At 71.2% G+C, this 54,695-nt stretch carries 59 protein-coding genes and 1 riboswitch (1 of these 60 running past the window's edge); of the genes, 25 read left to right on the forward strand and 34 right to left on the reverse strand.

The annotated features are described in order from the left end of the window. Positions 1-422: 422 nt before the first annotated feature. A complete protein-coding gene (locus ACZ32T_RS00005; RefSeq protein WP_467364591.1) occupies positions 423-1,034 on the reverse strand; it encodes a DNA-3-methyladenine glycosylase in 612 nt (203 codons plus the stop codon). Between the two features lie 202 nt (positions 1,035-1,236). Between ACZ32T_RS00005 and ACZ32T_RS00010 the strand changes: the two genes are divergently transcribed. The 3 genes from ACZ32T_RS00010 (at position 1,237) to ACZ32T_RS00020 (ending at position 3,256) form a co-directional block, all read left to right on the forward strand. After that, positions 1,237-2,019: a sporulation protein gene (locus ACZ32T_RS00010; RefSeq protein WP_356711821.1), complete on the forward strand. Its 783-nt coding sequence runs from the start codon at positions 1,237-1,239 to the stop codon at positions 2,017-2,019. Between the two features lie 55 nt (positions 2,020-2,074). Next, a complete protein-coding gene (locus ACZ32T_RS00015; RefSeq protein ID WP_467274120.1) occupies positions 2,075-2,608 on the forward strand; it encodes a YbhB/YbcL family Raf kinase inhibitor-like protein in 534 nt (177 codons plus the stop codon). A 141-nt stretch (positions 2,609-2,749) separates the two neighbouring features. Beyond that, entirely contained in the window at positions 2,750-3,256 is a 507-nt protein-coding gene (locus ACZ32T_RS00020; RefSeq protein WP_104790099.1) for an HNH endonuclease, read from the forward strand. A gap of 71 nt (positions 3,257-3,327) precedes the next feature. Here the strand turns inward: ACZ32T_RS00020 and ACZ32T_RS00025 are convergent, their stop codons facing one another. From ACZ32T_RS00025 to ACZ32T_RS00040, 4 genes are all read right to left on the reverse strand, one after another. Next, positions 3,328-4,095 carry a sulfite exporter TauE/SafE family protein gene (locus ACZ32T_RS00025; RefSeq protein ID WP_467274122.1) on the reverse strand — a complete coding sequence of 256 codons (768 nt, stop codon included), beginning with the start codon at positions 4,093-4,095 and terminating at the stop codon, positions 3,328-3,330. Between the two features lie 84 nt (positions 4,096-4,179). Further along, entirely contained in the window at positions 4,180-5,109 is a 930-nt protein-coding gene (locus tag ACZ32T_RS00030; RefSeq protein WP_467274123.1) for an SPFH domain-containing protein, read from the reverse strand. Positions 5,110-5,237: 128 nt separating this feature from the next. Then, on the reverse strand, positions 5,238-5,666 hold the full coding sequence (locus tag ACZ32T_RS00035; RefSeq protein ID WP_467274125.1) for an NfeD family protein: 429 nt from the start codon (positions 5,664-5,666) through the stop codon (positions 5,238-5,240). Positions 5,667-5,731: 65 nt separating this feature from the next. Continuing rightward, positions 5,732-6,532: an ABC transporter ATP-binding protein gene (locus ACZ32T_RS00040; protein WP_467274127.1), complete on the reverse strand. Its 801-nt coding sequence runs from the start codon at positions 6,530-6,532 to the stop codon at positions 5,732-5,734. A gap of 120 nt (positions 6,533-6,652) precedes the next feature. Between ACZ32T_RS00040 and ACZ32T_RS00045 the strand changes: the two genes are divergently transcribed. Then, positions 6,653-7,432: a hypothetical protein gene (locus tag ACZ32T_RS00045; RefSeq protein WP_467364593.1), complete on the forward strand. Its 780-nt coding sequence runs from the start codon at positions 6,653-6,655 to the stop codon at positions 7,430-7,432. A 221-nt stretch (positions 7,433-7,653) separates the two neighbouring features. Here ACZ32T_RS00045 and ACZ32T_RS00050 read toward each other — a convergent pair whose 3' ends face one another. Together ACZ32T_RS00050 and ACZ32T_RS00055 are read right to left on the reverse strand one after the other, a co-directional pair. Next, positions 7,654-8,298, reverse strand: coding sequence for a response regulator (locus ACZ32T_RS00050; protein ID WP_099175983.1), 645 nt, complete (start codon positions 8,296-8,298; stop codon positions 7,654-7,656). Then, positions 8,291-9,436: a GAF domain-containing sensor histidine kinase gene (locus ACZ32T_RS00055; RefSeq protein WP_467274132.1), complete on the reverse strand. Its 1,146-nt coding sequence runs from the start codon at positions 9,434-9,436 to the stop codon at positions 8,291-8,293. The genes ACZ32T_RS00050 and ACZ32T_RS00055 overlap by 8 nt, the downstream gene beginning before the upstream one ends. A gap of 182 nt (positions 9,437-9,618) precedes the next feature. Between ACZ32T_RS00055 and ACZ32T_RS00060 the strand changes: the two genes are divergently transcribed. The 3 genes from ACZ32T_RS00060 to ACZ32T_RS00070 all read left to right on the forward strand — a co-directional run bounded on the left by ACZ32T_RS00060 (position 9,619) and on the right by ACZ32T_RS00070 (position 12,435). Continuing rightward, positions 9,619-10,332, forward strand: a complete 714-nt coding sequence (locus ACZ32T_RS00060; RefSeq protein ID WP_467274155.1) for an SDR family NAD(P)-dependent oxidoreductase — start codon at positions 9,619-9,621, stop codon at positions 10,330-10,332. Beyond that, positions 10,329-11,420: an S-adenosylmethionine:tRNA ribosyltransferase-isomerase gene (locus ACZ32T_RS00065; RefSeq protein WP_467364595.1), complete on the forward strand. Its 1,092-nt coding sequence runs from the start codon at positions 10,329-10,331 to the stop codon at positions 11,418-11,420. Before ACZ32T_RS00060 ends, ACZ32T_RS00065 begins: the two co-directional genes overlap by 4 nt. Positions 11,421-11,688: 268 nt before the next feature. Next, on the forward strand, positions 11,689-12,435 hold the full coding sequence (locus ACZ32T_RS00070) for a transglycosylase SLT domain-containing protein (RefSeq protein ID WP_467274135.1): 747 nt from the start codon (positions 11,689-11,691) through the stop codon (positions 12,433-12,435). A gap of 154 nt (positions 12,436-12,589) precedes the next feature. On the opposite strand, the gene ACZ32T_RS00075 is transcribed toward ACZ32T_RS00070, so the two are convergent. Then, positions 12,590-15,199, reverse strand: a complete 2,610-nt coding sequence (locus ACZ32T_RS00075; RefSeq protein WP_467364597.1) for an ABC transporter ATP-binding protein/permease — start codon at positions 15,197-15,199, stop codon at positions 12,590-12,592. A gap of 279 nt (positions 15,200-15,478) precedes the next feature. On the opposite strand from ACZ32T_RS00075, the gene serB reads away from it, so the two are divergent. Then, positions 15,479-16,735 carry a phosphoserine phosphatase SerB gene (serB, locus tag ACZ32T_RS00080; RefSeq protein WP_467274138.1) on the forward strand — a complete coding sequence of 419 codons (1,257 nt, stop codon included), beginning with the start codon at positions 15,479-15,481 and terminating at the stop codon, positions 16,733-16,735. A 61-nt stretch (positions 16,736-16,796) separates the two neighbouring features. Here serB and ACZ32T_RS00085 read toward each other — a convergent pair whose 3' ends face one another. The 4 genes from ACZ32T_RS00085 to ACZ32T_RS00100 all read right to left on the reverse strand — a co-directional run bounded on the left by ACZ32T_RS00085 (position 16,797) and on the right by ACZ32T_RS00100 (position 19,158). Next, positions 16,797-17,315 (reverse strand): SixA phosphatase family protein, encoded by a 519-nt coding sequence (locus tag ACZ32T_RS00085; RefSeq protein ID WP_467274140.1) that lies wholly within the window; start codon positions 17,313-17,315, stop codon positions 16,797-16,799. Positions 17,316-17,414: 99 nt separating this feature from the next. Then, positions 17,415-17,624 carry a hypothetical protein gene (locus ACZ32T_RS00090; protein WP_467274141.1) on the reverse strand — a complete coding sequence of 70 codons (210 nt, stop codon included), beginning with the start codon at positions 17,622-17,624 and terminating at the stop codon, positions 17,415-17,417. 137 nt (positions 17,625-17,761) lie between these two features. After that, on the reverse strand, positions 17,762-17,878 hold the full coding sequence (locus ACZ32T_RS00095) for an SGM_5486 family transporter-associated protein (RefSeq protein WP_086010434.1): 117 nt from the start codon (positions 17,876-17,878) through the stop codon (positions 17,762-17,764). Positions 17,879-17,895: 17 nt separating this feature from the next. Then, the gene (locus tag ACZ32T_RS00100) at positions 17,896-19,158 is read right to left on the reverse strand and encodes a CynX/NimT family MFS transporter (protein ID WP_467364600.1); all 1,263 of its coding nucleotides are present in this window, start codon (positions 19,156-19,158) and stop codon (positions 17,896-17,898) included. A 185-nt stretch (positions 19,159-19,343) separates the two neighbouring features. Here ACZ32T_RS00100 and ACZ32T_RS00105 point away from each other — a divergent pair, with 185 nt between their 5' ends. Continuing rightward, on the forward strand, positions 19,344-20,018 hold the full coding sequence (locus tag ACZ32T_RS00105; protein WP_467274145.1) for a FadR/GntR family transcriptional regulator: 675 nt from the start codon (positions 19,344-19,346) through the stop codon (positions 20,016-20,018). Between the two features lie 16 nt (positions 20,019-20,034). Here ACZ32T_RS00105 and ACZ32T_RS00110 read toward each other — a convergent pair whose 3' ends face one another. The 3 genes from ACZ32T_RS00110 to fabG form a co-directional block, all read right to left on the reverse strand. After that, positions 20,035-20,403, reverse strand: a complete 369-nt coding sequence (locus tag ACZ32T_RS00110) for a hypothetical protein (RefSeq protein ID WP_467274147.1) — start codon at positions 20,401-20,403, stop codon at positions 20,035-20,037. Positions 20,404-20,563: 160 nt separating this feature from the next. Further along, positions 20,564-21,331 (reverse strand): enoyl-ACP reductase FabI, encoded by a 768-nt coding sequence (gene fabI / locus ACZ32T_RS00115; RefSeq protein ID WP_356711857.1) that lies wholly within the window; start codon positions 21,329-21,331, stop codon positions 20,564-20,566. 5 nt (positions 21,332-21,336) lie between these two features. Next, positions 21,337-22,056 carry a 3-oxoacyl-[acyl-carrier-protein] reductase gene (fabG, locus tag ACZ32T_RS00120; protein ID WP_099175996.1) on the reverse strand — a complete coding sequence of 240 codons (720 nt, stop codon included), beginning with the start codon at positions 22,054-22,056 and terminating at the stop codon, positions 21,337-21,339. A gap of 221 nt (positions 22,057-22,277) precedes the next feature. Here fabG and ACZ32T_RS00125 point away from each other — a divergent pair, with 221 nt between their 5' ends. Genes ACZ32T_RS00125 through tyrS form a run of 3 tightly spaced genes read left to right on the forward strand, consistent with a single transcriptional unit; the run spans position 22,278 to position 26,513 of the window. Next, a complete protein-coding gene (locus ACZ32T_RS00125) occupies positions 22,278-23,801 on the forward strand; it encodes a TldD/PmbA family protein (RefSeq protein WP_467364602.1) in 1,524 nt (507 codons plus the stop codon). After that, positions 23,798-25,192, forward strand: coding sequence for a metallopeptidase TldD-related protein (locus ACZ32T_RS00130; RefSeq protein WP_467364604.1), 1,395 nt, complete (start codon positions 23,798-23,800; stop codon positions 25,190-25,192). The genes ACZ32T_RS00125 and ACZ32T_RS00130 overlap by 4 nt, the downstream gene beginning before the upstream one ends. Positions 25,193-25,244: 52 nt before the next feature. After that, a complete protein-coding gene (gene tyrS, locus ACZ32T_RS00135; RefSeq protein ID WP_467364606.1) occupies positions 25,245-26,513 on the forward strand; it encodes a tyrosine--tRNA ligase in 1,269 nt (422 codons plus the stop codon). Positions 26,514-26,585: 72 nt separating this feature from the next. Here tyrS and ACZ32T_RS00140 read toward each other — a convergent pair whose 3' ends face one another. Then, positions 26,586-26,870: a GlsB/YeaQ/YmgE family stress response membrane protein gene (locus tag ACZ32T_RS00140; protein WP_467267592.1), complete on the reverse strand. Its 285-nt coding sequence runs from the start codon at positions 26,868-26,870 to the stop codon at positions 26,586-26,588. Positions 26,871-27,082: 212 nt separating this feature from the next. Here ACZ32T_RS00140 and ACZ32T_RS00145 point away from each other — a divergent pair, with 212 nt between their 5' ends. Together ACZ32T_RS00145 and ACZ32T_RS00150 are read left to right on the forward strand one after the other, a co-directional pair. Beyond that, complete coding sequence (locus ACZ32T_RS00145; RefSeq protein WP_467267591.1) at positions 27,083-27,469, forward strand: DUF3099 domain-containing protein; 387 nt, start codon at positions 27,083-27,085, stop codon at positions 27,467-27,469. 218 nt (positions 27,470-27,687) lie between these two features. Then, the gene (locus tag ACZ32T_RS00150) at positions 27,688-27,933 is read left to right on the forward strand and encodes a hypothetical protein (RefSeq protein ID WP_467267589.1); all 246 of its coding nucleotides are present in this window, start codon (positions 27,688-27,690) and stop codon (positions 27,931-27,933) included. A gap of 48 nt (positions 27,934-27,981) precedes the next feature. On the opposite strand, the gene moaA is transcribed toward ACZ32T_RS00150, so the two are convergent. The 3 genes from moaA to ACZ32T_RS00165 form a co-directional block, all read right to left on the reverse strand. Next, positions 27,982-28,971, reverse strand: a complete 990-nt coding sequence (moaA, locus tag ACZ32T_RS00155) for a GTP 3',8-cyclase MoaA (protein WP_467267587.1) — start codon at positions 28,969-28,971, stop codon at positions 27,982-27,984. A gap of 194 nt (positions 28,972-29,165) precedes the next feature. After that, a complete protein-coding gene (locus ACZ32T_RS00160) occupies positions 29,166-30,809 on the reverse strand; it encodes a solute symporter family protein (protein WP_467267585.1) in 1,644 nt (547 codons plus the stop codon). After that, complete coding sequence (locus tag ACZ32T_RS00165; RefSeq protein ID WP_467267583.1) at positions 30,806-31,168, reverse strand: DUF485 domain-containing protein; 363 nt, start codon at positions 31,166-31,168, stop codon at positions 30,806-30,808. The genes ACZ32T_RS00160 and ACZ32T_RS00165 overlap by 4 nt, the downstream gene beginning before the upstream one ends. 310 nt (positions 31,169-31,478) lie before the next feature. Between ACZ32T_RS00165 and ACZ32T_RS00170 the strand changes: the two genes are divergently transcribed. Next, on the forward strand, positions 31,479-33,011 hold the full coding sequence (locus tag ACZ32T_RS00170) for a S8 family peptidase (protein ID WP_467267582.1): 1,533 nt from the start codon (positions 31,479-31,481) through the stop codon (positions 33,009-33,011). Between the two features lie 59 nt (positions 33,012-33,070). On the opposite strand, the gene ACZ32T_RS00175 is transcribed toward ACZ32T_RS00170, so the two are convergent. The 4 genes from ACZ32T_RS00175 to ACZ32T_RS00190 all read right to left on the reverse strand — a co-directional run bounded on the left by ACZ32T_RS00175 (position 33,071) and on the right by ACZ32T_RS00190 (position 36,615). Next, positions 33,071-34,114: a zinc-dependent alcohol dehydrogenase family protein gene (locus ACZ32T_RS00175; RefSeq protein WP_467364608.1), complete on the reverse strand. Its 1,044-nt coding sequence runs from the start codon at positions 34,112-34,114 to the stop codon at positions 33,071-33,073. A gap of 21 nt (positions 34,115-34,135) precedes the next feature. Continuing rightward, positions 34,136-34,816 carry a lysoplasmalogenase gene (locus tag ACZ32T_RS00180; RefSeq protein ID WP_467364610.1) on the reverse strand — a complete coding sequence of 227 codons (681 nt, stop codon included), beginning with the start codon at positions 34,814-34,816 and terminating at the stop codon, positions 34,136-34,138. Continuing rightward, positions 34,813-35,703: a sterol desaturase family protein gene (locus ACZ32T_RS00185; RefSeq protein WP_467267576.1), complete on the reverse strand. Its 891-nt coding sequence runs from the start codon at positions 35,701-35,703 to the stop codon at positions 34,813-34,815. The genes ACZ32T_RS00180 and ACZ32T_RS00185 overlap by 4 nt, the downstream gene beginning before the upstream one ends. Before the next feature lie 192 nt (positions 35,704-35,895). Continuing rightward, the gene (locus ACZ32T_RS00190) at positions 35,896-36,615 is read right to left on the reverse strand and encodes a VIT1/CCC1 transporter family protein (RefSeq protein WP_467267574.1); all 720 of its coding nucleotides are present in this window, start codon (positions 36,613-36,615) and stop codon (positions 35,896-35,898) included. A 142-nt stretch (positions 36,616-36,757) separates the two neighbouring features. Here ACZ32T_RS00190 and ACZ32T_RS00195 point away from each other — a divergent pair, with 142 nt between their 5' ends. The 5 genes from ACZ32T_RS00195 (at position 36,758) to ACZ32T_RS00215 (ending at position 41,576) form a co-directional block, all read left to right on the forward strand. Then, positions 36,758-37,765, forward strand: coding sequence for a DEDDh family exonuclease (locus ACZ32T_RS00195; RefSeq protein ID WP_356711886.1), 1,008 nt, complete (start codon positions 36,758-36,760; stop codon positions 37,763-37,765). A 63-nt stretch (positions 37,766-37,828) separates the two neighbouring features. Beyond that, entirely contained in the window at positions 37,829-38,062 is a 234-nt protein-coding gene (locus tag ACZ32T_RS00200; RefSeq protein ID WP_078850781.1) for a hypothetical protein, read from the forward strand. Between the two features lie 68 nt (positions 38,063-38,130). Further along, positions 38,131-38,931, forward strand: a complete 801-nt coding sequence (locus tag ACZ32T_RS00205; protein WP_467267572.1) for an SURF1 family cytochrome oxidase biogenesis protein — start codon at positions 38,131-38,133, stop codon at positions 38,929-38,931. Between the two features lie 73 nt (positions 38,932-39,004). Further along, positions 39,005-40,816, forward strand: coding sequence for a glycoside hydrolase family 15 protein (locus ACZ32T_RS00210; protein ID WP_467364612.1), 1,812 nt, complete (start codon positions 39,005-39,007; stop codon positions 40,814-40,816). 4 nt (positions 40,817-40,820) lie between these two features. Then, a complete protein-coding gene (locus ACZ32T_RS00215; protein WP_467267568.1) occupies positions 40,821-41,576 on the forward strand; it encodes an SDR family oxidoreductase in 756 nt (251 codons plus the stop codon). Between the two features lie 36 nt (positions 41,577-41,612). Here ACZ32T_RS00215 and amaP read toward each other — a convergent pair whose 3' ends face one another. From amaP to ACZ32T_RS00240, 5 genes are read right to left on the reverse strand one after another with little or no spacing between them, the layout of a single operon-like run. After that, entirely contained in the window at positions 41,613-42,191 is a 579-nt protein-coding gene (gene amaP, locus ACZ32T_RS00220; RefSeq protein WP_467267566.1) for an alkaline shock response membrane anchor protein AmaP, read from the reverse strand. Between the two features lie 4 nt (positions 42,192-42,195). After that, on the reverse strand, positions 42,196-42,882 hold the full coding sequence (locus tag ACZ32T_RS00225) for a DUF6286 domain-containing protein (RefSeq protein WP_467267564.1): 687 nt from the start codon (positions 42,880-42,882) through the stop codon (positions 42,196-42,198). Next, positions 42,879-43,232 (reverse strand): Asp23/Gls24 family envelope stress response protein, encoded by a 354-nt coding sequence (locus ACZ32T_RS00230; RefSeq protein ID WP_467267562.1) that lies wholly within the window; start codon positions 43,230-43,232, stop codon positions 42,879-42,881. The genes ACZ32T_RS00225 and ACZ32T_RS00230 overlap by 4 nt, the downstream gene beginning before the upstream one ends. Continuing rightward, on the reverse strand, positions 43,229-43,420 hold the full coding sequence (locus ACZ32T_RS00235) for a hypothetical protein (protein WP_030920082.1): 192 nt from the start codon (positions 43,418-43,420) through the stop codon (positions 43,229-43,231). The genes ACZ32T_RS00230 and ACZ32T_RS00235 overlap by 4 nt, the downstream gene beginning before the upstream one ends. A gap of 32 nt (positions 43,421-43,452) precedes the next feature. Then, positions 43,453-43,947 (reverse strand): Asp23/Gls24 family envelope stress response protein, encoded by a 495-nt coding sequence (locus ACZ32T_RS00240; protein ID WP_467267560.1) that lies wholly within the window; start codon positions 43,945-43,947, stop codon positions 43,453-43,455. A gap of 93 nt (positions 43,948-44,040) precedes the next feature. Here ACZ32T_RS00240 and ACZ32T_RS00245 point away from each other — a divergent pair, with 93 nt between their 5' ends. Further along, on the forward strand, positions 44,041-44,736 hold the full coding sequence (locus ACZ32T_RS00245) for a hypothetical protein (protein ID WP_467267558.1): 696 nt from the start codon (positions 44,041-44,043) through the stop codon (positions 44,734-44,736). A gap of 89 nt (positions 44,737-44,825) precedes the next feature. On the opposite strand, the gene ACZ32T_RS00250 is transcribed toward ACZ32T_RS00245, so the two are convergent. From ACZ32T_RS00250 to ACZ32T_RS00260, 3 genes are all read right to left on the reverse strand, one after another. Beyond that, positions 44,826-45,617 carry an enoyl-CoA hydratase/isomerase family protein gene (locus ACZ32T_RS00250; RefSeq protein WP_467267556.1) on the reverse strand — a complete coding sequence of 264 codons (792 nt, stop codon included), beginning with the start codon at positions 45,615-45,617 and terminating at the stop codon, positions 44,826-44,828. A 156-nt stretch (positions 45,618-45,773) separates the two neighbouring features. Continuing rightward, positions 45,774-45,995, reverse strand: coding sequence for a helix-turn-helix domain-containing protein (locus ACZ32T_RS00255; RefSeq protein ID WP_018518904.1), 222 nt, complete (start codon positions 45,993-45,995; stop codon positions 45,774-45,776). A gap of 358 nt (positions 45,996-46,353) precedes the next feature. Then, on the reverse strand, positions 46,354-47,952 hold the full coding sequence (locus ACZ32T_RS00260; protein ID WP_356711907.1) for an ABC-F family ATP-binding cassette domain-containing protein: 1,599 nt from the start codon (positions 47,950-47,952) through the stop codon (positions 46,354-46,356). 244 nt (positions 47,953-48,196) lie between these two features. On the opposite strand from ACZ32T_RS00260, the gene ACZ32T_RS00265 reads away from it, so the two are divergent. Beyond that, on the forward strand, positions 48,197-48,607 hold the full coding sequence (locus ACZ32T_RS00265; RefSeq protein ID WP_467267554.1) for a VOC family protein: 411 nt from the start codon (positions 48,197-48,199) through the stop codon (positions 48,605-48,607). 20 nt (positions 48,608-48,627) lie between these two features. Here the strand turns inward: ACZ32T_RS00265 and ACZ32T_RS00270 are convergent, their stop codons facing one another. The 3 genes from ACZ32T_RS00270 to ACZ32T_RS00280 all read right to left on the reverse strand — a co-directional run bounded on the left by ACZ32T_RS00270 (position 48,628) and on the right by ACZ32T_RS00280 (position 51,976). Beyond that, positions 48,628-49,926 carry a hypothetical protein gene (locus ACZ32T_RS00270; RefSeq protein ID WP_467267608.1) on the reverse strand — a complete coding sequence of 433 codons (1,299 nt, stop codon included), beginning with the start codon at positions 49,924-49,926 and terminating at the stop codon, positions 48,628-48,630. Positions 49,927-50,110: 184 nt separating this feature from the next. After that, a complete protein-coding gene (locus ACZ32T_RS00275; protein WP_467267552.1) occupies positions 50,111-51,250 on the reverse strand; it encodes an alpha/beta hydrolase family protein in 1,140 nt (379 codons plus the stop codon). A gap of 66 nt (positions 51,251-51,316) precedes the next feature. After that, positions 51,317-51,976, reverse strand: a complete 660-nt coding sequence (locus ACZ32T_RS00280; protein ID WP_467364615.1) for a class II aldolase/adducin family protein — start codon at positions 51,974-51,976, stop codon at positions 51,317-51,319. 246 nt (positions 51,977-52,222) lie between these two features. On the opposite strand from ACZ32T_RS00280, the gene ACZ32T_RS00285 reads away from it, so the two are divergent. From ACZ32T_RS00285 to ACZ32T_RS00295, 3 genes are all read left to right on the forward strand, one after another. Continuing rightward, positions 52,223-53,473, forward strand: a complete 1,251-nt coding sequence (locus ACZ32T_RS00285; protein WP_467267549.1) for an inorganic phosphate transporter — start codon at positions 52,223-52,225, stop codon at positions 53,471-53,473. 12 nt (positions 53,474-53,485) lie between these two features. Continuing rightward, on the forward strand, positions 53,486-53,710 hold the full coding sequence (locus ACZ32T_RS00290; protein ID WP_467267547.1) for a hypothetical protein: 225 nt from the start codon (positions 53,486-53,488) through the stop codon (positions 53,708-53,710). 181 nt (positions 53,711-53,891) lie between these two features. Further along, positions 53,892-54,020: riboswitch (cobalamin riboswitch) on the forward strand. A 128-nt stretch (positions 54,021-54,148) separates the two neighbouring features. Beyond that, on the forward strand, positions 54,149-54,695 hold the 5' portion of the coding sequence (locus tag ACZ32T_RS00295) for a cobalamin biosynthesis protein (RefSeq protein WP_467364617.1). The gene runs 398 nt beyond the window's last position; only the first 547 of its 945 coding nucleotides appear in the window; its start codon is at positions 54,149-54,151; its stop codon lies off the right edge, out of view.

A 54,695-nucleotide genomic window follows, 5' to 3' on the forward strand; every position in this document is an offset into this window, starting at 1 on the left:
CTCAAGGAACGGACGCTTCCTTCGGTCCCGTTTCACCGGGGCCCTCCGGGCGCTTCCCTTCTGTTCTTGCGTTTCCGACTCTATCAGACTCTTTCGTGTCCGATTCCCGGCCGAAGCGGGTTCCTGCTCAATCGCTTTCCAGTTCTTCGCTTTCGCGTTTCCCTTTCGGCGTGGTCACTACATTAGCCGATTTCCTCGGCGACTCATAATCGAGTCGATGGGCGAATTCCGGCAAGCCGAAATTGCACCCGTCAGGGGTGAATCGTAGGTAGTGGTTGGCCCTGTCACGATGCTTCGACCCGGTCCGATGGACCGCGCCAAGAACGACTGCATCCGTTCAAGCGGCTCGGACTACATTAGGGAAACAGCAGGGACGAGTCAAGTTGCCCCGCGGCACGGCACATGAGGGCGCTACGGCCGGCTCAGACTCCGGCGGCCGGCTTGGCTCTCGGGCTCAGGCGGTAGGCCGAGACCGTCGGGTCACCTGCGAGGTAGAAGCGGTGCTGCCAGTCGTGGGCTTTGCTGACGCCTACCCGGGGGCCGACCCGGATGAGCGTGTCGGATACCGGCTCGCCGTCGGACAGCGTGACCGCCGTGCCTGCCAGCAGACCGGTTCCGTCGTGCTCCGCCGTGATGCCGAGCGCCTGGCAGAAGTTCCCCGGACCCCGCGCGAGGCGTGCACTCTCGACCTTCGCCCCTCGCCGCTCACGTGCGAGGTCTTCCCCCTCGATGACCTTGCCCGCCCGGATGAGGACGGCCGACGCGGTGCCGTCCGTTCCGGTGACGATGTTGGCGCACCAGTGCAGGCCGTGGGACCGGTAGACGTACAGATGTCCTGCGGGCCCGAACATGACCGCGTTGCGGCGTGTCCTGCCCCGGTAGGCGTGGGAAGCGGGGTCGGCCGCACCGGAGTACGCCTCGGTCTCCGTGATGGTGATGCTGACCGTTCCCTCGGGAGCCTCGTGGGTGAGGACGGCGCCCAGGAGCTTCGGGGCGACTTCCTCAGCGGGGTGAGCGAGATCCACGACGTTCACGCCGACCGCCTCGCCGTGCCGAGGTCCCGGTCCTGGAGGTCGGGTGCCGCCTCCGGGGCGGCGGTCCTGTCGGAGGAGTCCCGCGTCAGCGGCGTACGGTCCGTGCCTTCGTTCATGTCGTCCGAGGGTACTGGGAGCCGTGCGACGGGAACCGGCTACGGTCATGGCGCGTATGTAGGGGACAGGACCTAGGAGGAAAAACATGGGCTTCAAGCGGCTGCTCGCAAGCATGGGTGCCGGCGGTGCCTCGGTCGAGACCGAACTCACCGAACTCAACGTCGTCCCTGGAGGGGTGGTCCAGGGCGAGGTTCGGATCCAGGGCGGGTCCGTGGACCAGCAGATCGAGGGACTCTCGGTCGGTCTGCAGGCGCGGGTCGAGGTCGAGGGCGGGGACCAGGAGACCAAGCAGGACATCGAGTTCGCCAAGCTGCGCCTCGGTGGCGCCTTCGCGGTGCAGGCGGGCGCGGTGCACGTCGTGCCGTTCGGGCTGGAGATCCCCTGGGAGACGCCCATCACCATGTTCGCCGGGCAGCAGCTGCGCGGCATGAACATCGGGGTGACCACGGAACTGGAGATCGCCCGCGCCCTGGACTCCGGCGACCTGGACCCGGTCAACGTGCACCCGCTGCCCGCGCAGCAGGCGATCCTGGACGCCTTCGGCCAGCTTGGCTTCGGCTTCCGCAGCGCCGACATGGAGCGCGGCCACATCCGCGGTACGCGCCAGCGCCTTCCGTTCTACCAGGAGATCGAGTTCGTTCCCCCGCAGCAGTACCGGGGGCTGAACCAGGTGGAGCTGACGTTCGTCGCGGACGACCGCGAGATGGACGTCATCCTGGAGATGGACAAGAAGCCGGGGCTCTTCAGCGAGGGCAGCGACTCCTACCGTGCCTTCAAGGTCGGTCTCAACGACTTCCAGGGCACGGACTGGGCGGCGTACCTCAACCAGTGGCTCGCGCAGGTAGGCGGCCAGCGCAACTGGCTCTGAGACACCCTCTAGGGTCGGTGGGAAGAACGCACAGCCGATCAGGAGAGGTGCTGACGTGACCGAGCCGAAGAGGGCGCCGCTGCCGCACGACTTCCATCCCGAGGTGCCCTCGTTCACCGTGGTGAGCGAGGATCTCGCGCCGGGAGCCGTACTCGCGGACGCCCAGGTGTTCGCGGCGGGGAACACCTCGCCGCAGCTGCGGTGGGAGGGCTTCCCCGCGGAGACCAAGAGCTTCGCCGTGACGTGCTTCGACCCGGACGCCCCGACGGGCAGCGGGTTCTGGCACTGGGTGGTGTTCGACATCCCCGCGTCGGTGACCGAGCTTCCCGCCGGTGCGGGGAGCGGGGCGTTCGAGGGTCTGCCCGAAGGCGCCGTCCAGGCCCGCAACGACTACGGGGCGAAGGAGTTCGGCGGTGCCGCGCCGCCTGCCGGTGAGAACCACCGCTACGTCTTCACCGTGTACGCGGTGGACACCGAGAAGCTCGGGCCCGACCGCGACGCCTCACCCGCCGTCGTCGGATTCAACCTGCGGTTCCACACACTGGGCCGTGCCCAGCTGATCGGGGAGTACGCCGCCCCCGAAAGCTGAAGGTTCGCCTGCTGTTTGCCCTGCCCTGGTCTTGGAGAGACCAGGGCAGGGCACTTTTTATTGCGTTGTCCATCACGGCTCGCCCGGACAGAGTTGATCCGGGCCCGCCGACAGACGGGCGGCACACGGGAGGTGGGCAGGATGCGGGACACACTTGTACTCAACGCGAGCTTCGAGCCACTGTCGACGGTGACGCTCAACCGTGCGGTGGTTCTGATCCTGCAGGACAAGGCTGTCGTCGAGCAGTCGCATCCCGGGCTCCGTATGCGTGGCGCCGCCGTGGACATTCCGGTACCCCGGGTGATCAGACTCTGCCGGTACGTACGGGTGCCGTTCCGAAGACACGCGCCGTGGTCCAGGAGGGGTGTGCTCATACGGGACCAGCACCGGTGTGCGTACTGCGGGCGGCGGGCCAGCACCGTGGACCACGTGGTCCCGCGGGCCCAGGGGGGTCAGGACACCTGGCTGAACACCGTGGCCTCGTGCGCGGAGGACAACCACCGCAAGGCGGCGCGGACCCCGGAGCAGGCGGGCATGCCGCTGCTGCGGGAGCCGTTCGTGCCCTCGCCGGCGGACGCGATGCTGCTCGCGCTGGGAGCCGGGGGCCGGTCGGCGCTGCCGGAGTGGCTGGCCCACTCCGCGGCGTAGACGCCTCGTCGGTCCCCACATGACCATGTGCGAAGCCCGTCCCCCATGCCCGGGGGGACGGGCTCCGTCCGTCAGCGCAGCAGCAGTTGGACGATGGCCGCGGTGCCGACGACGACGATCAGGGCGCGCAGGAAGCCCGGGCTGAGCCGCCGGCCCACCCTGGCACCTATCTGGCCGCCGATCGCGGAGCCGACCGCGATGAGCACCACGGCCGTCCAGTCGAAGTGCGCGACGAAGAGGAAGAAGAGCGCCGCGACGCTGTTGACGACGGCGGCGAGGACGTTCTTGACGGCGTTGAGGCGCTGCATCGTGTCGTCGAGCAGCATGCCCATCAGGGAGAGGTAGATGATGCCCTGGGCCGCCGTGAAGTAGCCGCCGTAGACGCTGGCGAGCATGATTCCGGCAAACAGCAGGGGCCCGCCGTCCGCACGGGCGGGGGTGCCGGTGCGGTCGCGGCGGCGCTGGACCGCTCTGCTGATGCGGGGCTGCAGGATGACCAGCACCAGTGCGAGGGTGACGAGGACGGGGACGATCGTCTCGAACGCGGTGGAGGGCAGGGCGAGCAGAAGGGTGGCGCCCGTGAGTCCGCCGATCAGTGCCCCGGCGCTCAGCTTCAGTATGCGGCGGCGCTGGCCGGCCAGTTCCTCGCGGTAGCCGATGGCGCCGCTGATGGAGCCGGGGATCAGGCCGAGCGCGTTGGACACGGTCGCGGTGACCGGCGGCAGTCCGGTGGCGAGCAGGACGGGGAACGTGATCAGCGTTCCCGAGCCGACGATGGTGTTGATCGTGCCGGCGCCGATCCCGGCCGCGAAGACCGCGAGCATTTCCCAGATGGACAAGGCCATCTCCTTCGATGGTCAGTGACGCCTCCCCGCCTTCAAGGTCGAGGGGCCCCACTGATCATGCACGAAGGTGTTCTCCGGTCATTCGACCGGGGGCTGCTCCCTGCGTTCCGTGCCGGTGTTGAAACCGGGGACGCCACCACCGAGGTTGCCGAACGCACCGCTGAGGCCCTTGAGGGCGTCGCCGATCTCGCTGGGCACGATCCAGAGCTTGTTGGCGTCGCCCTCGGCGATCTTGGGGAGCATCTGGAGGTACTGGTACGAGAGGAGCTTCTGGTCCGGGTCTCCGGCGTGGATGGACTCGAAGACCGTACGGATTGCCTGGGCCTCGCCCTCGGCGCGCAGTGCGGACGCCTTGGCCTCACCTTCGGCGCGCAGGATCGCGGACTGCTTCTCGCCCTCCGCGGTGAGGATCGCGGACTGCCTGATGCCTTCGGCGGTGAGGATGGCGGCGCGCTTGTCACGGTCGGCGCGCATCTGCTTCTCCATCGAGTCCTGGATGGAGGTGGGCGGTTCGATGGCTTTGAGCTCGACGCGGTTGACGCGGATGCCCCACTTGCCGGTGGCTTCGTCGAGGACTCCGCGCAGCGCGGCGTTGATCTCCTCGCGGGAGGTCAGGGTCCGCTCGAGGTCCATTCCGCCGATGATGTTGCGGAGCGTGGTGACGGTGAGCTGCTCGATCGCCTGGATGTAGCTGGCGACTTCGTACGTCGCGGCGCGGGCGTCGGTGACCTGGTAGTAGATGACGGTGTCGATGTTGACGACGAGGTTGTCCTGGGTGATCACCGGCTGGGGCGGGAACGGGACGACCTGTTCGCGGAGGTCGATCCTGTTGCGGATCGAGTCGATGAACGGGACGACGATGTTCAGCCCGGCGTTGAGCGTGCGGGTGTAGCGGCCGAAGCGCTCCACGATGGCGGCACTGGCCTGCGGGATGACCTGGATCGTCTTGATCAGGGCGATGAAGACGAGCACCACCAGAATGATCAGGACGATGATGATCGGTTTCATCGTGTGCCTCGTGCCCTTCGGTTGCCGACGGATCGCGGTGATCGAGATCGAGGTCGAGCGGTCAAGACGGTTTCATGATGATCGACTTCGAGTTTGGCAGACTACGGCCTGCCGTGTGACCGGTTCACTCACATGACGACGGCCGTTGCGCCGTCGATGTCCACGACGTCCACCTGACGGCCGGGTTCGAAGACCTGGTCGCCGTCGAGGGAGCGTGCGGACCAGACCTCGCCGGCGAGCTTGATGCGCCCGCCGCTGCCGTCCACCCGTTCCAGGACGACGGCCTGACGGCCTTTCAGGGCGTCGATGCCGGTGGCCTCCCCCGGCCTGGACGCCCGGTGTCTGGCCGCGATCGGGCGGACGACCGCGATCAGCGCGACCGACACCACGACGAACACCAGGACTTGGGCGACGATGCCGCCGCCGAGGGCCGCCACGACGGCCGCGGCCACCGCTCCGACGGCGAACATCCCGAATTCGGGCATCGCGGTCAGGACGAGGGGGATGCCCAGTCCCACCGCGCCGATCAGCCACCACACCCACGCGTCGATGTCCACATGGTCATCGTAGGACCGCGAGTGCCTTCCCCGACAGGGCGCAGAGGAGGTTGGCTGTGGTGCGACTACTGGCCGAGGGGCAGTCCGTGTGCCGTGTAGCGGTCGCCGCGGTGCTCGACGACGAGCGGCAGGCCGAAGCAGAGGGAGAGGTTCCGGGAGCTGAGCTCGGTCTCCATGGGGCCGGCGGCGAGCACCTTGCCCTGGCGGATCATCAGGACGTGGGTGAAGCCGGGCGCGATCTCCTCGACATGGTGGGTGACCATGACCATGGAGGGGGCGTACGGGTCACGGGCCAGTCTGCCGAGCCGGCGGACCAGGTCCTCACGGCCGCCGAGGTCGAGTCCGGCGGCCGGCTCATCGAGGAGGAGCAGCTCGGGGTCGGTCATCATGGCGCGGGCGATGAGGGTGCGCTTGCGCTCGCCCTCGGAGAGCGTGCCGAACTTGCGGTCGAGGAACTCGGTCATGCCGAGGCGGTCGAGGAAGGCGCGGGCGCGCTCCTCGTCGACGGCCTCGTAGTCCTCGTGCCAGGTGGCGGTCATGCCGTAGGCGGCGGTGAGCACCGTCTGGAGCACGGTCTGCCGCTTGGGGAGCTTTTCGGCCATGGCGATGCCGGCGATGCCGATGCGGGGGCGGAGCTCGAAGACGTCGGTGCCGACGCCGCCGAGCCGCTCACCGAGGATCTTGGCCGTGCCGGTGCTGGGGAAGAGGTAGCTGGAGGCGATGTTGAGGAGGGTGGTCTTGCCGGCGCCGTTCGGTCCGAGGATGACCCAGCGCTCCCCCTCCTTGACCGACCAGGAGACGTCGTCCACCAGAGCGCGTCCGTCGCGGACCACGGATACGTCCACCAGCTCCAGTACATCGCTCATGGCGCGTTGTCTCCCCATACAGTGTCGAGATCGTCGCGTGCCTGTGGGCACAGCTCCCAGGGAAAACCTACGCCACCCGAGGAGTGCTCAGGCCCTGGGGCCGTTCCCTAGGCTGTTCCCATGCTTTCGGAACCACGCTCAGGGCGGCTTGCCGCATGGGGAAACGCGCTTTTGGCGGGACTTGTGTCACCGGACGACGCGGCGCTCGCGATCGTCGGGGAGGACGCGGTGCACCGCGTCGAGGGGCTGCCGGGTGAGGCGGGGCCTGTCGGGCTCACGCTGGCGCTCGGCCGGCTGAGGGGGCTCGGTGCGGCCGGTTTCCGGGTCGCGCTGCCGGTGCCAGGGCACCCGCTGGGGCTCAGCGGGCCGCCGGACTTCAACGCCCGCGCGCTGGAGGCGGAGGAGGCGGTGGTCGCGTCCGGGGCGCCGTACGGCCTGGTGCCGGAGGTGAGTGAGGCGGGGCCGGCGGGGGACCTGCATGTCGAGGTGGTGTGGCGCTGCCTGCCGGTGCGGGAGGCGCCGCCCGCCGATGTGCCGTCGCTGAGCGAGGCGGAGCGGGAGCTCGCCGAGGCGCTGCGGGATGCGACGGCGGTGCTGGCGCGACTGGACGTCGCCGGGTCCGGTCCGGTCGCGGAGGCCGCCGTGGACGCCTACCGGGCGCGGGCGGAGCGGGGGCGGGAGGTGCTGGCTCCGGGCTATCCGCCCCGTGCGGTGCGGGTGCTGGAGCTGGCCCAGCGCGTGGGACTGCTGGTGGCTGTGGCTCATGAGAACGGGCACGGCGGGGCGGTGAGCGCTTCCGAGATCGCGGCGCGGGGCGAGGCGCTGCGGCCGGTGGAGCGGGTGGCCCGGCGGGCGCAGGTCGCGGCGTACAACGCGTACGTGGAGGAGCGGGAGCGGTAGCGGGAGCGGCGGGCAGGCGCCGGGCCCCGGCCGCCGGTCGGGCTCCGGTGAGCCTGCCCGGCGGCGGGGTGCGAGGCGTCGGTCAGCCGTTCAGGCCTCGGCTCCGGCACCGGCGGCGATGATTCCGCCGGCGATCATGGTGACGGCTGCGGCCTCCTGCAGGTTCTTGAATCTCGGACCGGAGCAGAACCGTTCGCTCGCCCTGCGGCAGAACGTCCTCCTCAGCCGGCCGCCCCGTGCCGGACCGCCCACAGTGCGGCCTGGGTCCTGTCCGACAGGTCGAGCTTCATCAGGATGTTCGAGACGTGCGTCTTCACGGTCTTCTCCGACAGGACCAGCGCGCGGGCGATCTCCCGGTTGGAGCGGCCGTCGGCGATCAGCCCGAGCACCTCCCGCTCCCGCTCGGTCAGGGTGCTCCCCCGCCCCGTGCCGTTCCCGGTGTCGTCCTGGGCCAGCAGCGCTCCGGCGACCTCGGGCTGGAGCAGCACATGGCCGGCGTGGACCGAGCGGATGGCCCCGGCCAGGGCGTCCGGGTCGACGTCCTTGTACACGTAACCCGACGCTCCCGCCCGCAGGGCCGGCACCACCGTGCGCTGCTCGGTGAAGCTGGTGACGATCAGCACCTTGGCGGGGTTCTCCAGCTCCCTGAGCCTGCGCAGTGCCTCGATGCCGTCGGTGCCGGGCATCTTGATGTCCATCAGGACCACGTCGGGCCGCAGCTCCTCGGTCCTGGCGACTCCCTCGGCCCCGTCCGAGGCCTCCCCCACCACCTCGATGTCGTCCTGGATCTCGAGGAACGTACGCAGACCCCGGCGGACCACCTGGTGGTCGTCGACCAGGAGCACCTTGATGATCTTGTCAGCCACAGGGAACCTCCATCTGGACCGTGGTGCCCTTGCCGGGCTCCGAAGCGACGGTGAGGCGGCCGCCGACGCCGCCGGCCCGGTGCCGCATCGAGACGAGGCCCAGATGACGGCCCGCTCGCCGGACTGCGTGGGTGTCGAAGCCGCGGCCGTCGTCGGTGATCCGCAGCACCGTGGCCGAGGTGTGCCGGCTGAGGGTGACGGCCACCCGACCGGCGCCCGAGTGGCGCAGGGCGTTGTGCAGGGCCTCCTGGGCGACCCGGAGGACCGCCTCCTCCTGGGCGGCGGGCAGGGCGCGCACCCCGGCGCTCTCGAAGGTGACGCGGGCGGTGTGGGCGCGGTCCATGACCTGGATCTGGGTACGGAGCGTGGCGACCAGGCCGTCCTCGTCCAGGGCGGCGGGGCGCAGCTCGACGACGGCGGCCCGCAGCTCGTCCACGGCCTCCCCGGCCAGGGTGGCGACCTGCTGGAGCTCGCCCTTGGCGCGCACCGGGTCACGGTCGACGAGGGCAGCGGCGGCCTGGGCGGTGAGCCGGAGCGAGAAGAGCTTCTGGCTGACCGCGTCGTGCAGCTCGTGCGCGAGCCGTGAGCGCTCCTCGGCGATGGTGAGCTCACGGCTGCGCTCGTAGAGCCGGGCGTTGGTGAGGGCGATCGCGGCGTGCTGGGCGAGGATCCCGAGGAGCTCCTCGTCCTCCTCGGTGAAGTTGCAGCCGCCCGTCGGACCGTCGCAGCGCTTGTTGGCGAGGAAGAGCGCGCCGATCGTCTCGTCGCCGTCCTGGATGGGCAGGCCGAGGAAGTCGGACATGTCCGGGTGCGCGTCGGGCCACCCTTCGAAACGGGGGTCCTCGCGGACGTCGGCGAGCCGCTGGGGCTTCGCGTCGTGGAGCATCGCCGCGAGGATGCCGTGCTGGCGGGGCAGCGGGCCGATGGCCTTCCACTGTTCGTCGCTGACGCCGTCGACGACGAACTGGGCGAAGCCGCCGTGGTCGTCCGGCACGCCGAGGGCGGCGTACTCGGCGTCCAGCAGTTCGCGGGCGGAGGCGACGATCGTCTTGAGGACGTCCGTCATCTCCAGGTGCCGGCTCATGGCGAGCAGCGCGGCGCTGACAGCGGCTAGGCCCGACGGTGGGCGATGACTCATGTGTTCACCGTACCGGCGGGCCCACCGCCCCCGTATCGGGCTGTGGACCACCGTCGTAGGGGGCTGCGGACCTAGTCCCAAGTGCCGTACCCGGCTGCGGCGGATGGACGAGGCGACGGGCCTCGCACCGTTCCTACGTTGGGTGGCGTCGGAACTCCACGAGGTGCGAGGGGATGGCTGTCATGCCGATCGCGATGATCACGGGTGGTTCGAAGGGGCTGGGACGCGCGCTCGGCGCGGCCCTGGCCGGGAGGGGATGGGATCTGGTGCTGGGCGCCAGGTCGCAGGACGTGCTCCGGGCGACGGCCGCGGAGCTGGGCGGCCGGTACGGGACACGCGTGGTGGCCGTGGCCGGGGACGTCACGGATCCGGCGCACCGTGCGGCCCTGGTGGCCGCCGCCGGGGAGCTGGGCGGTCTCGACGTACTGGTGAGCAACGCGAGCGCCCTGGGCGCCGAGCCGCTCGTACGGCTGGAGGCGCTGCCGCCCGCGGGGCTGCGGCAGGCGCTGGAGACGAATGTGGTCGCGGCGCTCGGGCTCGTACAGGAGGCGCTGCCGCTGCTGCGGGCCTCGGCTGCCGGGGCGGTGGTCACGGTGAGCTCGGACGCGGCCACCGAGCCGTACGGGACCTGGGGTGGTTACGGGGCGTCGAAGGCGGCGCTCGACCAGCTGGCCGCGGTGCTCGGCGAGGAGGAGCCGGGTCTGCGGGTGTGGGCGGTGGACCCGGGTGACATGGGGACGGACCTCTATACGGCTGCGGTGCCGGACGACACCGGGCCCCGGCCGCGTCCGGAGAGCGTGGCTCCCGCCTTCGTACGGCTGCTGGAGCTGCGCCCCGCCAGCGGCAGGTACACGGCCTCCGCACTGCTGGACGCCGACCGGCGGGCGGAGCGGTGACCGCCCTGGACTCCCTGCGGGTGCCTCCGGAGCTCTCGGCGCGGGTGCCGGCCGAGCAGCGGGGCGCGGGGCGGGACGATGTGCGGCTGCTGGTCTCGCGGGGGGAGGCGGTCACGCACCGGAGGTTCAGGGAGCTGCCCGGCGAGCTGCGGGCCGGGGACGTCCTGGTGGTCAACACGTCGATGACGCTGGCGGCCGCGGTCGACGGGCGCCTGGGCGGCGAACGGGTCGTCGTGCACTTCTCGACCCGGGGTGAGGACGGCCGGTGGGCGGTGGAGCTGCGCCGGCCGGGCGGTGACGGGACGACCCGGCCGCGTCCCGGCGGCCCGGCGGGAGCGTCGGTACGGCTGCCGGGCGGGGAGGCGCTGGTGCTGGACGAGCCTCTCGGACCGCGGGAGGGAGCCAGGCTCTGGTGGGCGCGGGCGGGGAGGGACGTGCCCGGACTGCTGAGCCGGTACGGGCGGCCGATCCGGTACGCGTACACGGAGCGGGACCAGCCGCTGTCGGCGTACCGGACGGTGTTCGCCGTGCCGTCGCCCGACGGGAGCGGTTCGGCGGAGATGCCGAGTGCGGCGCGGCCCTTTACGGCGGGTCTGGTGGCGGCGCTGGTGAGCCGCGGGGTGCAGTTCGCACCGCTGACGCTGCATACGGGGGTGGCCTCTGCCGAGGTGCACGAGCCGCCCTACCCGGAGCGTTTCGAGGTGCCGCGCACCACGGCGTGGCTGGTGAACGCGGCTCGGGCGGGCGGGGGCAGGGTGATCGCCGTGGGGACGACGGCGGTGCGGGCCCTGGAGTCCGCGGCGGGCGCGGACGCGGTGGTGCGGGCCTCGGCGGGGTGGACGGATCTGGTGGTGACGCCGCAGCGGGGGGTGCGGGTGGTGGACGGGCTGCTGACCGGACTGCACGAGCCCGAGGCCTCCCACCTGCTGATGCTGGAGGCGGTCGCGGGGCGGGAGACGCTGCGGCGGGGGTACGCCCAGGCGCTGGACCGCCGGTATCTCTGGCACGAGTTCGGGGACGCCCACCTGCTACTGCCCCCTGCCCGACAAGTCGCTTACGCTCCGCATTACTGGAGCAACTTTTGGTGAGCGCGAAGGGGTCCCCATGTGAGCCCAGGCATAGGACCCACGTCACTTACGAAGTCGGATAGTTGGCGTAAAACGGGCAACCCACCCGGGCTCAAAACGGACAAGGAGGTATGAACAAGACCCCGTTCCACTACCCGGCTTCGTACGTCACACCTTTGCCACGCCATTTTGCTGGCGCTAAGAATTGCATCTGTCCCCGACGGAGATGCTTCGGCTCTTCCGTCTCGTCCTCGCCGAGGACCCCTGCAATTCGAAGAGGTACGACTGTATGTCCGTGTCCCGCATCTCCAGCCGTAGCCGTCGCCTGAACAAGGTGCAGAAGCTCTCCGTCGCGGGGGTCTCGACCCTGGCCGCCGCCGCTGTCGCCTTCTCGCTCGTCCCGCACGACGCTTCGGCCACCACCGAGCCGCAGGCCGCCGCGGCCGCCGCGCCCGTCGCCTACACCGGCTCGCAGGCCAAGAACATCCAGGCCGGCGCGATCGAGAAGAACTCGACGGCCGAGCAGCTGGTGAAGGCCGCCGACGCCGCCAAGGCCAAGGACGCCGCCGAGAAGAAGAAGGCCGCCGCCAAGGCGGAGGCGAAGGCCAAGGCCGTCGCCGAGGCCAAGAGCGAGGCCGCCGCCAAGGCGAAGGCCGACGCGAAGAAGCGTTCCGCCAAGAAGGCCAGCCGCGCGGCCGACCGCAAGCCGGTCTACGCCAACAACCTGGACGGCTGGATCCGTGAGGCTCTCGCCATCATGGACAAGAAGAACATCCCCGGTACGTACGAGGGCCTGCACCGCAACATCATCCGCGAGTCCAGCGGTAACCCGCGCGCCATCAACAACTGGGACATCAACGCGATCAACGGCATCCCCTCGAAGGGTCTGCTGCAGGTGATCAAGCCGACCTTCGACTACTACCACGTCAAGGGCACCAAGCACGACCAGTACGACCCGGTCGCCAACATCACCGCGGCCGCCAACTACGCCGCGGACAAGTACGGCTCGATCGACAACGTCGACAGCGCGTACTGAGCCACGCACGCACCGAGCACAACCTGGCAGAGCTGACCTGCCGGTCCGCAGCGTCGCGTGACCGGCCGGCACATGCCGAAGGGCGGCACCCCACGGGGTGCCGCCCTCGGGCGTTTCCGGGCGCGGCGCCGATCGCGCCTGCGGACCGGCGGCGCTACTTGCGCATCACCTCGGGTTCATGGCGCCGCAGCATCCGCGAGACCGCGACGAAGAGGACGGCGCTCATCACGAGCATCACCGTGATGTTGACCCCCCACTGGCCGGCCGAATGCTCCCAGAGCGGGTCCAGGTCGGTCGGGTGTTCCGGTTCCCACGGCGGCATGAGGTGGGCGAGGTCCAGCGTGGTGCCCGCAGCGGCCACCGCCCAGCGCGACGGCATCAGCCAGGCGAACTGCTCCAGCCCCGGCGACCCGTAGACCTGGAAGAGCACTCCGGTGAAGACGACCTGGACGATGGCGAACATGACGAGCAGCGGCATGGTCTTCTCGGCGGTCTTCACCAGCGCGGAGATCAGCAGGCCGACCATCATCGAGGTGAAGCCGAGCACGGTGATGGAGAGGCACATCTCCACGGCGGGGGGCAGCAACAGGCCCTCCTCCGGCAGCTGGCGGGTGGAGAAGCCGATCCCGCAGAGGATCACGCCCTGGAAGGCCGTGATCACTCCGAGGACGATCACCTTGGACAGGAGGTAGGCGGAACGGGACAGACCGGTGGCCCGTTCCCGCTCGTAGATCACCCGCTCCTTGATCAGCTCTCGTACGGAGTTGGCCGCAGCGGCGAAGCACATGCCGACCGCGAGGATCAGCAGGATGGTTCCGGCCTTGGCGTTGAACTGCTTGTTGGGTACATCGGGCTCTACCAGGCCGAACTCCGCGGGGATGACCACGCTGACGACGCCGAGCACCGCCGGAAGGATCACCATCAGAGCGAGGAAGCCCTTGTCGGACGCGATCACCGAGACGTAGCGGCGCATCAGCGTCCACAGCTGGGCTGCCCAGCCCGACGGCTTCGGGGGCCGGATCTGCTGCGGCGGAGGCATGTGCACCGGCTGCGCGGCGACGGCGTCGATGTCCGCGGCGTACATCTGGTAGTGCTGCGAGCCGCGCCAGCGTCCCGCCCAGTCGTAGTCGCGGTAGTTCTCGAACGCGGAGAAGACATCGGCCCAGCTGGTGTAGCCGAAGAAGTTCAGCGCCTCCTCGGGAGGGCCGAAGTAGGCGACGGACCCGCCGGGCGCCATCACGAGGAGCTTGTCGCAGATGGCCAGCTCGGCCACGGAGTGCGTGACCACGAGGACCGTACGGCCGTCGTCGGCCAGGCCGCGCAGCAGCTGCATGACATCGCGGTCCATGCCCGGGTCGAGGCCGGAGGTCGGCTCGTCCAGGAAGATCAGCGACGGTTTGGTCAGCAGCTCCAGGGCGACCGACACGCGCTTGCGCTGGCCGCCGGAGAGCGAGGTGATCTTCTTGTCCTTGTGGATGTCGAGCTTGAGCTCGGCGAGGACCTCGTGGATCCGGGCGGTGCGCTCGGCCTCGGTGGTGTCCGCGGGGAAGCGGAGCTTGGCCGCGTACCGAAGAGCCCTGGTGACCGTGAGTTCCTTGTGCAGGATGTCGTCCTGCGGGACCAGGCCGATGCGCTGTCTGAGCTCGGCGAACTGCTTGTACAGGTTCCGGTTGTCGTAGAGGACGTCGCCCTGGTTGGCGGGCCGGTAGCCGGTGAGCGCCTTGAGCAGGGTGGACTTTCCGGAGCCCGACGGGCCGATGACGGCGATCAGCGACTTCTCAGGGACACCGAACGAGACGTCCTTGAGGATGTCCTTGCCGCCGTCGACCGTGACCGTGAGGTGGCGGGCCGAGAAGGAGACCTCACCGGTGTCGACGAACTCTTCCAGCCGGTCCCCGACCAGCCGGAAGGTCGAGTGCCCCACACCGACGATGTCGTTCGGGCCGATGAGCGCGGAGCCGGACTTGCTGAGCGGCTGACCGTTGACGTACGTGCCGTTGTGGGACCCGAGGTCCCGGATCTCGAAGCGGCCGTCGGGCGTCGCCCGGAATTCGGCGTGCAGGCGCGAGACCTGCAGGTCGGAGACGACCAGTTCGTTCTCCAGCGCACGGCCGATGCGCATGACCCGGCCGAGGTCCAGCTGGTGGAACGTGGTCGGGCTGCGGTCGCCGTAGACGGGCGGCGGTACCGCGGCGCCGCCGCCGTGCCCGCCCGCCCCGGGCCGGCCGGGGTGACCCTGCTGGTGCGGGACCGAAGGCTGCTGCATCTGCGGTGCCTGCTGCCAGTCCGCCTGCTGCTGCGCCGGGCCACCGGGCCAGCCGGCCGCGCCGTGCTGCTGTGGCTGCTGCGGCTGCCCCACCGGGGCCTGCTGCGGCTGCCCCACCGGGGCCTGCTGCGGCTGCGCGGCAGGCGCGGACGCCTGCTGAGGCGCCGCCTGCCCGCCGTGGGCCCCGGCGCCCGCCGCCGCGGTGAGACTCAGCCGCGGGCCGTCGGTGGCGTTGCCCAGGTGGACCGAGGTTCCCGGGGCGATCTCCATCTGCTGGATACGCCGGCCCTGCACGTAGGTGCCGTTCGTGCTGCCGTGGTCCTCGATGGACCAGCCGCGGCCGTTCCAGCTGATCGTGGCATGCCGCCACGACACCCTGGCGTCGTCGATCATCAGGTCGCCCTGCGGATCACGTCCGAGGGTGTACGACCTGGACGGATCGAGCGCCCAGGTCCTTCCATTCAATTCCAGTACGAGTTCCGGCACTCCGCGCCCCACTAGTTGTCCCCCGTGTCGCCCCCGTCGCAGGGAGCCTAGGGATGCTGAACATCGTGGGGAACTATTCCAGGAGCGGTCCCCTCACGGAAAGCCGGGCGGTGTGAAGAGCGCGCGGAGGCTCTCCGTCCCCTTCCGCGACCCGGGAGAAATAGGTCCGGAGCACCCCATCCGCGACGTCCCTCTCCCGGGCCGGCGTCCGCGCCTGGAGCCGGCCTCCGGCTGTCCGCCACTCGGGACGGCTTCGGAGCCCGACCCGCCGCCCTATACGGTGGGACCACCATGAGCGCATCTCAGCCACCTCGGTCACCCCGGTCTCCTGAGCCCCCCGAGTTCCCTCGGGACACGGACGCCCCCACTCTTCTCGTCAAGATCTTCGGGAAGGACCGGCCGGGCATCACCGCCGGACTCTTCGACACTCTTGCCGCCTACGCCGTCGACGTCGTGGACATCGAGCAGGTCGTCACCCGTGGCCGCATCGTCCTGTGCGCCCTGGTGACCTCGCCGACGCCCGGCGGCACGACGGAGGGCGACCTCCGGGCGACCGTGCACAGCTGGGCGGAGTCGCTGAGGCTCCAGGCCGAGATCATCTCGGGCACGGGCGACAACCGCCCCCGCGGCTCCGGCCGTTCCCATGTGACCGTGCTGGGACACCCGCTGACCGCGGAGTCCACGGCGCTGATAGCGGCCAGGATCACCTCGACCGGTGGCAACATCGACCGGATCTTCCGTCTGGCCAAGTACCCCGTCACCGCCGTCGAGTTCGCGGTGTCCGGCGCCGGCACGGAGGACCTGCGGACGGCGCTGGCGACGGAGGCCGCGAACATCGGCGTCGACATCGCCGTCATGTCGGCGGGACTGAGCCGCCGGGCGCAGCGGCTGGTCGTCATGGACGTGGACTCGACGCTCATCCAGGACGAGGTCATCGAGCTCTTCGCGGCCCACGCGGGCTGCGAGGCCGAGGTCGCCGCGGTGACCGAGCAGGCGATGCGCGGCGAGCTCGACTTCGAGCAGTCCCTGCACGCGCGCGTGGCGCTGCTGGCCGGGCTCGACGTGTCGGTGGTGGAGAAGGTGCGCGCGGAGGTCCGGCTGACTCCCGGTGCCCGCACCCTGATCCGGACGCTGAAGCGGCTCGGCTACCAAGTGGGTGTGGTCTCGGGGGGATTCACCCAGGTCACGGACGACCTCAAGGAGCGACTCGGGCTCGACTTCGCCTCCGCCAACACGCTGGAGGTCGTCGACGGAAAGCTCACCGGCCGGGTCGTGGGCGACATCGTGGACCGGGCGGGCAAGGCCCTGCTGCTGCGCAGGTTCGCGGAGCAGGCGGGGGTGCCGCTGGCGCAGACGGTGGCGATCGGCGACGGCGCCAACGATCTGGACATGCTGAACACCGCGGGCCTGGGGGTCGCCTTCAACGCCAAGCCGGTCGTCCGTCAGGCCGCCCACACGGCGGTGAACGTCCCCTTCCTGGACACCGTGCTGTATCTGCTCGGAATCACCCGCGAAGAGGTCGAGACGGCCGACGGCCTGGTGGACTGACCGTACGCACGCGAAGGGGCCCCGGCACAGCTGCTGTGCCGGGGCCCCTCGCGCTTCGTGCTCAGTCGTTCGGCGTCCAGTATTCGACGAGCTTGCCCACACCGTGTTCGACGCTCTTCCACGAGCCGGGGAACTCCACGACGGCGTAGGCGGCCGTGGGGAAGCCGTCCTTGGTCATGCGGGCGAGCGCATTGCCCTCGGCCCCGCCGGAGAGCGCGTCCGCGGCTGCGTGCATGCCGGGATTGTGGCCGATGACCAGCAGATTCCGTACGTCGTCGGGGGTCTCGGCGAACAGCGCGATCAGCTCTCCGAGGGAGGCCTCGTACAGCCTCTCCTCGTAGACGGTTCTGGGGCGCTGCTCGAATTCGTGGACCGCGAGCTTCCAGGTCTCACGGGTCCTGGTGGAGGTCGAGCACAGAGCCAGGTCGAAGACGGTGCCTGAATCGGCCAGCTTGCGGCCGGCGACGGGGGCGTCCTTCCTGCCCCGTTCCGCCAGTGGCCGCTCGTGGTCGGACTCCTGCGACCATTCCGCCTTTGCGTGCCTGAGAAGGACGATCCTGCGAGGTGTATCGGCGCTCATACACCTCAGCTTCGCACGAATTGTGCCTCCGGGCGCAGGGTGTTGACGTGCTCGCCCGCAGGGGGTGAAGGAAGCGTCACGGGCCGTGTACGGGGCCGGTCAGGCGGGCAGCAGGCCCGCGATGTGCCCGAGCAGCCGCCCGAGCGCGGGGTCGCCGGCCGAGGCGTGCGCCTGGCCGGGTTCCACGATCAGCAGGAGGAGCGCCGCGAAGGCGAGCGCGGGCAGCACGACGGCCCACCACGGCAGCCTGACCTCGACGGAGTCCGTGGCGGCCGGGCGGTGGGTCCGGGTGTGCGTACGGGCCGACATGTCCGCCTCCGTGGGTCCTCGGCTGTGTTACCCAGAACCTACGGGCCGGGCGGCGGCGGTCCCATCCGGTGACCCACCCACTCGACCCTGAACCTGGCCCCCTAGGGGACAGGGGGGCTGGCCCCACCCCCCGGGATTCAGGGGGAGGCGATCGTGGCGATCACACCGATGACCACGGAGATGAGAAGCATCGTCCCGAAGACGAGGAGAAGCTTCTTCTGACCGTTCTGAGGATTCGGATCGAGCACTGGCATGCGCACAGTCTCGCATCTCAGCATTCGTCCTCGATCGCCCGGTCCCGCCCCGCGAGAATGCCCGCGATCGTCTGGGGCACGAGGAGCGCCGCCATGAGGGCGAGCGGCAGGCCCCAGCCGCCGCTGTGCTGGTAGAGCACGCCGACCAGCAAGGGGCCGGGGATCGAGAGCAGGTAGCCGGTGGACTGCGCGAAGGCGGAGAGCCTGACCACACCGGCCCCGGTCCGTGAGCGCATCCCGATCATGGTGAGGGCGAGCGGGAAGGCGCAGTTGGCGACGCCCAGCAGCAGCGCCCAGAGCCAGGCGCCGCCGGCCGGGGCCAGGTAGAGGCCCGCGTAGCCGAGGAGGCCGCACGCGCTGAGGACGAGGACGATCGGGCCCTGGGTCCGCAGCCGGGTGGCGACCCGGGGGATCACGAAGGCGAGGGGCACGCCCATGGCCATGACCACGGCGAGCAGGACGCCCGAGGTACCCGCCGAGATCCCGGCGTCGCGGAAGATCTGCGGAATCCAGCCCATCGTGATGTACGCGGCCGTGGCCTGGAGCCCGAAGAAGCAGGCGAGTGCCCAGGACGTACGGCTACGGGTGATCCTGAGTGCGGCGGCCTGCTCCTTGGCCCGCCCCGCGGGCTGCCCGGCGCCTGTGCCCCGGTCCCGAACGAGCGCGGCCCAGGGCAGGATCGCGACGGCCGACAGGGCCGCCCAGACGGCCAGCCCCGTCTTCCAGCTGCCGCCCAGCGCGTCCGTCAGGGGCACGGTGAGGGCGGCCGCGAGCGCGGTGCCGAGGGCCAGGGCCATCGAGTAGAGGCCGGTGACGGTGCCGACCCGGTCGGGGAACCAGCGCTTGACGACGACGGGCATCAGGACGTTGCTGACCGCGATACCCATCAGTGCGAGGGCGCTGGCGGCGAGGAACCCGGCGGTGCCGCCGACGAAGGGGCGGATCAGCAGGCCGGCGGTGATGGCGACCATGCCCGCACAGACGACGGCGCCGATGCCGAACCGGCGGGCCAGCCGTGGCGCCATGAAGCCGAACACCGCGAAGCAGAGCGGCGGCACGGAGGTGAGGACACCGGCGACGCTGCCGCTCATGTGCAGGGTGTCCCGGACCTCTTCGAGGAGGGGGCCGAGGCTGGTGATGGCGGGCCGGAGGTTGAGCGCGGCGAGGACCAGACCGACGGTGACGATCCGCAGCACCCAGGGCGAGGGTCCGGGGCCTTCGGACGTGGGGGTGCGGGGGCCGGCGGGTGGGCTCAGGGTCGGGGTCTCGTCGTGACGCATGGGAGCCATCATAGAATCATGGGATGATTGACTGTCCACTCCCGTTCCCTCCCTGAGACAATCGGAGCGGCGCTCCGACGGGCCCGCACCCCCCGGACCACCTCCCCACCACCTCCCGACCACCTCCCGACCACCTCCCGACCACCCTCCGGACCACCTCTGCCGGAACACGAGCAAGGAGCACCATGGCGCTGACGTCCACGCGGCGTTCGGCTCTCGCCGACCAGGTGATTGCCCAGCTGAGGAACCAGATCACCACGGGCGAGTGGCCTGTGGGCTCCCGGATCCCCACCGAGCCCGAGCTGGTCGAGCAGCTCGGTGTCGCCCGCAACACGGTGCGCGAGGCGGTGCGCGCCCTGGCGCACAACGGGCTGCTGGACATCCGCCAGGGCTCCGGCACCTACGTGGTGGCGACCAGTGAGCTGGCCGGGGTGATGCACCGCCGGTTCCAGGACGCCGACCCCCGGCACGTCGCCGAGCTGCGCTCCACGCTGGAGTCCTCGGCAGCCCGGCTCGCCGCCCTGCGCCGCACGGACCGGGATCTGCGGCAGCTGGACGCGCTGATGGCCCGGCGCGAGGAGACGTGGGCGTCCGGGGACGCGGAGGCGTTCGTGGCCGCCGACGCGACACTGCACCTCGCCGTGGTCGCGGCCTCGCACAACGACGTACTGACCGAGCTCTACGCCGACCTGAACGACCTGCTCCGTGACTACCTGCGCGACGACGTGGGCCCGGAGCTGAGGCCGGAGGCGCACATGGACCACGCACGGCTCGTCGAGGCGATCAGGGCCGGCGACGCGGAGACGGCGGCGGCCGAGGCGGCCGCCCACGCGCTGAGCTGCCTGCGGGAACGGGTCTGAGCGGGGGGCTGGACCCCTACGACACCGAGTGACTGACCCAGGCCGAGCCGACCTCTTTCCAGCAGCGGTCCTCGAGCTTGACCGTCCGGCCGGGCTGCACCGCGACCGCACCGCCGTCGGCGTCGACGTCCCACCAGCGCGCGCACTCGGTGTGGAGCTGGACGAGATCGGTCGTGGGATACGGGTTGTGGCAGTAGGCGACCACCCGGGAGCCCTCGATGGACGTACGGCATTCGGCGCCCGAGGGCTCCGGTTCCGGGGCCAGGGGTGCGGCCGCCCCGCTCCCCGCCCGGTTGGCCGCGCTGACGGCCACCGGGGCCAGGAGCCCCGCGACGACGGCCGCCGCTGCGAGCAGGGCCCAGGTTCGGCGACGTGTGGAGCGCACAGCGATCTCCTCCCCACAGCCTGACCAAAAGTCCGGTTCCACCACATTCTGCGGTGGAACGGCCATCTTTTCGACTTGAGCGCCCGCAGAGGCCAGGACACGCGCGACGGCCGCGTACCCCGGCGAGGGGTACGCGGCCGTCGGTAAGGCGTGGGCCGGGTCAGGCGCCCATCATGTGCACGCCGCCGTCGACGTGGATGATCTCGCCCGTCGTCTTCGGGAAGAAGTCCGAGAGCAGCGCCACGATGCCGCGGCCGGCCGGCTCGGGGTCGGTCATGTCCCACTCCAGCGGGGAGCGGTGGTTCCAGACGTCCGCGAGCTCGCCGAAGCCCGGGATGGACTTGGCGGCCATGGAGCCGAGCGGTCCGGCCGAGACCAGGTTGCAGCGGATGCTGTCCTTGCCCAGGTCACGGGCGAGGTAGCGGGAGGTGGCCTCCAGCGCGGCCTTGGCCGGGCCCATCCAGTCGTACTGCGGCCAGGCGAACTGCGCGTCGAAGGTGAGGCCGACGATCGAGCCGCCGTCGTTCATCAGGGGCTTGCAGGCCATGGCGAGCGACTTCAGCGAGAACGCCGAGACGTGCATCGCGGTGGCGACCGACTCGAACGGGGTGTTCAGGAAGTTGCCGCCGAGCGCGTCCTGCGGCGCGAAGCCGATGGAGTGCACGACGCCGTCCAGCGAGCCGAGCTCGTCCTTGACCAGGCCGGCGAGCCGCTCCAGGTGCTCGTCGTTGGTGACGTCGAGTTCGAGGACCTTGACGGGCTTCGGGAGCTTCCTGGCGATCCGCTCGGTCAGCGTCGGCCGGGGGAAGGCCGTCAGGATGACCTCGGCGCCCTGCTCCTGGGCCACCTTCGCGGCGTGGAAAGCGATGGACGACTCCATCAGCACACCCGTGATGAGGATGCGCTTGCCGTCGAGAATTCCGCTCATGGTGATCAGTGACCCATGCCCAATCCGCCGTCAACGGGAATGACGGCTCCAGTGATGTACGACGCGTCGTCGGACGCGAGGAAGCGCACCGCGGCGGCGATCTCGGCGGGCTGCGCGTAACGCCCGAGCGGCACCTGCGACACGATGCCCTTGCGCTGCTCGTCCGTGAGGACCTGGGTCATGTCGGTATCGACGAACCCGGGTGCGACGACGTTGAACGTGATGTTCCGCGAGCCGAGCTCACGGGCCAGCGACCGGGCGAAGCCGACCAGGCCCGCCTTGGACGCCGCGTAGTTGGCCTGTCCGGCCGAGCCGAGGAGGCCGACGACGGAGGAGATGAGGACGACGCGGCCCTTCTTGGCGCGCAGCATCGCGCGGTTGGCCCGCTTGACGACGCGGAAGGTGCCGGTGAGGTTGGTGTCGACCACGGACGTGAAGTCGTCCTCGGTCATCCGCATCAGCAACTGGTCCTTGGTGATACCGGCGTTGGCGACCAGCACCTCCACGGGACCGTGCTTCTCCTCGATCTCCTTGTAGGCCTGCTCCACCTGCTCGGTGTCGGTGATGTCGCACCGGACCGCGAGGACGCCCGCCTCGGTGAGCGCCTGCGGCGGCTCTCCGGAACGGTAGGTGACGGCCACCTTGTCGCCGTTGTCGGCGAAGGCGCGGGCGATGGCGAGGCCGATGCCCCGGTTTCCTCCGGTGACGAGAACCGAGCGGCTCAACGGATCACCCTTTCCTTGGCGGTCTGGTACATCGAAAACCTATCGGTACCACCCCTCATCCAAGGAATCGGCCTCTGACAGCGCCGCCGGGCCGCGACTGTTGGATCCCTACAGAACGGTCCGGCCGGGACACGGCAACGTAAAACCGGAGCACGGGGGCGCCGTGACACCCCATGATTCACTGCGGAGACGTTTTCAGAGGTGGAGAAGGGGAGGCCCGCGTGGCCCACGAGGTAGATCAGTCGTTCCTGGCCCTGCCACTGCGTGCCCTCGCCGACGCGGCCCTCGCCCGCGCCCGCGCGCTCGGCGCCGTACACGCGGATTTCCGGTTCGAGCGGGTGCGCGGCGCCTCCTGGCGGCTGCGGGACGCCCGGCCGGCCGGGACGTCGGACACCACCGACACCGGGTATGCGGTCCGGGTGGTGCACGGCGGGGCATGGGGGTTCGCGTCCGGGGTGGACCTGACGATGGACGCGGCGGCGAAGGTGGCCTCGCAGGCGGTCGCCATGGCCAAGCTGTCCGCGAAGGTGCTCGCGGCGGCCGGTTCCGACGAGCGTGTGGAGCTGGCTGACGAGCCGGTGCACGGCGAGCGGACCTGGGTGTCGGCGTACGACGTCGACCCGTTCTCCGTACCGGACGAGGAGAAGGCCGGGCTGCTCTCGGAGTGGAGTGCCCGGCTGCTGGCGGCCGACGGGGTCGCGCATGTGGACGCCTCGCTGATGACTGTCCACGAGAACAAGTTCTACGCGGACACGGCCGGCACCGTCACCACGCAGCAGCGGGTGCGGGTGCATCCGCAGCTGACCGCCGTGGCCGTGGACGGTACGACCGGCGAGTTCGACTCGATGCGGACGATCGCTCCTCCGGTGGGCCGGGGCTGGGAGTACCTCACGGGCACCGGGTGGGACTGGGACGCGGAGCTGGAGCGCATCCCGGGGCTGCTGGCCGAGAAGATGCGGGCGCCGAGCGTCGAGGCGGGGACGTACGACCTGGTGGTCGACCCGTCCAATCTCTGGCTGACCATCCACGAGTCGATCGGCCACGCGACCGAACTGGACCGGGCGCTGGGCTACGAGGCGGCGTACGCGGGCACCTCGTTCGCGACCTTCGACCAGCTGGGGAAGCTGACGTACGGCTCCCCCGTGATGAACGTGACCGGTGACCGCACCGCCGAGCACGGGCTCGCGACGGTCGGCTACGACGACGAGGGCGTCGAGGCCCAGTCCTGGGACCTGGTCAGGGACGGGACGCTGGTCGGTTACCAGACCGACCGGCGGATCGCGAAGCTGACGGGCCTGGGCCGGTCCAACGGGTGCGCGTACGCCGACTCCCCGGAGCACGTCCCGGTGCAGCGCATGGCGAACGTGTCGCTGCGGCCGGATCCGGGCGGGCTCTCCACGGAGGACCTGATCGGCGGGGTGGAGCGCGGGATCTACGTGGTCGGCGACCGGTCGTGGTCCATCGACATGCAGAGGTACAACTTTCAATTCACCGGGCAGCGGTTCTTCAGGATCGAGAACGGCAGACTGGCGGGCCAGCTTCGGGACGTGGCCTACCAGGCGACGACGACGGACTTCTGGGGCTCGATGGAGAAGGTCGGCGGCCCGCAGACCTACGTCCTGGGCGGCGCGTTCAACTGCGGCAAGGCCCAGCCCGGTCAGGTCGCGGCCGTCTCGCACGGCTGCCCCTCCGCCCTCTTCCGAGGCGTGAACATCCTCAACACGACGCAGGAGGCCGGGCGATGAGCCGCGTCAGCAAGCCGTACGAGATCGTCGAGCGCGCACTGGAGCTGTCCACCGCCGACGGCTGCGTGGTCGTCGCGGACGAGAGCTCCTCCGCCAATCTGCGCTGGGCCGGCAACGCACTCACCACGAACGGGGTGACGCGGGGGCGGACCCTGACCGTGATCGCGACCGTGGACGGCGCGGAGGGGACGGCGTCGGGCGTGGTGTCCCGTTCGGCCGTCACGGCGGACGACCTGGAACCGCTGGTGCGGGCCGCCGAGGCCGCCGCGCGTGGTGCCGGTCCGGCCGAGGACGCGCAGCGACTGGTGTCCGGGGTGCCGGTGTCCGCCGACTTCACGGAGCCGCCGGCCGAGACCGGCTCCGACGTCTTCGCCGACTTCGCCCCGGCGCTCGGCGACGCCTTCGCAAGGGCCCGCTCGGGCGGCCGTGAGCTGTACGGCTTCGCCCACCACCAGCTGAGCTCGACGTATCTCGGTACGTCGACGGGACTGCGGCTGCGCCACGACCAGCCGAACGGGACGCTGGAGCTGAACGCCAAGTCCCCGGACCGGACCCGTTCCGCCTGGGCGGGCCGGGCCACCCGGGACTTCAAGGACGTCGACCCGGCGGCCATGGACGCGGAGCTGGCGCGGCGCCTCGGCTGGGCGGAGCGCCGGATCGAGCTGCCGGCCGGGCGTTACGAGACGCTGCTGCCGCCGACCGCGGTGGCCGACCTGCTGATCTACCAGTACTGGTCGGCGGGCGCGCGGGACGCAGCGGAGGGCCGGACGGTCTTCTCCCGGCCCGGAGGCGGCACGAGGATCGGCGAGACCCTTTCCGAGCTGCCGCTGACCCTGCGCAGCGATCCGCACGCGCCGGGGCTGGAGTCGGCCCCCTTCGTGATCGCGCACGCGTCGGGGGACGGGGCTTCGGTCTTCGACAACGGTCTGCCGCTGGCGCCGACCGACTGGATCAAGGACGGCAGGCTGGAGCGGCTGACCACGACCCGTCATTCCGCGGGGCTGACGGGCCTGCCGGTGGCTCCCTCGATGGACAACCTCGTCCTGGACGGTGGCGGCGAGCGGTCCCTGGAGGAGATGGTGGCAGCGACGACCGGCCGGGCCCTGCTGCTGACCTGCCTCTGGTACATCCGGGAGGTGGACCCCGCCACCCTGCTGCTGACCGGCCTGACCAGGGACGGGGTCTATCTGGTGGAGGACGGCGAGGTCCTCGGCGAGGTCAACAACTTCCGGTTCAACGAGTCGCCGGTCGGGCTGCTGTCCCGGGCGTCGGAGGCGGGCCGCACGGAGAAGACGCTGCCGCGCGAGTGGGGCGACTACTTCACCCGGGCCGCGATGCCCGCGCTGCGCGTCCCCGACTTCCACATGAGCTCGGTCAGCCGGGGTGTATGACCCCCATAGACTGACCCGGCAAACCATCGAACCCCGCAAGGAGAAAACGACCGTGACGGACATCGTCGACGAGCTGAAGTGGCGCGGGCTGTTCGCCCAGTCCACCGACGAGGACGCACTGCGCAAGGCTCTCGCGGACGGCCCGGTCACCTTCTATTGCGGCTTCGACCCGACCGCGGCGAGTCTGCACGTGGGCCATCTGGTGCAGGTGCTCACCATGCGGCGGCTGCAGCTCGCCGGGCTGAAGCCGCTCGCCCTGGTCGGCGGGGCGACCGGCCAGATCGGTGACCCGCGGCCGACCGCGGAGCGCACGCTGAACGACCCGGAGACCATTGCCGCGTGGGTCCAGCGGCTGCGCGGGCAGATCGAGCCCTTCCTCACCTTCGAGGGTCCGAACGCCGCCACGATGGTGAACAACCTGGACTGGACCGCGGGCCTGTCCGCGATCGAGTTCCTCCGGGACATCGGCAAGCACTTCCGGGTCAACAAGATGCTCACCAAGGACTCGGTGGCCCGCCGCCTGGAGTCGCAGGAGGGCATCAGCTACACGGAGTTCAGCTACCAGCTCCTCCAGGGCATGGACTACCTGGAGCTGTACCGGCGCTACGGCTGCACCCTCCAGCAGGGCGGCAGCGACCAGTGGGGCAACCTCACGGCGGGGATCGACCTGATCCACCGCCTGGAGCCGGGTGCCGCCGTGCACGCACTGGCGACGCCGCTGATGGTGAAGGCCGACGGCACCAAGTTCGGCAAGTCCGAGAGCGGAGCCGTCTGGCTCGACCCGGAGATGACGACGCCGTACGCCTTCTACCAGTTCTGGCTGAATGTGGACGACCGGGACATCTCGACGTACATGCGCATCCTCAGCTTCAAGAGCCGTGAGGAGCTCGACGAGCTGGAGGAGCTCACCGAGGAGCGTCCGCAGGCACGGTCGGCGCAGCGGTCGCTCGCCGAGGAGCTGACGACGCTGGTGCACGGCGGCGAGCAGTGCGCGGCGGTCATCGCGGCGTCGAAGGCGCTGTTCGGCCAGGGTGAGCTCGGCGAGCTGGACGAGGCGACGCTGAGTGCCGCCCTGTCCGAGGTGCCGCACGCCCGGGTCACCGAGCTGGGCCCGGTGGTGGACCTCCTGGTCGAGGTGGGGCTCTCCGCCAGCAAGTCGGCTGCCCGCCGCACGGTCAAGGAGGGCGGGGCCTACGTGAACAACGCGAAGGTCACCGACGGCGAGAGCGCTCCGGCCCACGAGGAGCTGCTGCACGGTCGCTGGCTGGTCCTGCGCCGGGGCAAGAAGAACCTGGCCGCCGTGGAGGTGGCCGCCGGCTGAGTCCGGCGAGCACGGCACCGCGGCCGGTCACGCTTCACGCGTGGCCGGCCGCGGTGCTCTGTCGTGCGGGCGTCAGGTTCTCTGGCTCCTGCCCCGTTTACCCCGGATCGACTGCCAGAGCATGTCGCCGACACCGACGACGACCACGGCACCGATCAGCTGCAGCACGTGGCGGATCCAGTCGATGCCCTTGGTGTCGTTGACACCGATCCAGGTGGCGACGGCGTTGCCGAGGATGCTGCCGAGGATGCCGAACACCACCGTCAGCCAGAGGGGGATGTCCTGCTTCCCGGGCAGGATCGCCCGGGCGATGACACCCAGCACCAGCCCTACGATGATTGCCCACAACCAGCTCATATCGCCTCCTCGTGCGGCGCGGTGTGCGCACGTTCGCCCAGTCTCGGTCGGCCGGACGTACGCCGCATGCCGGACAGGGCCGTACGTGGGACCTCGGTCCGGAGCCGGGTGTACGGGGCTCGCCCCGGTCTCGTAGGAGGCGGACGCCGGGCGTACCGTAGGAGCGCACCGTCCGGGGAAGTCCGGCACAGAGATCTGGTGGTGGAATCACGATGCGGAAGCAGAGCGGTACGGAGGTCTTCCGGATCACCGGCGCCCGCCAGGGGCTTGCCGACGATGTGCGGGGCAGGCAGCGGCGCTACATCATCTCGATGTCCGTGCGCACCGTCTCCGTGGTGCTGGCCGCGACCCTGTGGAACGTCGAGAGGCATGTGGCCGTGGTGGCGCTCGCTCTGGGCGTCCTGCTTCCCTATGTCGCGGTGGTCATCGCCAACGCGGGTCGTGAGAACGCCCCTTCGCTCCCCACGACGTTCGTGCCCGCGCCGATGCGGCCGGTTCTCGGCGCGGCTCCCGCAGCCGGCGCCGCCGAGCCCGCTCCGGAGCCGGTAACGGATCCCGGGCCGGCCGGTGGCGGTGGCGGTCCGCGGCCCGCGGGCTGAGCGCAAGCGCTTGCAAAGCTCAAGAAAAGCTCAGTTCAATCATGCCGTTCCGGTGCACCGGACGCTGACCCCCGTGGCATACTTCGGATGCGCTCCGCATCCCCCGTCGGAGCGACGGACCGACGCCGGGCAGCTCCCCCCGTGGCTGCCCGGCGTCGCCATTCTCCGGCGGGGATGTGTCGCACCGGCCTCCCGCGGGAGCGCTTAGGGTTGAGGCCGTGAACCTCCCCGTGACTTCCGCCGAGAGCGCCTCCGGCGCACCGGTCTGCTCCGCCAAGGGCTGCCGCGCCGACGCCGTATGGGTGCTCGCCTGGAACAACCCCAAGCTGCACACCCCGGAGCGCCGCAAGACCTGGCTGGCCTGCGACGAGCACCGGGAGCACCTCTCGTCGTTCCTCGGTGTGCGCGGCTTCCTCAAAGATGTCGTGACGCTCGCGGAGTGGGAGTCCTCAGAGGCCGGGTGACCTCGGACCGGGCGTAGCACGTCCGGTCCGAGGTCACCCGGCAGCCTGTCAGCCGCCGATCGCCGACATGGGCCGGTCGGGCTGCAGGAAGGTCGGGTCGTCGAGGCCGGAGCCCGCCTTCTTGCCCCACATCGCGAGCTTCCAGATCCTGGCGATCTCCTCGTCCGGCGCGTCGGAGCGCAGTGCGCCGCGCAGGTCGGTCTCCTCGCGGGCGAAGAGGCAGGTGCGGACCTGTCCGTCGGCGGTGAGCCGGGTGCGGTCGCAGGCTCCGCAGAAGGGCCTGGTCACGGAGGCGATGACGCCGACGCGGTGCGGGCCGCCGTCCACGGTCCAGCGCTCGGCGGGGGCCGATCCGCGCTCCTCGTCGCCCTCGGCGGTGAGGGTGAAGCGCGTGCGCAGCGAGGTGAGGATGTCGCCCGCCGTGATCATGCCGTCGCGCTTCCAGCCGTGCTGGGCGTCGAGCGGCATCTGCTCGATGAAGCGGAGCTCGTAGGCGTTGTCCACGGCCCAGGCGAGGAGGTCGGGGGCCTCGTCCTCGTTGAGCCCGGGCATGAGGACGGAGTTGACCTTGACGGGGGTGAGTCCCGCCTCGCGTGCGGCCTCGAGCCCTTCCAGCACGTCCTGGTGCCGGTCGCGGCGGGTGAGCGTCTTGAAGACGTCCGGGCGCAGGGTGTCCAGGGAGACGTTGACCCGGTCGAGGCCCGCCGCCTTGAGGGCCGCCGCGGTGCGCTTGAGCCCGATGCCGTTGGTGGTGAGCGACATCCGGGGCCGGGGCCCCAGGTCGGCGCACTGCTCGACGATGGAGACCAGCCCGGGCCGCAGCAGGGGCTCGCCGCCGGTGAAGCGGACTTCCGTGATGCCGAGCTCGGTGACGGCGATCCGGATGAGCCGGACGATCTCGTCGTCGCTGAGCAGCTCGGTCTTGGAAAGCCACTGCAGGCCTTCTTCGGGCATGCAGTACGTACAGCGGAGATTGCACTTGTCGGTCAGTGAGACACGCAGGTCGGTGGCGACCCGCCCGTAGGTGTCGATGAGCACTGTGGGCCCCCTCCCCCGGGTGATGTCCGCGGATGCGGTCTGACACCACCGAGACTACGCGAGGCCTGTGACATCGCGAGGGCTCGGTTGACACGAGGTGCGGCGGGGCCCCGTCGTAGGTCTGTACGACGGGGCCCCGTTGCAGGTCTCCGGGCCGGGGCCCCGCCGGGGCGTGGCCGGTGCGGCAGGGGCGGTCAGTGGGCTCCGGTGCCGGTGAGGGACTTGACCTCGAGTTCGGCGTACTTGCCCGTGTCCGGCTCCTCCTTGGAGAGGACCGAGCCGGCCCAGCCGAGGAGGAAGCCCAGCGGGATGGAGATGAGGCCGGGGTTCTCCAGGGGGAACCAGGCGAAGTCCACGTCCGGGAACATCGAGCTGGCCTTGCCCGAGACGACCGGGGAGAACAGCACCAGCAGGACGGAGGAGGCGAGGCCGCCGTAGATGGACCAGAGGGCGCCCTGGGTGGTGAAGCGCTTCCAGAAGAGGCTGTAGAGGATGGTCGGCAGGTTGGCCGACGCGGCGACGGCGAAGGCCAGGGCGACGAGCCCCGCGACGTTCAGGTCGCGTGCCATCGCACCGAGGCCGATGGAGACGACGCCGATCGCGACGGTGGCCCACCGGGCCGCGCGCATCTCCTCCTTCTCGGTGGCCTTCCCCCTGCGGATGACGTTGGCGTAGATGTCGTGGGCGAAGGAGGACGAGGAGGCGAGGGTGAGCCCCGCGACGACGGCGAGGATCGTCGCGAAGGCGACGGCGGAGATGACGGCGAGCATGACGGCGCCGCCGGTGGTGCCGAGTCCGCCGAGGTACTCGGCGAGCTGGGGTGCCGCCGCGTTGCCCGCCGGGTTCTTCGCCTTGATCTCCTCGGGTCCGATGAGTGCCGCGGCGCCGAAGCCGAGGGCGATCGTCATCAGGTAGAAGGCGCCGATGATGCCGATGGCCCAGTTCACGGACTTACGGGCGGCCTTGGCTGTCGGGACGGTGTAGAAGCGGATCAGGATGTGCGGGAGACCGGCGGTGCCGAGGACGAGCGCGATGCCGAGCGAGATGAAGTCCAGCTTGGACACGTCGGTGACGCCGTACTTGAGGCCGGGCTCCAGGAACGCAGAGCCGTGGCCGCTCTTCTCCGCGGCGGTGCCGAGGAGGTCGGAGACGTTGAAGTCGAACTTCCACAGCACCATCAGGGTCATCAGCAGGGCGCCCGCGATGAGCAGCACGGCCTTGACCATCTGCACCCAGGTGGTGCCCTTCATGCCGCCGATGGTGACGTAGAGGATCATGAGCACGCCGACCAGCGCCACGATGAGGATCTTGCCCGCGTCGCTGGTGATGCCGAGCAGCAGGGCGACGAGGACGCCGGCCCCCGCCATCTGGGCCAGCAGGTAGAAGATCGACACGACGATGGTGGACACGCCCGCGGCGGTGCGCACCGGCCGTTGCCGCATCCGGTAGGCGAGGACGTCGCCCATGGTGTAGCGGCCCGAGTTGCGCAGTGGTTCGGCGACGAGCAGCAGGGCGACGAGCCAGGCGACGAGGAAGCCGATGGAGTAGAGGAAGCCGTCGTAGCCGAAGAGCGCGATGGCACCGGCGATACCGAGGAAGGACGCCGCCGACATGTAGTCGCCGGAGACGGCGAGGCCGTTCTGGAAGGCGGTGAACTGCCGCCCGCCCGCGTAGAAGTCCGACGCGCTCTTGGTCTGCCGGCCGGCCCAGACGGTGATGCCGAGGGTCGCCGCGACGAAGACCGCGAAGAGGGTGATGATCAGCGGCCGGTGCTCGCTCGTCGACGACGTCTCCGCGGCGAGCTGGATCACGGCGTGCGAGGTGTGGGCGGCGCTCATGCGTCGGCCTCCAGACGGGACTTGATGGCCGCCGCCTGCGGGTCGAGCTTGTTCGTGGCGTGGCGCGAGTAGAACCAGGCGATGAGGAACGTGGTGGCGAACTGGGCGAGGCCGAACACGAAGGCGACGTTGAAGTTCGCGAAGACGATCTTGCTCATGAAGTCGTCGGCGTAGCTGGACAGCAGCACGTACAGCAGATACCAGGCGATGAAGCCGACGGTCAGCGGAAAGGCGAAGGAGCGGTGGGAACGGCGCAGTTCGGCGAACTCCGGGCTGTTCTGCTCCTTGAGGAACGCCTCGGTCGTGGGCTGGAGGGGACCGCCCTCAGGGGTCTGGGGCGGCGGTGCTTCGGTGGCCACGGATTCTCCTCGCGACGCGGGTGCGGTGGTGGGAACGGTGGATTTCACGGGGAGTCCTCTGCGTTTTCGGCCGGCGGGGGGCTGCTCGCACGACTCCCTGTGCAACGGCACGGAGAGCGCGGCGAAGCGGTTCACCGCAGGTTCGGTCTTCTCGGGCCGGCTCCCCAGGACGCGACTCCCAGAGGTCACACCTCGAACTCACTTGCCCGTATTCATTGATACGCCGGGAAGATCAGAGATAACTTCACTGGTCATGTACCGGACGGACACACCGGTGTCCGGCCCACGGCACGGATGATGTGGAGAACCCATGGCTCATCTGGCATCCAGACGGACTCGCGTACTCACGCTGCCCGTCGGACTCGCGCTCACGGCCTCGCTCGGCTTCCTCCCGACGGGGACCGCGGCCGCGGCACCCGCGGACGAGCCTGCGGCGACGGTTCGGACGGACGGCCCCGAGCTGTCGTACGTCGTGAACACGCGGGCGGGTCACGGCACGGTCAAGCAGGTGCGGAAGGCGATATCCGCGGCCGGCGGCACCGTCGTGACGTCGTACGACAAGATAGGCGTCATCGTCGTCCACTCGCAGAACCCGGACTTCGGCGCGACGATACGCAAGGCCAGGGGCGTCCAGTCGGCGGGCGCCACCCGCACCAGCCCCATCGCTCCGGCGGCGACGAAGGACATCGGGGTCGAGCAGCCCCTCACCGCCGCGGCGGCGCGGGCGGCGTCGGCGGACGCGGTGGCGGGCCAGGACCCGCTGGAGCCGCTGCAGTGGGACCTGCCGGCCATCAAGGCGGACCAGGCGCACAAGAAGTCGCTCGGCAGCAGCAAGGTCACGGTCGGCGTCATCGACACCGGAGTGGACGACACGCACCCGGACCTGGCCCCGAACTTCGACCGCGCGGCGTCGGTGAACTGTGTGTCCGGCGCCCCCGACACCACGGACGGCGCCTGGCGGCCCGCGGCCGGTGAGAGCGACCACGGCACGCACGTCGCGGGCACCATAGCCGCGGCGAAGAACGGCACCGGGGTCACCGGTGTCGCGCCCGGCGTGAAGGTCTCCGGTATCAAGGTGTCCACACCGGCCGGGTTCTTCTACACGGAGGCCGTCGTCTGCGGCTTCGTCTGGGCCGCCGAGCACGGCGTCGACGTGACGAACAGCAGCTACTACACCGACCCGTGGCTCTTCAACTGCAAGAACGACCCCGACCAGGGCGCCCTGGTGGAGGCGGTCACCCGCGCCACCCGCTACGCCGAGGGCAAGGGTGTCGTGAACGTCGCCGCGGCGGGCAACTCCGACCACGACCTGGCCCTCGACGCCATCGAGGACACGACGAGCCCCAACGACACGACGACGGTCACCCGCACGGTCGACCCGAGCGCCTGCCCCGACATCCCGACCATGCTGCCGGGTGTCGTGACGGTCTCCGCGACCGGCGCGAAGAACCTCAAGTCCTCCTACTCCAACTACGGTCTCGGGGTCATCGACGTGGCCGCCCCCGGCGGTGACTCGACGCGCTACCAGGCGCCCGAGGCGCCGGCGGACAACGGTCTGATCCTGTCCACGCTGCCCGGCGGCGGATTCGGCTACAAGGCCGGTACGTCGATGGCGTCCCCGCACGTGGCGGGTGTCGCGGCCCTCATCAAGTCGACCCACCCGCGCGCCTCGGCGGGCGCGGTGAAGGCGCTGCTGACGCTCCAGGCCGACGCCACCGCGTGCGGAGCGCCGTACGACATCGACGGTGACGGCACCGTCGACGCGGTCTGCGAGGGCGGCAAGCAGTACAACGGCTTCTACGGAGCCGGTGTCGTGGACGCGCTGGACGCCGTCCGCCGGTAAAGCAGGAAAGCAAGCAGGAGGGGCCGGGGACAGCTGTCCCCGGCCCCTACCGCGTGCGGCTACGGAGTGATGAGGACCTTGAGCGCCGTGCGCTCGTCCATCGCCTTGTAGCCGCCCGGGACCCCGTCGAGACCGACCGACAGGTCGAAGACCGGCGACGGGTCGATCGTGCCGTCCAGCACGTCGGGGAGCAGCTCCGGGATGTACGTACGCACGGGGGCGACACCGCCCCGCAGCGCGATGTTGCGGTCGAACATGTCGCCGAGGTCGACGCCGGTGCCGCTGCCGTGCGGGACCCCGACGTAGCCGATGGAGCCGCCGTCGCGGACGACGCCGATGGCCGTGCGCATCGACTGCTCGGTGCCCACCGCCTCGATCACCCCGTGGGTGCCCTCTCCCCGCGTCAGTTCCCGTACGGCCGCGAGCGCGGCCTCGCCGCGCTCGGCGACGACGTCCGTGGCTCCGAAGGCACGGGCGATGTCCGTACGGGCCTGATGGCGGCCCAGCGCGATGATCCGTTCGGCGCCGAGCCGCTTGGCCGCCATGACGCCGCACAGGCCGACGGCGCCGTCGCCGACGACCGCGACGGTGCTGCCCGGCTTCACGCCCGCGCCGAGCGCGGCGTGGTGGCCGGTGCCCAGGACGTCGGAGAGTGCCAGGAGCGCGGTGAGCAGGCGGTCGTCGGAGGCTGCCGCGGCCGGGAGCCTGACCAGGGTGCCGTCGGCGAACGGGACGCGGACGGCCTCGCCCTGACCGCCGTCGGAGCCGACCGAGCCCCAGAAGCCGCCCTGGGGGCAGGAGGTGGTGAGTCCTTCGGCGCAGTACGTGCAGGTGCCGTCGGACCAGACGAAGGGCGCCACGACGAGGTCGCCGACGGCGAAGCCCTTGACCCCGGAGCCCGCCTCCTCGACGAAACCGAGGAATTCGTGGCCGATGCGCTGCCCCGGCTGCCGGGCCGACTCGCCGCGGTAGGCCCACAGGTCGCTGCCGCAGACGCAGGCCCGCAGAACCCTCAGGACCACGTCGGTGGGCTGCTGGACCGTGGCGTCGGGCACCTCCTCCACACGGATGTCGCGGGGGGCGTGGATCACGGTGGCGCGCATGGGTGAGGGTCCTCGCTCGTCTCAGATTCTGATACTCCCCTCACGGTACGCCCCGGGGGCGGCGCCGGTGGAATCCGCCGTTCCGCCGAGCGCCCCCCTGGTGAGCAGGTACTGCGCGGCCAGATAGGTCAGCATGATCCAGAAGTCGTGGGCGGGGAGCTGCGGCCGGCCGGCGATGCCGGTGGCGATGAGCGCGTCGGAGAGCAGGAAGAGGGCGCCGCCGAGAGCGGCGTGCCGGCCGAGAGCGCCGGCCCGCCAGGCCATGGCCGCGAGGAGCAGGCTGTATCCGGTCAGCGGGATCCGGAGCTCGCCCGGCAGCCCGGTCCAGAGGTAGGCGAGGAAGGCCACGAGGACGGCGGCGTACGCGAGTCCCGCGGCCGGCCGGATCGGGGCGCGGCCGAAGAGCAGGAGATAGCAGACGTGGCCCGCGGCGAAGCAGACCATCCCGGCGAGGAAGGCGGCCTCCGAGTCGGGCATCAGCAGTACGTCCCCGGCCCAGCCGCACAGCAGGGCGGCGACGAGCAGCCGGGGACCGCCGCGCGCCGCCGCGCAGGCGGCGAGCAGGGGCATCAGCAGCGGCTTGGCGACGAGGTGCGCGGTCTGCGCCCCGGCCAGGAGTCCGGCCAGGTCGACGGCGGCCACGGCGAGGAAGGCGACGAGCAGCGGACGCACGAGTCGGGGCGCGCCCGCGCGGGGCGTCATCCGGTGCGCTCGGTGGCGGGGAGCGGCTTCACGGTCGCGGCGGCGTCCGAGGGGAGCGACGGCTGCCAGCCCGGCCCGCGGAAGATCCGTCCGGCCCGCTCGCCCCAGGTGGTGGCCGCCCGTACGTCCCGGGCGATGGCGGCGTACTCATGTGTGGCGACGCGGAGCGGGTTGTGGGTGGCGATGTTCTTGGTGAGCCCGAAGACGGGCCTCTCGGTCTCGGCGGTGAAGGAGCCGAAGAGCCGGTCCCAGACGATCAGGATCCCGCCGAAGTTCCGGTCCAGGTATCCGCCCTGGGAGGCGTGGTGGACCCGGTGGTGCGAGGGGGTGTTGAGGACGAACTCGAAGGGCCGGGGCAGCTTGTCGATCCGTTCGGTGTGCACCCAGAACTGGTAGACGAGGTTCGCCGACGAGCAGAAGGCGAGCGCGGCCGGGTGGACCCCGCAGGCGATGAGCGGGACGTAGAACGGCCAGACGGTCAGCGAGGTCCAGGGCTGGCGCAGCGCGGTCGTGAGGTTGAACTTCCGGCTGGAGTGGTGGACGACGTGGCAGGCCCAGAGGATCCGGATGACGTGGTGGCCCCGGTGGGACCAGTAGTAGAAGAAGTCCTGGGCGAGCAGCATCAGAAGGACCGTCCACCACAGGACGGGGACGCGCAGCGGGGTCAGCTCGTAGACGGCCGCGTAGATCGCGACGATGGGTATCTTCCACAGCAGGTCGAAGACCAGGCTGCCGAGTCCCATGGTGACGCTGGTGGCGGCGTCCTTGGCGTCGTACCCCGCGGCGTCCTCGTCCGGGTGGAGCCGGTGGAGCGCCATTTCGAGGACGGTGAGCAGGACGAAGGCCGGGATCGACCACAGCACGACATCGGGCAGGTTCGGCTCCATGCGAGCACCGTAGAGCCCCACGAGGTACCGGGCATAGACGTTGTTACCGACAAGTATGTGAGACGTGGCGTCATCAGTATTTGGCGGGTTCCGCCAACTCCCGCGTCGCAGCATTTCCGGCACGCACGCCGTCGAGGGAGCGGAACGCACGTGAGCGGTACGGAGGTTGCACTGATCCGGCCGTCCGCCGCCTCACACCCCCGCCGCCCCGAGCAGCGCCCCCGCCGCGTACGTCACCCCCATGGCCACCGCTCCCCCGGCCATGTTCCGCAGCACCGCGCGCCGTACCGGTGCCTCGCCCAGGCGGGCGCTCCACCAGCCGGTGAGGGCCAGCGCCGCGAGCACCGACACGACGGTGACCGGCAGCCGCACGGAGGCGGGAGGCAGCACGATCGCAAGGAGCGGCAGCAGCGCGCCCACGGTGAACGCCAGGAAGCTCGCCCCCGCCGCGTGCCACGGGTTGGTGAGCTCGTCCGGGTCGATGCCCAGCTCGACCTCGGCGTGGGCGCGCAGCGCGTCGCGCTGCGTGAGCTGGACGGCGGCCTCCCGGGCGAGAGTGTTGCTCAGCCCCTTCTCCTCCAGCAGTCCGGTCAGTTCGTCGAGCTCGGCCTCCGGGGTCTCCTCCAGCTCCCGCTTCTCGGTGGCCAGCGCGGCCCTCTCCGAGTCGCGCTGGGTGGACACCGAGACGTATTCGCCCGCCGCCATCGACATGGACCCAGCGAGCAGCCCGGCCAGGCCGGCCGTCAGCAGGGTGGAGCGGGCGTCGGTGGCCCCGGCCACGCCGACGACGAGGCCGGCGGTGGAGACCACCCCGTCGTTGGCCCCGAGGACCGCGGCCCGGAGCCAGTTGAGCCGGGTGCCGAGTCCGTTTCGGTGGGGTTCGTCATGTGTCTGCGCCTGCGGGTCCGTCACCCCGGGAGCGTCTCACCGCGCCCTCCCCGCGCGCATCCCCGACCCGCGTCTGCGGGCGTGCGGTCAACTGCTCGGCGGCGGCTCCGCGTTCGCTCCGGGGGCTGCCCGGATAGGCCGCTGTCGGTCCCGGCCCGTATTCTCTGTGACCATGCTCGACGACCGTCAGACCGCAGCGCCGTGGCCGGCCGCGTATCCCCAGGGGTACGCGGTCGTCGACGTGGAGACCACCGGACTCGCCCGCGACGACCGGATAGTGTCCGCTGCCGTGTACCGACTGGACGCGAGAGGCGAGGTCGAGGACCACTGGTACACCCTGGTGAATCCCGAGCGGGACCCCGGCCCCGTCTGGATCCACGGGCTGACCAGCGATGTCCTGGAGGGCGCCCCGCTCTTCCCCGAGGTCGCCGCCCAGCTGTCCGAGCGGCTCGCCGGCCGGGTGCTCGTCGCCCACAACGCCGCGTTCGACTGGTCGATGATCGCCCGGGAGTACGCGCGTGCGGCGGTCACCGCGCCCGTCGAGCAGCGGCTGTGCACCATCGCGCTCGCCAAGGAGCTCCGGCTCCCCCTGCCCAACCACAAGCTGGAGTCGCTGGCCGCGCACTTCGGCGTGGTGCAGGAGCGCGCGCACCACGCGCTGGACGACGCGCGGGTGCTGGCCGAGGCGTTCCGGCCGAGTCTGCTCGCGGCGGCGAGGGACGGGGTGCGGCTGCCGCTGCTGGAGTGCCGCCCGCTGACCGAGTGGTACGACTCCCCGGTCACCCCGCGCGCCGGCTACCGCCCCTCGGGAGGCCAGGGCAGCTGGCGCCCCTCGCGCAAGCGGCCCGCGTGCCCGTATCCCAACCCCGGGCGCTACGAGTCGGACAAACCTCTCATGCAGGGCATGCGGGTGGCGTTCTCCGGTGACACGTCGGTCGACCGGGAGCTTCTGGAGGACCGCGCGGTGGAGGCGGGTCTGCACGTGGCGACCAGCGTGTCGCGGCTGACGAGCCTGCTCGTCACCAACGACCCGGACTCGGCGACGTCGAAGACGGTGAAGGCGAAGTCGTTCGGCACCCCCGTCCTGGAGGAGAGCGCCTTCACCCATCTGCTGAGGGACGTGGCACCGGCCAGGACGGTCGCCGTGCCGAAGCCGTCACCGTCATCGGAGTGAACCGGGGGCGACTCGCCCCGCGTCGGCTCGCCCGCCGCGGCCCGGCGTCCCACCCTGTGGCGCATGGCACGTTGTGAGGTTTGCGGAAACGACTACGGGATGTCCTTCGAGGTGCACGCGCAGGGCGCGGTACATGTCTTCGACTGCTTCTCCTGCGCCATTCACCGGATGGCGCCCATCTGTGAGCACTGCCGGGTCCAGGTCATCGGCCAGGGCGTCGAGGCAGACGGTCACTGGTACTGCGGTGGCCACTGCGCCCGCGCCGAGGGAAGGGCGGGCATCGTGGACAAAGTATGACGGGCCGGTCCGTCCGCACGGGGGACCCTCCGTGCCGCACCCCATGACCCCGGTTGTACGGTCATGGGGTGTACCGCTTCCTGTTGACCCGGCAGTGGGTGATTCTCACCCTCCTCGTCCTCGCCATGATTCCCACGATGGTGGAGCTGGGCTTCTGGCAGCTGCACCGGCATGAGCACCGGGTCGAGCAGAACGCGCTGATCACCCGGAACCTCGAGGCGGACCCGGTCCCCGTCGCCCGTCTCACCTCTCCCGGGCACACGGTCCCGCGCTCCGACTACTGGCGCGCCGTCAAGGCCACCGGGACGTTCGACACCGAGCACGAGGTGGTCGTACGCCGTCGCACCTCGCAGGACGAGCGCATCGGCGTACTGGTCCTGACCCCGCTGACCCTCAAGGGCGGCGGCACCGTCCTGGTCAACCGCGGCTGGGTCCCGGCCGCGGCCGACCAGCAGTCCTTCCCCGAGGTTCCCGCCCCGCCGCGTGGCGAGGTCACCGTCACGGGCAGGCTCAAGGCGGACGAGACGACGAGCGCGAGTGGCATCAAGGACCTCCGGGGCCTGCCGGACCGCCAGGTGATGCTGATCAACAGCTCCCAGCAGTCGCAGCTGCTCGGCCGTCCCGTGCTGGGCGGTTACGTCGAGCTGACCGCCCCCGAGCCCGCCGACGGCAGCCCGGAGACCATCGCCGCCCCCGACGACAGCTCCATCGGCCCGCACATGGCGTACGCAGTCCAGTGGTGGCTGTTCGCCGCCGGTGTCCCGGCGGGCTGGGTCGTCCTCGTACGCCGTGAGAAGCGCGACCGCGAGGAGGCCGCCGAGGACAAGGACGGCGACACCGCGGCGCAGCCGGAACCGGCGACCGCGTAGGGCCTGGGCCGCACCGTCCGTTCGTACCGCTTTCGCTGCTTAGCGGGGCTCAGGTTCGGGAAGACGCCAGAGCGTGACCCCACGCATCGAGGACTACGCCGTCATCGGCGATCTCCAGACCGCCGCCCTGGTCGGCAGGAACGGTTCTGTCGACTGGCTCTGTCTGCCCCGCTTCGACTCGGGGGCCTGCTTCGCGGCCCTGCTGGGCGACGAGGACAACGGACACTGGCGCATCGCCCCCCAGGGCACCGACAGCACCGACGCCTGCACCCGGCGCGCCTACGTGGGCGACTCCCTGGTCCTGGAGACCTTCTGGGAGACCAGGACCGGGACCGTCAAGGTCATCGACTTCATGCCGCAGCGCGACAAGGCGCCCGACGTCATGCGGATCGTCGAGGGCGTCAGCGGCAGCGTCGACATGAGCTCCGTCCTGCGGCTGCGGTTCGACTTCGGCTCCGTGGTCCCGTGGATGCGCCGCTCGCACGGCCACCGGGTGGCCGTCGCGGGCCCCGACTCCGTCTGGCTGCGCAGCGAGCCGCCGGTGAAGACATGGGGCCAGCAGTTCAGCACCTGCTCGTCCTTCACGGTCGCCGAGGGCGAGACCGTGGCGTTCGTCCTGACCTGGCACCCCTCGCACTCCCCCCGCCCCAGGCTGATCGACCCGCACAAGGCGCTGAAGCACACCCTCACCGACTGGGCGAAGTGGGCGGCACGGTGCACCTACCACGGCAGGTACCGGGAGGCGGTACTCCGTTCCCTGATCACCCTGAAGGCACTCACGTACGCCCCCACCGGCGGGATCGTGGCGGCCCTCACGACCTCGCTCCCCGAGGAGATCGGCGGCGTTCGGAACTGGGACTACCGCTACTGCTGGCTGCGGGACTCCACGCTCACCCTGGCGGCGATGGTCTCGGCCGGATATGTGGAGGAGGCGGCCGCGTGGCGGGACTGGCTGCTGCGTGCCGTGGCCGGCGACCCCGCGGATCTCCAGATCATGTACGGGCTCGCCGGTGAGCGCAGACTCCCCGAGACGGAGCTGCCGTGGCTGCGGGGGTACGAGAACTCCCTGCCGGTCCGCATCGGCAACGCCGCCGTGCGACAGCAGCAGCTCGACGTGTACGGCGAGGTCATCGACTCGCTCAGACTGGCCCGCGACGCCGGGCTCGACGACAAGCCGCACGCCTGGAACCTGCAGCTCAGTCTGCTCGGCTTCCTGGAGTCCACCTGGCGTGAGCCGGACGAGGGGCTGTGGGAGGTGCGGGGGCAGCGCCGCCACTTCGTGCACTCGAAGGTGATGGCCTGGGTCGCGGCCGACCGCGCGGTGCGCACCCTGGAGGAGAACCCCGGCCTGCCGGGCGACGCCGACCGGTGGCGGGCGATGCGGGACGCCGTGCACGCGGAGGTCTGCGACAAGGGCTACGACCCCGTGCGCAACACCTTCACCCAGTACTACGGCTCCCAGGAGCTGGACGCCTCGACGCTGCTGATCGTGCGCACCGGCTTCCTGCCGCCGGACGACCCCCGGGTGACAGGGACCGTCGACGCGGTGAGCCGTGAGCTCGCCCACGACGGCCTGATTCGCCGTTACAGCACCGAGGGCGTGTCGGTGGACGGGCTCCCCGGGGGCGAGGGGGCGTTCCTCGCCTGCTCGTTCTGGCTGGTCGACGCCCTGACCCGGACGGGCCGCAGGGACGAGGCGGAGGTCCTCTTCGAACGGCTCCTGGAGCTGCGCAACGACGTGGGACTGCTGGCCGAGGAGTACGACCCGGTGGCCCGGCGCCAGCTCGGCAACTATCCGCAGGCGTTCAGCCACATCGGCCTGGTGAACAGTGCGGTCGACCTCGCCGGTGCGGTCGACCCGGCCTGCGGGGACTTGGCAGGATAGGGCCATGGATCTTGGACTGAAGGACCGTGTGTACATCGTCACCGGCGCGACCCGTGGGCTGGGCAACGCCACCGCGCGCGCCCTCGCCGCCGACGGCGCGAAGGTGATCATCTCCGGGCGCGACGAGAAGACCGCCGCCGAGGCCGCCGCGGAGCTGGGCCCCGACGCCGTCGGGCTCGCCGCGGACAACGCCGACCCGCTGGCGGCCAGGCGGCTGGTGGACGCGGCGAAGGACCGCTTCGGCCGGCTGGACGGCATTCTCGTCAGCGTAGGCGGCCCGGCGCCCGGCTTCGTCGCCGACAACACGGACGACCAGTGGCAGTCGGCTTTCGAGTCGGTCTTCCTCGGCGCCGTACGTCTGGCCCGTACGGCGGCCGAGGCGCTCGGCGAGGGCGGCGTCATCGGCTTCGTCCTGTCCGGATCCGTGCACGAGCCGATCCCCGGCCTGACCATCTCCAACGGGCTGCGCCCGGGGCTCGCCGGCTTCGCCAAGTCCCTCGCCGACGAGCTGGGCCCGCGCGGCATCCGGGTGGTCGGGGTGCTGCCGGCCCGGATCGACACGGACCGGGTGCGCGAGCTGGACGCCCTGTCCGGCGACGCGGAAGCGTCCCGTGCGGCGAACGAGGCGCGCATCCCGCTGCGCCGCTACGGCACCCCGGAGGAGTTCGGGAAGACCTCGGCCTTCCTGCTCTCCCCGGCCGCCTCCTATCTGACCGGCGTCATGGTGCCGGTCGACGGCGGCGCCCGGCACGGTTTCTGACGGCTCCCCTGGGCAGCCGCCCCGCGGGTGCGACCGTCAGGTCACCCGCTCCGCGCGGTGCTTGACCGCCTTCAGCCGGACCTCGGCGGGCAGCTCGTCCAGCCCGGCCGAGGTCCGCGCGTGGGTCAGCGCCCCCTCGGAGAGACCGCGCAGCACGAGCCCCGGGGACGCGTGCGGCTCCATCAGCAGCCGGACCCGTGCGCGGGGCGCGGTGCGCCGGCCGGTCAGCGTGACCCTGGCGTCGGACACCCCGTCCAAGGCCCCGGCCTCGTCGCCGAGCGCGCTCTCCAGGGCCTTGCCGCGCAGCAGCGCTCCCTCGCCGTCGCCGCTGTCGACCAGCACCTCGGCGAGGCGCCCGCGGCGCAGCTGGGCCAGGAGCCACCACAGCGCGAGGACGACCAGGACGGCGAGAACCGCGATGACGGTGGGCCACCACCAGCCCTCGTCCCGCCACCTGGTCCGGTCGGCCTTGCTGAGCAGCACGTCGTCGGTGCCGCCGAAGGGCCACCAGGAGGGCGCGGACCATCCGAGTCCCGTGGCGAGGACGGCGCCCCCGACGACGACGAGGATCAGCCCTGCCAGGGCGAGCAGGACCCGGTTGACGGTTTTGATCACGGGTTCACCCCTTCTTCGCCGGCCGGCGCACGCGCACCGAGAGGCCGGGCGGCCGTGCCAGGCCCAGTTCGCTGATGGCGTTCGTCAGGACGGTGTCCAGGTCGGCCCTGACTTCGTCGAGTTCACGGAAGTGCGAGAGGGCGCGCACCTTCGCCTTGCGGCGGCTCGTCTTCACCCGGACGGACTGCACACCGGGCACCTCCACGGCCCGGTCGCGCAGGACGAAGGCGGCGGCGGTCCGGTCGAGCCCGGCCCGTACACCGGTGTGCCGGCGGCTCATGGGGAGCAGGGCGCGCAGCCCCGGGGTGAGGGCCAGGAGGAGCAGCCAGAGGCCGAGCGCGGCCGCCAGCGCCGAACCGGCGAGGACCCACACGTCGTCCAGGTGACGGCTCGACAGGTCGTCGGCGGCCGAACGCCGCCACTGCATGGCCGGGTGGCCGGCCCGCACCGCCGCGACGTCGTAGAGCAGAAGGCCGGCGCCGCCGAGCACGATCAGCGCGAGCAGGGCCGCGGGGATCCTGCGCCCCGACCAGAAACGGCCCGCCCGGCCGGCGGTCCGCTCCGGCGCGGGTGCGGCTTCGTAGGTGGAGCCCGACGCGGACCGGTCCATCTCCAGCACGCCGCCGGGTGGCGACGACTCGACGACGGGCAGGCGACGCGTGCTGTTCTCCGGGTCCTGGGGCTCGGTCATCGGATGCTCCCCTCCGGCGCGGTGCCCTCTCCTGACCGATGCAGCCGTTCGACCTGCACCGCCACTTCGGGCACCTCCATTCCCGCAAGGGCTCTTACCCTTTCGGCCACACGACGACGCACCGCGCCGCACTGCCGGCCGATGTCGCAGGGGTAGGCCAGGTCGAGGCTGACCCGCACCCGGGCGGTGTCACGGTGCACGGTGACCGTGGCGCGCGGTGCGTCGGCGTCCTTGGGCCGGTCGTCGACGGCCTCCTTCGCCGCCTGCGCGGCGATCTTCGCGACGACCCGGTCGGCGATCCGGGTCTGCCCTCGCGCGGCGGCGTCGACCCGGTCTGTCATCCCCGTCACCGTCGCCGGTCGCCGCGCTCGCGACTCCGGAAGAAGTCGCCGGGTTCGAGGTCGCCGTCCAGGAAGCGGCCGGCGATGAAGCCGACAGCGCCCAGCGCGGCCACCAGCAGAAAGGCTCCGAATCCACCGAAGTATCCGGCGAAGCCGAGCGCCATGCCGGCCACCAGGCCGACCACAGCCATGCTCATCGTGTGCTCCTCAACTGCCGCGCGGGGAAGGGCTACTGAACGCGTGACTCGGACTCGTCCTCGTCGTCGTCCTCATCGGGCAGCTTGACGTCGCTCACGGCGATGTTGACCTCGACGACTTCCAGGCCGGTCATCCGCTCGACCGCCGAGATGACGTTCTCGCGCACGTCGCGCGCCACTTCGGCGATCGCCACGCCGTAGTCGACGACGATCTCCAGATCGAGGGCGGCCTGCGATTCGCCGACCTCCGCCTTGACGCCGCGGGACACGGACTTGTTGCCGCCTGGCACCCGGTCGCGTACCGCGCCGAACGTCCGGGAGATCCCGCTGCCCATCGCGTGGACGCCGACGACGTCCCGTGCCGCCATTCCGGCGATCTTCTCGACCACGCCGTCGGCGATGGTGGTGCGGCCGCGTGTCGCGGGGGCTCCCCCGCCGCGCTTGCTGAACTGGCTCTGCCTGCCGTCATCGCCGCCGGTCACACTGCCGGGGTTGTCGGGCCGGTTCCGCTGTGGGCTCTCGGTCATCGCCGCTCTTCCCTTCGGGGCGGGTTGAACTTCCGTGGCCCACAGTAAGTGCGCTTGCCCGGTCCCGCGCCGTGGATGGGGCAGGGTGGAGCAATGACAACGGCTGACAGCCCGCACCGGGCGGATGGATGGACGTCTGCGGTACGCCAACGGCTCGGCCTCGGCAGACTGCTCCCTCTGGGCGGCCCCGCCGACGGATCATGGATCGCGGAACGAGCGGCGGCAGAGGTGCTGAGGGACGCCGCGGCCGGGACGGGGGCCGCGCTGGGGAAGCTCAGGATCGGGCCGGCCGACGAGGACAGCGCCCCGGATCCCGTGGTGCCACGGCCTCCCAGCGGGCTGCGGCCCGGACCGCTGCGGATCGAGGCCGGCTTCTCCGCCACCGCGCGGCGGCCGCTGCCCGCCACCGCTGACGCCCTGCGCGCGGCGCTGCTGGCGGCCGCGGCCCAGCGGCTCGGCCTGGTGGTCGACGAGGTGGACCTCAAGGTGACGGAGCTGCTGGAGGAGGAGCCCCGTCCCGCCCCGGAGCCGTCCGCCGTCGTCCACGCGGCGGAACCCGCCGGATCCGCGGGAACGGCGGCGGCGGGGGTACGGGGCGTCGTCTCGTTGACGCGGGTGCTGGGCAGCGCGGTGCAGCACTCGGAAGGCCATGTGCAGGTGGAGCTCGCGACGGCGGGGGACCACCGGGCGCTCGATGTGGCGCAGGCGGTGCGCGGAGCGGTGGCCGAGGCCCTGGAGGGCAGGCCGACGGTCGCCGTGCTGGTCACCGCGGTCGTGAACCGGGACTGACATGGCCCCCGCCGGGCGGCGGGGGCCATGGGACTGCGGCTGCCCGGCCGGGGTCGGCCGGGTCAGCCGGTCCAGTCGGGTCAGCCGGTTCAGTCGGAGAGGCCCGCGAGGTCGCGCAGACGGCGGCCCTGGGCGGCCCGCTCGGCGGTGCGCTGCTCCTCGTACGTACGCGAAAGGGCACCGCTCAGCAGGGCCTTGGTCTCCACCACCGCGTCCCGGGGGGCGGCGAGCAGGGCCCCGGCCAGGTCGCGCGCCGCCGCGTCGAGCTGGTCGGCGGGGACGACGAGGTTGGCGAGACCGGTGCGCTCGGCCTCCTCGGCGTGTACGAAGCGGCCGGTGGCGCAGATCTCGAGCGCGCGGGCGTATCCCACCAGGTTCACCAGGGGGTGGGTGCCCGTGAGGTCGGGAACGAGACCGAGACTGGTCTCGCGCATGGCGAACTGCACGTCCTCGGCGACGATCCGCAGATCGCAGGCGAGGGCGAGCTGGAAGCCGGCACCGATCGCGTGCCCCTGGACGGCCGCCACCGACACGATGTCGTTGCGGCGCCACCAGGTGAACGCCTCCTGGTACTCGGCGATGGTCGCGTCGAGCTCGGCCTCCGGGCCGCGCGCCATGTCGAGGAAGGACGGCTCGCCGTCGAAGCCCTCGGGTGCGAACGCCTGCCGGTCGAGGCCCGCGGAGAAGGACTTGCCCTCGCCGCGGAGCACGACGACCCGCACGCTGCCGGGGAGTGCCCGTCCGGCCTCTGCCAACGCCCGCCACAGAGCGGGAGACTGAGCGTTGCGCTTGGCCGGGTTGGTGAGCGTCACCGTGGCAACCGCGTCATCGACGGTGAGCCGTACGCCGTCCTTGTCGAGCACAGAGTCGAGCGAGGTCATGGAGCGCCTCCGGATCGGGTGCAGTCAGCACTTACTGGCAAGTAACTGAACTGAACAGTAACCACCCGGACGACCTCACGGTCGGCCGGGTGGCCACCCGGTGTTCCGGTGAGCCCCGGGAGCGGACGCACGCCCGCTCCGAACCCGCTGCCGCCGTCAGGCCGTGGCGGCCTTCTTGCCGCGAGTCGCTCCGCCGCGTCCCCGCAGCGTGACTCCGGACTCGCTGAGCATCCGGTGGACGAATCCGTAGGAGCGGCCCGTTTCCTCGGCCAGCGCCCGGATGCTCGCACCGGAGTCGTACTTCTTCTTCAGGTCTGCCGCGAGCTTGTCGCGCGCGGCGCCGGTCACCCGGCTGCCCTTCTTCAGAGTCTCGGCCACCCGTGCCTCCTCAAGGAAGTGCGCTCTGGACTCTCATGATCACCCCTCCCGCGCCTCCTGGCCACCCATTCGGCAAGGTCCGTACGACCCGATTCCGCCCAAGGAAGCGGCAGAACACAAGCGGAATCAGGCATTCCAGAGGCTCCTGGGCCCCTGAGGGACGGCACGCGGGAAAAATGACCAGGTCAGGGCCGTACGGGGTGGAGTGGGCGGAAATGAGTGTGCCCGGCAGCTATCTGCCGGGCGCCGCGCCGGGGTACGAGACCCCCTCACCCAGATGATGGATCACCGATGGGCCGAATGATCCAGACGCACGGGATCACCGGGCCCAGCACCGGATACGAGGGCCCGGGCGGGGTCAGGCGAGGGCCACCAGGTCCCGGTAGTCCGAGCCCCAGAGGTCCTCGACCCCGTCGGGGAGCAGGATGATCCGCTCCGGCTGGAGCGCCTCGACGGCTCCCTCGTCGTGGGTGACGAGGACGACGGCACCCTTGTAGGTGCGCAGGGCCCCGAGGATCTCCTCGCGGCTGGCCGGGTCGAGGTTGTTCGTCGGCTCGTCGAGCAGCAGCACGTTGGCGGAGGAGACGACGAGCGTCGCCAGGGCGAGCCGGGTCTTCTCACCGCCGGAGAGCACTCCGGCCGGCTTGTCCACGTCGTCACCGGAGAAGAGAAAGGAGCCGAGCGTCTTGCGGACCTCGACGAGGTCGAGGTCGGGCGCCGCGGAGCGCATGTTCTCCAGGACGGTGCGCTCCGGGTCCAGCGTCTCGTGCTCCTGGGCGTAGTAGCCGAGCTTGAGGCCGTGGCCCTCGATGATCTGACCGGTGTCGGGCTTCTCCGCACCGCCGAGGAGACGCAGCAGCGTGGTCTTGCCCGCGCCGTTGAGCCCGAGGATGACGACGCGTGAGCCCTTGTCGATGGCGAGGTCCACGTCGGTGAAGATCTCCAGCGACCCGTAGGACTTGGAGAGGCCCTCGGCCATCAGCGGGGTCTTGCCGCAGGGCGACGGCTCGGGGAAGCGCAGCTTGGCCACCTTGTCGGAGACCCGCACGGCCTCCAGCCCCGAGAGCAGGCGTTCGGCCCGCTTGGCCATGTTCTGGGCCGCGACGGTCTTGGTCGCCTTGGCTCGCATCTTGTCGGCCTGCGAGTTCAGGGACGCGGCCTTCTTCTCGGCGTTCTGGCGCTCACGCTTGCGGCGCTTCTCGTCGGCCTCGCGCTGCTGCTGGTAGAGCTTCCAGCCCATGTTGTAGATGTCGATCTGCGCGCGGTTGGCGTCGAGGTAGAACACCTTGTTGACCACGGTCTCGACGAGCTCGACGTCGTGGGAGATCACGATGAAGCCGCCGCGGTAGGTCTTGAGGTAGTCGCGCAGCCAGACGATCGAGTCCGCGTCGAGGTGGTTGGTGGGCTCGTCGAGCAGCAGGGTGTCGGCGTCCGAGAAGAGGATTCGGGCGAGCTCGACACGGCGGCGCTGACCACCGGAGAGGGTGTGCAGGGGCTGCCCGAGCACCCGGTCGGGCAGGCTCAGCGCGGCGGCGATGGTGGCGGCCTCGGCCTCGGCGGCGTACCCGCCCTTGGTGAGGAACTCCGTCTCCAGGCGCTCGTACCGCTTCATGGCCTTCTCGCGGGTGGCGCCCTTGCCGTTCGCCATCCGCTCCTCGTTCTCCCGCATCTTGCGCAGGATCTCGTCGAGCCCGCGGGCCGAGAGGATGCGGTCGCGGGCCAGCACGTCGAGGTCGCCGGTGCGCGGGTCCTGCGGGAGGTAGCCGACCTCACCGCTGTTGGTGATGGTGCCGCCGGCCGGTGTCCCCTCCCCCGCGAGGCACTTGGTGAGGGTGGTCTTGCCGGCGCCGTTGCGGCCGACCAGACCGATGCGGTCGCCCTTGGCGATACGGAAGGAGGCGGACTCGATGAGGATGCGGGCGCCGGCGCGCAGCTCGATGCCGGAAGCGGTGATCACGGAAAAACTCCAGGGCGGTATGGACGGCGGAGGGACAGCGGGCTCACGACTCGACGCCGTCTAATGCACAAGGAGAATTGCCATGGGACTCAGTCTACTGGCGGTGTCCACCTGCTTTACCGCATGCTCCGGCCCCGTCAGCGCGGCGCGCACGCGGCCTGCGACACCTTCGGCTGACGTTGCCGGTGGCCGGTGCGAGACTGAGACGGAGATCACATCGAGTGGGCTGGAGAGGGTGAGCGTGATGGCAGGCACGGACGGTGTTCCCACGATCTTCCCGACGCTTCTGTACGACGACGCGAAGGCCGCGATCGGAGTGCTGACCCAGGCCCTGGGATTCACCGGGGAAGCGGTGTACGAGGGCGAGGACGGCAGCGTGCTCCATGCCGAGCTGTCCTGCGGCAACGGCCGGGTGATGCTCGGTTCCAAGGGTGGCGAGGGTGTCTTCGCCAGGGCGATGGCCGGCGCCGGACCCGCCGGGGTGTACGTGGTGGTGGACGACGTGGACGCCCACCACGCGCGGGCCGTGGAGCACGGCGTGGAGATCCTGATGCCGCCCACCGACCAGGACTACGGCTCACGCGACTACATGGCGCGGGACGCGGAGGGCAACGTGTGGAGCTTCGGGACGTACGCCCCGGGGGCCTCGGGCTGACTCCCCCGGGGGTCGCGCGGTCAGGCTCCGCCGGTATGCACCTGGAAGGCGGCGCGGCGTACGGCTTTGGCGAGTGCCGGGTCCGGGTGGGCGGCGGCCAGGGCGACCAGCACCTGGACGGTCCGCGGGTGCCCCACGGCGCGCACCTCGTCCAGGAGCGCGGGGACCGTGCCCTGGACCGCGGAGTCGAGATGGCGGACCAGCAGCCCGGTCTCGCCGTGGTCGGCCACGGCCGCGGCCGTGTCGACCCAGAGCCAGGTGGCCTCCTCACGGCTGAGGACGTCCTGGGCGTCGTCCGGGTCGGTGCCCTCGTACTCGGCGAGCCAGAGCAGTGCGTACGGACGCAGCGGCGGTTCCGTGACGACGGAGCGGACGACGGGCTCGGCGGGGGCGCCGACGACGCGCAGCGCCTCGAAGGCGAGGCCGCGCAGCAGGGCGTCCTCGCCGCGGGCGACGGCCAGCAGTTCGGTGACGGCGCTGCCGACGGGCCGTGCGGCGAGCCAGGCCCGGTATTCGGCGCGGGCCGGGCCGGGGGTGAGCCGGGCGCATCCGAGCAGCATGTCGGCCGCGGACTGCTCGATGTTGCCGGCCGGGCTCTGGGCGGCGACACAGATCTGTTCGAGTTTGACCCAGACCGCCCAGTTGCCCAGCGGAGTGAGGGTGGCGTGACCGGCGCCGAGCGTGAGGGCGCCGACGGAGGCGAGGCCCTCCAGCGCCCAGTCGAGCAGCAGCGCGTTGAGGTCGGCGGACCGCCCGCCGGCGGCCACGGGCTGTTCCCGCGGTCCGTACGGCACCTCGCACCGCTCCTCGTGGAGCTCCGCGACGCGCTGGCCCAGCAGGTCGAGGAGCGCGGGCACGGTGACGGCGCCCGCCGACAGCTGGAGCAGGGAGAGCACCTGGGGCACGGCCTCGACGGCTTCCGCCACCGCGGTCGCCTCGATGCCGTCGGGTGAGGCGTGGACCAGCGACCAGGCGTCGAAGAGCGCCACCCAGCCACGGAGCACGGCGGAGTCGTCGCGGTCCCAGGCCCTCAGCCGCCAGCCGGGGCGGGCGGTGTCGCCGTGCAGCTCGATGAGCCCGGCCAGCCTGGCCCGGTCCCAGCCGGTCCGGACCTGGGCCGGGGACAGCTCCAGTGCGGCGGCGGCCCGCTCCAGGGCCTGGGCGGCGAGCGGGGCGGAGCCCGTGCGCGTACCGTCCGCGGCCCAGTGGGCGATCCGTACGGCATCGGCCAGTACGGCCCTGGCCTGGCGTGCCAGTTCCGCCGGGGGTGGTGTGCCCTCGGGTGGGCGGGGGGCCGGCCTGGTGCGCCGGGTCGTCACGGCCTTGCGGGCGGTCGCCTGGGGTCGCGGGCGGACAAGTCGCAGCCTGGAGTCGCGCGGGGTACGGGACGTCACGAGGAGCAGTCTTGCCTCTGACGGCCCGAAAGCCCAAACGGAAGCCGTGTCAACGGGGTTCGGGGGCTTCGGGACCGGGGTGCCAACCGGGCGGTTCCGGCGCATCAGCTCACATCAGGGGCGTGAGGAAGCGCCGGAGCGCCTCTTCGTAACCGGCCGGGTCGGCATTCCACATCGCCGCATGCGGAGCCTGGGGCACGGAGTGCAGGGACACCAGGTCCTGGCGGCGCTCGGCGAGCTCTCCGGACTGCTGCCAGGGGGCCAGGGTGTCGTCGGGGCCGTGGACGATCATCGTGGGGGCGTGCAGGGCCGTCGGCACCGAGGTGGCCAGGAGCGGGGCCCCGTGCAGTCCGGTCTGGCCCTGGGCCGCCCGGACGGCGAGCGGCAGCAGCGCGGAGGGAACGCCCCGGGCCGAGGCCAGTGCGCGCAGGGTGGTCTTCCAGTCCAGGACCGGGGAGTCGAGGACGAGGCCGCTGATGCGATCGCGGAGGGCGGAGTTGACGGCCGCGTGCAGGGCCATCGAGGCGCCGGAGGACCAGCCGTACAGGATGACGTTCTCGGCCCCGTAGCGCACCGCGTAGCGGATGGCCGCGTCGAGGTCGCGCCATTCGGACTCGCCCAGGTGGGAGAGTCCGTCCGGGGAGCGGGGGGCGCCCGCGTCGCCGCGGTAGGCGAGGTCGAGCACCGGGAGCTGCTGGTCGTTGAGGAACCCCATCACGTTCATGGGGTGGTCCCTGGTGGTGCCCAGGCCGTGCACCGTGATCACCCAGGTGTCGCGGGCGGCGGGTACGAACCAGGCGGGCAGGGGACCGAGTTCACCGGGGACCTCGACCTCCTTGTAGGCGAGGCCGAGGGCCGTGAGCGGGTCGCCTCGGTGGAGCTCCGGGGTGAGGCGGACCCGGGCGCCCGGCTTCAGGCTGCCGAGGGTCACGCGCTCCAGCCGGCGGACCACGGTGTCGGGAGAGATGACGGAACGGCCCGGCACCTGTTCGATCACCGGGCCGGTCACCGCGTGGACGCCGCGGCCGGCCAGTCCGTACGTACCGGGGCGCAGCGCGGGGAAGGAGCGGGTCAGGGTGATCTGCCCGGCCGCGGTGGCGTGCACGGTGAGACGGCGGTCGGCCGGGAAGGGCCGTGGCGAGGGCGCCCCCAGGGCGGCGTCGCTGGCGTAGCGGCCGGCGGCGACCGCTGCCGCGCCGGCGCCGAGGATCGAGGTGGCGGCCACTGCCGCCGCTGTTGCCGGGCGCACGGCTCCAGTGTCCTGGGCCGGGGCCCCGTTGGCCAGTGGGCAGGGCCGTACGGTGCGGCGCCGGGCTCAGCCGCGCTGGCCGTAGCCCTTCAGGGCGTCCTGGACGTCGTCCAGCTGGGCCGGGGTGAGGAGGCTCGGGCTGTGGCCCGGAACGGAGCTCGCGGTGAGCCAGAGCCTGCACATCCATTCGAGCTGCGCGGTGCGGTCGTACGCCTCGTCGAGGGTGCGCCCGTAGGTGACGGTGCCGTGGTTCCGCAGCAGGCAGCCGGTGCGGTCGCGCAGGGCGGCCATCATGTGGTGGGCGAGCTCCGGCGTGCCGTAGCGCGCGTAGGCGGCGGTGCGGACGGGACCGCCGAGCAGGGCGGCGGCGTAGTGGATGAGCGGCACCTCGGGGACGAGGGTGGAGACGGCCGTGGCGTGCACGGCATGGGTGTGGACGACCGCCGCGGCGTCGCTGCCGCGGTAGACGGCCAGGTGGAGCGGTAGTTCGCTGGTCGGGACCAGGTCGCCGATGACCTGGCGTCCTTCGAGGTCGACGCCGACGGCGTCCCCGGGGCCGAGCCGGTCGTAGGGCACCCCGCTGGGGGTGACCAGGACGATGTCGCCGACCCGGGCCGACACGTTGCCGGAGGTCCCGACGACCAGGCCGTCCGCCGCCGTCCTCCGGGCCGTCGCGACGACACCGTCCCACGCCTGTTCCACAGCACGCTCATCCATGTCACCCATACGGGGATCCTAGGGTCACGTGACCGATGTCTCCCCGAAGGGGTGAACCGGTCACGGTCAAGATCCCTCGCGTCGGACGGCACCGGGCCCCGCACCGGCGGCAGCGGTCCGGCCCACCCCCCGCGCACACAAGCGGAACCGGCGCACACGGTTGGGGTCACCGTGCCGCCCTGCCCAGTTCATCTTCCGTTCACCCTGGTTGCTTACGTTCCACGTGCCAATGACGTCGAACGATTGCCTGGGTAAATGGAACACATCACGCTGCTGCTTGCGATTGTGATCGTGACAGCTCTCGTGTTCGATTTCACGAACGGTTTCCACGACACCGCCAACGCGATGGCCACCACCATCTCGACCGGCGCTCTCAAGCCCAAGACAGCGGTGGCGATGTCCGCCGTTCTCAACCTCGTCGGCGCGTTCCTGTCGGTGGAGGTCGCCAAGACGATCTCCGGCGGGATCATCAACGAGAACGGCCTCAGAACCGAGGTCATCTTCGCGGCGCTCGTCGGCGCGATCCTGTGGAATCTGCTGACCTGGCTGGTCGGCCTCCCCTCCAGTTCCTCCCACGCACTCTTCGGCGGCCTCATCGGCGCCGCGGTCATGTCGGCCGGCTGGTCCTCGATCAACGGCGGCACCGTCGTCACGAAGGTCCTGCTGCCCGCGATCGCCGCGCCGGTCGTGGCGGGTCTCGCCGCGCTGCTGGCGACGAAGCTGACGTACCGCCTCAACCGGAAGATCACCGACGAGGCGCAGCTGAAGTCGACCGCCAAGGGGTACCGCGCCGGCCAGATCGCCTCGGCCGGGCTCGTCTCGCTCGCCCACGGCACCAACGACGCGCAGAAGACGATGGGCATCATCACCCTGGCCCTGGTCACCGGTGGCGTCCTCTCCCCCGGCTCGAACCCGCCGGTCTGGGTCATCGCCTCCGCCGGTATCGCCATCGCCCTGGGCACCTACCTCGGCGGCTGGCGCATCATCCGCACCATGGGCAGCGGCCTCACCGACCTCCGTCCGCCGCAGGGCTTCGCGGCCCAGACCAGTGCGGCCACGGTCATCCTGGCCTCCTCGCACCTCGGCTTCTCCCTCTCCACCACGCAGTCCTGCTCCGGCGCCGTCATGGGCGCGGGTCTCGGACGCAAGGGGGGCGTGGTCCGCTGGTCCACCGCCACCCGGATGTTCGTGGCCTGGGGCCTGACCCTGCCGGCCGCCGGTCTGATCGGCGCGGGCGCCGAGTTCCTGACCAAGCAGGGCCCCTGGGGCGTCGGCGTGGTCGCCGTCCTCCTCGTCGTGGGCTCCGGCGCCATCTGGCTGCTGTCGCGCCGCAAGCCGGTCGACCACACCAACGTGAACGCGGAGGCCGAGCCCGCGGGCGTCGTCACCACCGCCATCTCCGCGGTCAGCCCGCCGCCCGCCGGTACCGTCGTACCGGAGCTCAAGACCACCATCTCGGCCCCGGCCACGACGGCCGGTACCCCGGCCGACCCGGCCACGGTGTAAGGACGGATCCGCATGAACATCGACTGGGCAGCTCTCGCGTCCGTCTTCGGCGTCAGCCTCGTGGTCACCGTCGCACTGGTCGGCCTCTTCACGCTCGGCATCACGGGCATGGCCAGGCAGACGTCGACCGCCCAGGGCGCCGACGGTCCCAACGGCCTGGTGCGCACCGGTGCGTACGCCTGCTTCGGGCTCTGCGCGGCGGCGGTCGCGTACGGGATCTATCTGATCGTCGCCTGACCGCTCCCACGCGGACACCCACCCGGGCCGGACACACCACGTGTGTCCGGCCCGGTGTGCGTCTGAGCACATCAAAGCCTCGCAGGTCAGCGGCAGGTTGACGGGCGTTCGCGGGTCATGGTGGACTGCCGGAGCCATTTAGGCCGACCGGCATGTGCCGACCGGCCTTGCGGCGACAGGAGAGGAAGCCGGTGCGAATCCGGCGCGGTCCCGCCACTGTCACCGGGGAGCAGCCTCCATACGGAAGTCACGGCCCGTCACCGCGGGCTGGAAGGCCGGAGGAACTGCGGATCCGGAAGCCAGGAGACTCTCGTCGCCGGTCACGTCGAACCAGGGCGCGGACCCTGAGTGAGGACATACGCCATGTCTGGCTGCCCTGCGTCGGTCGCTGCACCACCTGTCACGAAGGTCCTCCGAGGCGCGACGGCCGGCTGAGCGGTGCGAGCCGACCGCATCTTCGCGTACGGAGCCGCCGCCGGTCTGATCGGCGACCTGCTGTTCGGTGATCCCCGGCGTGGCCACCCCGTCGCCGCCTTCGGGCGTGCGGCGGCGGGCGCCGAGCGCCGCCTGTGGCGTGACCACCGCGGCTGGGGCGCGCTGCACACGCTCGTCTGCGCCGGGGGTGCCGCGGGCGCCGCCGCGCTGGCCGCGCGTGCCGTCCGCAACCGTCCCGCCGCCGCCGTGGCGCTGACCGCCGCCGCCACCTGGTCCGTCGTCGGAGGCACCTCGCTGGGCCGTGAGGCCCGCGCCATCGGCGGGGCGCTGGCCGCCGGCGACGTCGAGCTGGCCCGGGAGCGGCTGCCGCATCTGTGCGGCCGCGACCCGCAGTCGCTGGACGGGCAGCAGATCGCCCGCGCCGTGGTGGAGTCCGTCGCCGAGAACACCTCCGACGCCGTCGTGGGGGCCCTGGTGTGGGGCGCGCTCGGCGGAGTGCCGGGGCTGGTCGCCTTCCGGGCCGTCAACACGCTCGACGCCATGGTCGGGC

The sequence above is a fragment of the Streptomyces sp. NPDC023573 genome (assembly GCF_055559735.1).

Coding starts and splice junctions, on each gene's coding strand:
- ACZ32T_RS00060 (WP_467274155.1), top strand. CDS start 9,619: ATGCCGATCGCGATGATCACGGGTGGTTCGAAGGGGCTGGGACGCGCG.
- ACZ32T_RS00215 (WP_467267568.1), top strand. CDS start 40,821: ATGGATCTTGGACTGAAGGACCGTGTGTACATCGTCACCGGCGCGACC.
- ACZ32T_RS00040 (WP_467274127.1), bottom strand. CDS start 6,532: ATGAGCGATGTACTGGAGCTGGTGGACGTATCCGTGGTCCGCGACGGA.
- fabI (WP_356711857.1), bottom strand. CDS start 21,331: ATGAGCGGAATTCTCGACGGCAAGCGCATCCTCATCACGGGTGTGCTG.
- ACZ32T_RS00280 (WP_467364615.1), bottom strand. CDS start 51,976: ATGGGTGACATGGATGAGCGTGCTGTGGAACAGGCGTGGGACGGTGTC.
- ACZ32T_RS00030 (WP_467274123.1), bottom strand. CDS start 5,109: ATGAAACCGATCATCATCGTCCTGATCATTCTGGTGGTGCTCGTCTTC.
- serB (WP_467274138.1), top strand. CDS start 15,479: ATGAGCGCATCTCAGCCACCTCGGTCACCCCGGTCTCCTGAGCCCCCC.
- ACZ32T_RS00090 (WP_467274141.1), bottom strand. CDS start 17,624: ATGTCGGCCCGTACGCACACCCGGACCCACCGCCCGGCCGCCACGGAC.
- ACZ32T_RS00055 (WP_467274132.1), bottom strand. CDS start 9,436: ATGAGTCATCGCCCACCGTCGGGCCTAGCCGCTGTCAGCGCCGCGCTG.
- ACZ32T_RS00070 (WP_467274135.1), top strand. CDS start 11,689: ATGTCCGTGTCCCGCATCTCCAGCCGTAGCCGTCGCCTGAACAAGGTG.
- ACZ32T_RS00130 (WP_467364604.1), top strand. CDS start 23,798: ATGAGCCGCGTCAGCAAGCCGTACGAGATCGTCGAGCGCGCACTGGAG.
- ACZ32T_RS00185 (WP_467267576.1), bottom strand. CDS start 35,703: ATGGAGCCGAACCTGCCCGATGTCGTGCTGTGGTCGATCCCGGCCTTC.
- ACZ32T_RS00285 (WP_467267549.1), top strand. CDS start 52,223: ATGGAACACATCACGCTGCTGCTTGCGATTGTGATCGTGACAGCTCTC.
- ACZ32T_RS00180 (WP_467364610.1), bottom strand. CDS start 34,816: ATGACGCCCCGCGCGGGCGCGCCCCGACTCGTGCGTCCGCTGCTCGTC.
- ACZ32T_RS00145 (WP_467267591.1), top strand. CDS start 27,083: ATGCGGAAGCAGAGCGGTACGGAGGTCTTCCGGATCACCGGCGCCCGC.
- ACZ32T_RS00290 (WP_467267547.1), top strand. CDS start 53,486: ATGAACATCGACTGGGCAGCTCTCGCGTCCGTCTTCGGCGTCAGCCTC.
- ACZ32T_RS00045 (WP_467364593.1), top strand. CDS start 6,653: ATGCTTTCGGAACCACGCTCAGGGCGGCTTGCCGCATGGGGAAACGCG.
- ACZ32T_RS00085 (WP_467274140.1), bottom strand. CDS start 17,315: ATGAGCGCCGATACACCTCGCAGGATCGTCCTTCTCAGGCACGCAAAG.
- ACZ32T_RS00245 (WP_467267558.1), top strand. CDS start 44,041: ATGACAACGGCTGACAGCCCGCACCGGGCGGATGGATGGACGTCTGCG.
- ACZ32T_RS00265 (WP_467267554.1), top strand. CDS start 48,197: ATGGCAGGCACGGACGGTGTTCCCACGATCTTCCCGACGCTTCTGTAC.
- ACZ32T_RS00010 (WP_356711821.1), top strand. CDS start 1,237: ATGGGCTTCAAGCGGCTGCTCGCAAGCATGGGTGCCGGCGGTGCCTCG.
- ACZ32T_RS00105 (WP_467274145.1), top strand. CDS start 19,344: ATGGCGCTGACGTCCACGCGGCGTTCGGCTCTCGCCGACCAGGTGATT.
- ACZ32T_RS00240 (WP_467267560.1), bottom strand. CDS start 43,947: ATGACCGAGAGCCCACAGCGGAACCGGCCCGACAACCCCGGCAGTGTG.
- ACZ32T_RS00235 (WP_030920082.1), bottom strand. CDS start 43,420: ATGAGCATGGCTGTGGTCGGCCTGGTGGCCGGCATGGCGCTCGGCTTC.
- ACZ32T_RS00100 (WP_467364600.1), bottom strand. CDS start 19,158: ATGCGTCACGACGAGACCCCGACCCTGAGCCCACCCGCCGGCCCCCGC.
- ACZ32T_RS00200 (WP_078850781.1), top strand. CDS start 37,829: ATGGCACGTTGTGAGGTTTGCGGAAACGACTACGGGATGTCCTTCGAG.
- ACZ32T_RS00020 (WP_104790099.1), top strand. CDS start 2,750: ATGCGGGACACACTTGTACTCAACGCGAGCTTCGAGCCACTGTCGACG.
- ACZ32T_RS00140 (WP_467267592.1), bottom strand. CDS start 26,870: ATGAGCTGGTTGTGGGCAATCATCGTAGGGCTGGTGCTGGGTGTCATC.
- ACZ32T_RS00160 (WP_467267585.1), bottom strand. CDS start 30,809: ATGAGCGCCGCCCACACCTCGCACGCCGTGATCCAGCTCGCCGCGGAG.
- ACZ32T_RS00095 (WP_086010434.1), bottom strand. CDS start 17,878: ATGCCAGTGCTCGATCCGAATCCTCAGAACGGTCAGAAGAAGCTTCTC.
- ACZ32T_RS00225 (WP_467267564.1), bottom strand. CDS start 42,882: ATGACCGAGCCCCAGGACCCGGAGAACAGCACGCGTCGCCTGCCCGTC.
- ACZ32T_RS00175 (WP_467364608.1), bottom strand. CDS start 34,114: ATGCGCGCCACCGTGATCCACGCCCCCCGCGACATCCGTGTGGAGGAG.
- ACZ32T_RS00250 (WP_467267556.1), bottom strand. CDS start 45,617: ATGACCTCGCTCGACTCTGTGCTCGACAAGGACGGCGTACGGCTCACC.
- ACZ32T_RS00170 (WP_467267582.1), top strand. CDS start 31,479: ATGGCTCATCTGGCATCCAGACGGACTCGCGTACTCACGCTGCCCGTC.